Annotated in this window: 55 protein-coding genes and 5 tRNA genes (2 of these 60 cut by a window edge); 34 read left to right on the plus strand and 26 right to left on the minus strand. The window is 43.9% G+C overall.

All coding sequences use genetic code 11. The features are described from left to right. Nucleotides 1-1483, plus strand: partial view of a hybrid sensor histidine kinase/response regulator gene (locus AVL57_RS07965; protein ID WP_057792749.1) — the end only. Its footprint begins 2003 nt before the window's first position; only the last 1483 of its 3486 coding nucleotides appear in the window; its start codon lies off the left edge, out of view; the stop codon is at nucleotides 1481-1483. Between the two features lie 7 nt (nucleotides 1484-1490). Here the strand turns inward: AVL57_RS07965 and AVL57_RS07970 are convergent, their stop codons facing one another. Together AVL57_RS07970 and AVL57_RS07975 are read right to left on the minus strand one after the other, a co-directional pair. Continuing rightward, nucleotides 1491-2129 (minus strand): response regulator, encoded by a 639-nt coding sequence (locus AVL57_RS07970; protein ID WP_057792751.1) that lies wholly within the window; start codon nucleotides 2127-2129, stop codon nucleotides 1491-1493. Between the two features lie 298 nt (nucleotides 2130-2427). Further along, nucleotides 2428-4731 (minus strand): TonB-dependent receptor, encoded by a 2304-nt coding sequence (locus AVL57_RS07975; protein WP_057792753.1) that lies wholly within the window; start codon nucleotides 4729-4731, stop codon nucleotides 2428-2430. 273 nt (nucleotides 4732-5004) lie between these two features. Here AVL57_RS07975 and AVL57_RS07980 point away from each other — a divergent pair, with 273 nt between their 5' ends. From AVL57_RS07980 to tmpT, 8 genes are all read left to right on the plus strand, one after another. Further along, nucleotides 5005-6300: a GntP family permease gene (locus AVL57_RS07980; protein WP_057796247.1), complete on the plus strand. Its 1296-nt coding sequence runs from the start codon at nucleotides 5005-5007 to the stop codon at nucleotides 6298-6300. Nucleotides 6301-6312: 12 nt separating this feature from the next. Then, nucleotides 6313-7650 (plus strand): E22 family MetX-like putative esterase, encoded by a 1338-nt coding sequence (locus AVL57_RS07985; protein ID WP_057792755.1) that lies wholly within the window; start codon nucleotides 6313-6315, stop codon nucleotides 7648-7650. A gap of 72 nt (nucleotides 7651-7722) precedes the next feature. Next, nucleotides 7723-8781, plus strand: coding sequence for an extracellular catalytic domain type 2 short-chain-length polyhydroxyalkanoate depolymerase (locus AVL57_RS07990; RefSeq protein WP_057792757.1), 1059 nt, complete (start codon nucleotides 7723-7725; stop codon nucleotides 8779-8781). Then, nucleotides 8774-9541, plus strand: a complete 768-nt coding sequence (locus AVL57_RS07995; RefSeq protein WP_057792759.1) for a 3-hydroxybutyrate dehydrogenase — start codon at nucleotides 8774-8776, stop codon at nucleotides 9539-9541. The genes AVL57_RS07990 and AVL57_RS07995 overlap by 8 nt, the downstream gene beginning before the upstream one ends. Nucleotides 9542-9620: 79 nt before the next feature. Beyond that, nucleotides 9621-10496, plus strand: coding sequence for an NAD(+) kinase (gene nadK / locus AVL57_RS08000; protein ID WP_057792762.1), 876 nt, complete (start codon nucleotides 9621-9623; stop codon nucleotides 10494-10496). A gap of 96 nt (nucleotides 10497-10592) precedes the next feature. Beyond that, on the plus strand, nucleotides 10593-12278 hold the full coding sequence (gene recN, locus AVL57_RS08005; protein ID WP_057792764.1) for a DNA repair protein RecN: 1686 nt from the start codon (nucleotides 10593-10595) through the stop codon (nucleotides 12276-12278). A gap of 119 nt (nucleotides 12279-12397) precedes the next feature. Further along, a complete protein-coding gene (locus AVL57_RS08010) occupies nucleotides 12398-12754 on the plus strand; it encodes an outer membrane protein assembly factor BamE (protein WP_057792766.1) in 357 nt (118 codons plus the stop codon). Between the two features lie 181 nt (nucleotides 12755-12935). Next, nucleotides 12936-13577, plus strand: a complete 642-nt coding sequence (gene tmpT, locus AVL57_RS08015) for a thiopurine S-methyltransferase (protein ID WP_057792768.1) — start codon at nucleotides 12936-12938, stop codon at nucleotides 13575-13577. Between the two features lie 87 nt (nucleotides 13578-13664). Here the strand turns inward: tmpT and AVL57_RS08020 are convergent, their stop codons facing one another. Both AVL57_RS08020 and arsC read right to left on the minus strand, forming a co-directional pair. Beyond that, the gene (locus tag AVL57_RS08020; RefSeq protein WP_057792769.1) at nucleotides 13665-14960 is read right to left on the minus strand and encodes a DUF445 domain-containing protein; all 1296 of its coding nucleotides are present in this window, start codon (nucleotides 14958-14960) and stop codon (nucleotides 13665-13667) included. A 3-nt stretch (nucleotides 14961-14963) separates the two neighbouring features. Continuing rightward, complete coding sequence (gene arsC, locus AVL57_RS08025) at nucleotides 14964-15380, minus strand: arsenate reductase (glutaredoxin) (RefSeq protein WP_057792771.1); 417 nt, start codon at nucleotides 15378-15380, stop codon at nucleotides 14964-14966. 496 nt (nucleotides 15381-15876) lie between these two features. On the opposite strand from arsC, the gene AVL57_RS08030 reads away from it, so the two are divergent. Further along, nucleotides 15877-16548: a DUF4097 family beta strand repeat-containing protein gene (locus AVL57_RS08030; protein ID WP_057792773.1), complete on the plus strand. Its 672-nt coding sequence runs from the start codon at nucleotides 15877-15879 to the stop codon at nucleotides 16546-16548. 31 nt (nucleotides 16549-16579) lie between these two features. Beyond that, nucleotides 16580-17146 (plus strand): sugar O-acetyltransferase, encoded by a 567-nt coding sequence (locus AVL57_RS08035; RefSeq protein WP_057792775.1) that lies wholly within the window; start codon nucleotides 16580-16582, stop codon nucleotides 17144-17146. A 99-nt stretch (nucleotides 17147-17245) separates the two neighbouring features. Here the strand turns inward: AVL57_RS08035 and dkgB are convergent, their stop codons facing one another. Further along, nucleotides 17246-18049 carry a 2,5-didehydrogluconate reductase DkgB gene (gene dkgB / locus AVL57_RS08040; RefSeq protein ID WP_057792778.1) on the minus strand — a complete coding sequence of 268 codons (804 nt, stop codon included), beginning with the start codon at nucleotides 18047-18049 and terminating at the stop codon, nucleotides 17246-17248. Between the two features lie 225 nt (nucleotides 18050-18274). Here dkgB and AVL57_RS08045 point away from each other — a divergent pair, with 225 nt between their 5' ends. Then, nucleotides 18275-19033 (plus strand): hypothetical protein, encoded by a 759-nt coding sequence (locus AVL57_RS08045; protein WP_057792780.1) that lies wholly within the window; start codon nucleotides 18275-18277, stop codon nucleotides 19031-19033. Nucleotides 19034-19193: 160 nt separating this feature from the next. Here AVL57_RS08045 and rluB read toward each other — a convergent pair whose 3' ends face one another. From rluB to AVL57_RS08070, 5 genes are all read right to left on the minus strand, one after another. After that, nucleotides 19194-20090, minus strand: a complete 897-nt coding sequence (rluB, locus tag AVL57_RS08050) for a 23S rRNA pseudouridine(2605) synthase RluB (RefSeq protein WP_057792782.1) — start codon at nucleotides 20088-20090, stop codon at nucleotides 19194-19196. Next, nucleotides 20083-20727 carry an SMC-Scp complex subunit ScpB gene (gene scpB / locus AVL57_RS08055; protein ID WP_057792784.1) on the minus strand — a complete coding sequence of 215 codons (645 nt, stop codon included), beginning with the start codon at nucleotides 20725-20727 and terminating at the stop codon, nucleotides 20083-20085. Before scpB ends, rluB begins: the two co-directional genes overlap by 8 nt. Before the next feature lie 2 nt (nucleotides 20728-20729). Then, a complete protein-coding gene (locus tag AVL57_RS08060) occupies nucleotides 20730-21542 on the minus strand; it encodes a segregation and condensation protein A (RefSeq protein WP_057792786.1) in 813 nt (270 codons plus the stop codon). A gap of 9 nt (nucleotides 21543-21551) precedes the next feature. Next, nucleotides 21552-22172 (minus strand): L-threonylcarbamoyladenylate synthase, encoded by a 621-nt coding sequence (locus AVL57_RS08065; protein WP_057792788.1) that lies wholly within the window; start codon nucleotides 22170-22172, stop codon nucleotides 21552-21554. A gap of 138 nt (nucleotides 22173-22310) precedes the next feature. Further along, on the minus strand, nucleotides 22311-23195 hold the full coding sequence (locus AVL57_RS08070) for a PHP domain-containing protein (protein ID WP_057796249.1): 885 nt from the start codon (nucleotides 23193-23195) through the stop codon (nucleotides 22311-22313). Nucleotides 23196-23480: 285 nt separating this feature from the next. Between AVL57_RS08070 and AVL57_RS08075 the strand changes: the two genes are divergently transcribed. The 7 genes from AVL57_RS08075 to AVL57_RS08105 are packed head-to-tail and all read left to right on the plus strand — an operon-like array spanning nucleotide 23481 to nucleotide 30478. Next, nucleotides 23481-25103 (plus strand): anthranilate synthase component 1, encoded by a 1623-nt coding sequence (locus AVL57_RS08075; protein ID WP_057792791.1) that lies wholly within the window; start codon nucleotides 23481-23483, stop codon nucleotides 25101-25103. Then, on the plus strand, nucleotides 25100-25729 hold the full coding sequence (locus tag AVL57_RS08080; RefSeq protein WP_057792793.1) for an aminodeoxychorismate/anthranilate synthase component II: 630 nt from the start codon (nucleotides 25100-25102) through the stop codon (nucleotides 25727-25729). Before AVL57_RS08075 ends, AVL57_RS08080 begins: the two co-directional genes overlap by 4 nt. A 4-nt stretch (nucleotides 25730-25733) precedes the next feature. Beyond that, nucleotides 25734-26765 carry an anthranilate phosphoribosyltransferase gene (gene trpD / locus AVL57_RS08085; RefSeq protein WP_057792794.1) on the plus strand — a complete coding sequence of 344 codons (1032 nt, stop codon included), beginning with the start codon at nucleotides 25734-25736 and terminating at the stop codon, nucleotides 26763-26765. Next, nucleotides 26758-28155, plus strand: coding sequence for a bifunctional indole-3-glycerol-phosphate synthase TrpC/phosphoribosylanthranilate isomerase TrpF (gene trpCF, locus AVL57_RS08090; RefSeq protein WP_057792796.1), 1398 nt, complete (start codon nucleotides 26758-26760; stop codon nucleotides 28153-28155). The genes trpD and trpCF overlap by 8 nt, the downstream gene beginning before the upstream one ends. A gap of 15 nt (nucleotides 28156-28170) precedes the next feature. Continuing rightward, nucleotides 28171-29352, plus strand: coding sequence for a tryptophan synthase subunit beta (gene trpB / locus AVL57_RS08095; protein ID WP_057792798.1), 1182 nt, complete (start codon nucleotides 28171-28173; stop codon nucleotides 29350-29352). After that, the gene (trpA, locus tag AVL57_RS08100) at nucleotides 29352-30161 is read left to right on the plus strand and encodes a tryptophan synthase subunit alpha (RefSeq protein WP_057792800.1); all 810 of its coding nucleotides are present in this window, start codon (nucleotides 29352-29354) and stop codon (nucleotides 30159-30161) included. Before trpB ends, trpA begins: the two co-directional genes overlap by 1 nt. A 17-nt stretch (nucleotides 30162-30178) precedes the next feature. Next, nucleotides 30179-30478, plus strand: coding sequence for a YciI family protein (locus AVL57_RS08105; RefSeq protein WP_057792802.1), 300 nt, complete (start codon nucleotides 30179-30181; stop codon nucleotides 30476-30478). A 323-nt stretch (nucleotides 30479-30801) separates the two neighbouring features. Here the strand turns inward: AVL57_RS08105 and AVL57_RS08110 are convergent, their stop codons facing one another. Continuing rightward, nucleotides 30802-31266, minus strand: coding sequence for a pyridoxamine 5'-phosphate oxidase family protein (locus AVL57_RS08110; protein ID WP_057792804.1), 465 nt, complete (start codon nucleotides 31264-31266; stop codon nucleotides 30802-30804). A 501-nt stretch (nucleotides 31267-31767) separates the two neighbouring features. Between AVL57_RS08110 and AVL57_RS08115 the strand changes: the two genes are divergently transcribed. From AVL57_RS08115 to AVL57_RS08125, 3 genes are read left to right on the plus strand one after another with little or no spacing between them, the layout of a single operon-like run. Further along, a complete protein-coding gene (locus AVL57_RS08115; protein WP_057792806.1) occupies nucleotides 31768-32043 on the plus strand; it encodes a PepSY domain-containing protein in 276 nt (91 codons plus the stop codon). Nucleotide 32044: 1 nt separating this feature from the next. Further along, a complete protein-coding gene (locus AVL57_RS08120; protein ID WP_057792808.1) occupies nucleotides 32045-32719 on the plus strand; it encodes a response regulator transcription factor in 675 nt (224 codons plus the stop codon). 10 nt (nucleotides 32720-32729) lie between these two features. Then, complete coding sequence (locus AVL57_RS08125; RefSeq protein WP_057792811.1) at nucleotides 32730-34055, plus strand: ATP-binding protein; 1326 nt, start codon at nucleotides 32730-32732, stop codon at nucleotides 34053-34055. Here the strand turns inward: AVL57_RS08125 and AVL57_RS08130 are convergent. Continuing rightward, a complete protein-coding gene (locus AVL57_RS08130) occupies nucleotides 34052-35095 on the minus strand; it encodes an AI-2E family transporter (protein ID WP_057792813.1) in 1044 nt (347 codons plus the stop codon). The two genes, AVL57_RS08125 and AVL57_RS08130, sit on opposite strands and share 4 nt — an antisense overlap. A gap of 75 nt (nucleotides 35096-35170) precedes the next feature. On the opposite strand from AVL57_RS08130, the gene folX reads away from it, so the two are divergent. Together folX and AVL57_RS08140 are read left to right on the plus strand one after the other, a co-directional pair. Further along, the gene (gene folX, locus AVL57_RS08135) at nucleotides 35171-35539 is read left to right on the plus strand and encodes a dihydroneopterin triphosphate 2'-epimerase (protein WP_057792815.1); all 369 of its coding nucleotides are present in this window, start codon (nucleotides 35171-35173) and stop codon (nucleotides 35537-35539) included. A gap of 68 nt (nucleotides 35540-35607) precedes the next feature. Then, complete coding sequence (locus AVL57_RS08140) at nucleotides 35608-36501, plus strand: TIGR01777 family oxidoreductase (protein WP_057792817.1); 894 nt, start codon at nucleotides 35608-35610, stop codon at nucleotides 36499-36501. A gap of 304 nt (nucleotides 36502-36805) precedes the next feature. Here the strand turns inward: AVL57_RS08140 and AVL57_RS08145 are convergent, their stop codons facing one another. Both AVL57_RS08145 and AVL57_RS08150 read right to left on the minus strand, forming a co-directional pair. Beyond that, nucleotides 36806-39328, minus strand: coding sequence for an ABC transporter permease (locus tag AVL57_RS08145; protein WP_057792819.1), 2523 nt, complete (start codon nucleotides 39326-39328; stop codon nucleotides 36806-36808). A gap of 15 nt (nucleotides 39329-39343) precedes the next feature. Further along, the gene (locus tag AVL57_RS08150; RefSeq protein WP_057792821.1) at nucleotides 39344-40042 is read right to left on the minus strand and encodes an ABC transporter ATP-binding protein; all 699 of its coding nucleotides are present in this window, start codon (nucleotides 40040-40042) and stop codon (nucleotides 39344-39346) included. 17 nt (nucleotides 40043-40059) lie between these two features. Here AVL57_RS08150 and AVL57_RS08155 point away from each other — a divergent pair, with 17 nt between their 5' ends. The 3 genes from AVL57_RS08155 to AVL57_RS08165 all read left to right on the plus strand — a co-directional run bounded on the left by AVL57_RS08155 (nucleotide 40060) and on the right by AVL57_RS08165 (nucleotide 42030). Then, on the plus strand, nucleotides 40060-40716 hold the full coding sequence (locus AVL57_RS08155; protein ID WP_057792824.1) for an arylesterase: 657 nt from the start codon (nucleotides 40060-40062) through the stop codon (nucleotides 40714-40716). Nucleotides 40717-40783: 67 nt separating this feature from the next. Beyond that, nucleotides 40784-40969, plus strand: a complete 186-nt coding sequence (locus AVL57_RS08160; protein ID WP_057792825.1) for a hypothetical protein — start codon at nucleotides 40784-40786, stop codon at nucleotides 40967-40969. An 80-nt stretch (nucleotides 40970-41049) separates the two neighbouring features. Then, entirely contained in the window at nucleotides 41050-42030 is a 981-nt protein-coding gene (locus AVL57_RS08165; protein ID WP_057796250.1) for a transposase, read from the plus strand. A 63-nt stretch (nucleotides 42031-42093) separates the two neighbouring features. On the opposite strand, the gene dusC is transcribed toward AVL57_RS08165, so the two are convergent. The 7 genes from dusC to gltX all read right to left on the minus strand — a co-directional run bounded on the left by dusC (nucleotide 42094) and on the right by gltX (nucleotide 47287). Then, a complete protein-coding gene (dusC, locus tag AVL57_RS08170) occupies nucleotides 42094-43032 on the minus strand; it encodes a tRNA dihydrouridine(16) synthase DusC (RefSeq protein ID WP_057792827.1) in 939 nt (312 codons plus the stop codon). 271 nt (nucleotides 43033-43303) lie between these two features. Beyond that, nucleotides 43304-43477, minus strand: a complete 174-nt coding sequence (locus AVL57_RS21000; RefSeq protein ID WP_082604944.1) for a DUF1289 domain-containing protein — start codon at nucleotides 43475-43477, stop codon at nucleotides 43304-43306. Beyond that, nucleotides 43477-43707, minus strand: coding sequence for a hypothetical protein (locus AVL57_RS08175; protein WP_057792830.1), 231 nt, complete (start codon nucleotides 43705-43707; stop codon nucleotides 43477-43479). Before AVL57_RS08175 ends, AVL57_RS21000 begins: the two co-directional genes overlap by 1 nt. Nucleotides 43708-43774: 67 nt before the next feature. Beyond that, nucleotides 43775-44677, minus strand: coding sequence for a M14 family metallopeptidase (locus tag AVL57_RS08180; RefSeq protein ID WP_057796252.1), 903 nt, complete (start codon nucleotides 44675-44677; stop codon nucleotides 43775-43777). 128 nt (nucleotides 44678-44805) lie between these two features. Then, nucleotides 44806-44881, minus strand: a tRNA-Glu gene (locus AVL57_RS08185). An 835-nt stretch (nucleotides 44882-45716) separates the two neighbouring features. Then, nucleotides 45717-45792 (minus strand) — tRNA-Ala (locus AVL57_RS08200). A gap of 85 nt (nucleotides 45793-45877) precedes the next feature. After that, on the minus strand, nucleotides 45878-47287 hold the full coding sequence (gene gltX, locus AVL57_RS08205) for a glutamate--tRNA ligase (RefSeq protein ID WP_057792831.1): 1410 nt from the start codon (nucleotides 47285-47287) through the stop codon (nucleotides 45878-45880). Nucleotides 47288-47601: 314 nt separating this feature from the next. Between gltX and AVL57_RS08210 the strand changes: the two genes are divergently transcribed. The 4 genes from AVL57_RS08210 (at nucleotide 47602) to AVL57_RS08225 (ending at nucleotide 50197) form a co-directional block, all read left to right on the plus strand. Next, a tRNA-Val gene (locus tag AVL57_RS08210) sits at nucleotides 47602-47677 on the plus strand. 93 nt (nucleotides 47678-47770) lie between these two features. Next, nucleotides 47771-47846: transfer RNA gene (locus tag AVL57_RS08215), tRNA-Val, on the plus strand. 25 nt (nucleotides 47847-47871) lie between these two features. Then, nucleotides 47872-47947 (plus strand) — tRNA-Val (locus tag AVL57_RS08220). Nucleotides 47948-48571: 624 nt separating this feature from the next. Next, complete coding sequence (locus tag AVL57_RS08225; protein WP_057792833.1) at nucleotides 48572-50197, plus strand: response regulator; 1626 nt, start codon at nucleotides 48572-48574, stop codon at nucleotides 50195-50197. Here AVL57_RS08225 and AVL57_RS08230 read toward each other — a convergent pair. Both AVL57_RS08230 and moaA read right to left on the minus strand, forming a co-directional pair. After that, nucleotides 50185-50712 (minus strand): GNAT family N-acetyltransferase, encoded by a 528-nt coding sequence (locus AVL57_RS08230; protein ID WP_057792835.1) that lies wholly within the window; start codon nucleotides 50710-50712, stop codon nucleotides 50185-50187. The two genes, AVL57_RS08225 and AVL57_RS08230, sit on opposite strands and share 13 nt — an antisense overlap. Before the next feature lie 80 nt (nucleotides 50713-50792). Then, nucleotides 50793-51761, minus strand: a complete 969-nt coding sequence (gene moaA, locus AVL57_RS08235) for a GTP 3',8-cyclase MoaA (protein WP_057792837.1) — start codon at nucleotides 51759-51761, stop codon at nucleotides 50793-50795. A 299-nt stretch (nucleotides 51762-52060) separates the two neighbouring features. On the opposite strand from moaA, the gene AVL57_RS08240 reads away from it, so the two are divergent. The 3 genes from AVL57_RS08240 to AVL57_RS08250 all read left to right on the plus strand — a co-directional run bounded on the left by AVL57_RS08240 (nucleotide 52061) and on the right by AVL57_RS08250 (nucleotide 54460). After that, the gene (locus tag AVL57_RS08240; protein ID WP_057792839.1) at nucleotides 52061-53854 is read left to right on the plus strand and encodes an ABCB family ABC transporter ATP-binding protein/permease; all 1794 of its coding nucleotides are present in this window, start codon (nucleotides 52061-52063) and stop codon (nucleotides 53852-53854) included. A 64-nt stretch (nucleotides 53855-53918) separates the two neighbouring features. Next, nucleotides 53919-54134 carry a DUF3820 family protein gene (locus AVL57_RS08245; RefSeq protein ID WP_057792841.1) on the plus strand — a complete coding sequence of 72 codons (216 nt, stop codon included), beginning with the start codon at nucleotides 53919-53921 and terminating at the stop codon, nucleotides 54132-54134. 2 nt (nucleotides 54135-54136) lie between these two features. Further along, nucleotides 54137-54460 (plus strand): hypothetical protein, encoded by a 324-nt coding sequence (locus tag AVL57_RS08250; RefSeq protein ID WP_057792842.1) that lies wholly within the window; start codon nucleotides 54137-54139, stop codon nucleotides 54458-54460. Between the two features lie 98 nt (nucleotides 54461-54558). On the opposite strand, the gene AVL57_RS08255 is transcribed toward AVL57_RS08250, so the two are convergent. The 3 genes from AVL57_RS08255 to AVL57_RS08265 all read right to left on the minus strand — a co-directional run. Then, nucleotides 54559-55902 (minus strand): class II 3-deoxy-7-phosphoheptulonate synthase, encoded by a 1344-nt coding sequence (locus tag AVL57_RS08255; RefSeq protein ID WP_057792846.1) that lies wholly within the window; start codon nucleotides 55900-55902, stop codon nucleotides 54559-54561. A 99-nt stretch (nucleotides 55903-56001) separates the two neighbouring features. Then, the gene (locus AVL57_RS08260; RefSeq protein ID WP_057792848.1) at nucleotides 56002-56775 is read right to left on the minus strand and encodes an ATP-binding cassette domain-containing protein; all 774 of its coding nucleotides are present in this window, start codon (nucleotides 56773-56775) and stop codon (nucleotides 56002-56004) included. Further along, nucleotides 56772-57671: the 3' portion of a FecCD family ABC transporter permease gene (locus AVL57_RS08265; protein ID WP_057792850.1), read on the minus strand. Its footprint extends 99 nt past the window's final position; only the last 900 of its 999 coding nucleotides appear in the window; the start codon falls outside the window, past its right edge; it ends in the stop codon at nucleotides 56772-56774. The genes AVL57_RS08260 and AVL57_RS08265 overlap by 4 nt, the downstream gene beginning before the upstream one ends.

The following is a 57671-nucleotide window of genomic DNA, read 5'->3' on the forward strand; positions in this document are numbered from 1 at the left end:
CGTTATGAGTAACGAAGAAATCAATAAACGTATTGTTTATATGAAAGAAGGCAGCCGGTATAAGTACGTCCGTAAGCAGCCCGATGGAAAAGTGATTGAGCTAAATGGCTCTCCCTTACCTGGTGGCGGATATGTAACTACCTATAGTGACATAACAGAATACATTGCCATTCAAGATGCCCTTGAGCGTGCTAAATCCGACTTAGAACACCGCGTAGCTGCTCGCACTGAAGAGCTACAACACGCCAAACTGGAAGCCGACAAGGCAAACGAAAGTAAAACGAAGTTTTTAGCCGCAGCGGGGCACGATCTTATGCAGCCATTTAATGCTGCCACCTTATTTGCCGCCATGCTGGCCCAAAAAACCAAAGGTGGCGAATTGGCCACGCTTTCAAAAGGGGTCGTAAGTTCACTAAATAGCGCAGAAAGCCTGCTAACCATGTTACTCGATATGACCAAGTTAGAGTCGGGTAAGCTTACTCCGCAAAAAAGCGACTTTACACTAGATGACATGCTAGCGTCCCTAGTGCAAGAGTTCAAAGTCATAGCCGCATCTAAAGGTTTAACCTTGCGCTATGTCCCCACCCGACTTGTTATCCATTCCGATAAAAACTTGTTACGACGTATCGTGCAAAACTTATTATCGAATGCGATACGCTACACCACAGCTGGTAAAGTGCTAGTTGGTGCAAGGCGCAAGTACTCACAATCAGGCCCCCAGCAGCACTTAGAACCTGCCTCACCGCTAATTGATATTTGTGTGTACGACACAGGAACTGGTATTCCCAACCACCAACAAAGTGAAATTTTCAACGAATTCCATCAATTAGATGAAAAACAAAACGCTCAAGGTTTGGGGTTAGGGTTAACCATTGTAGAGCGTGTGGGCCGGTTACTACATCACCCTATTTCGCTGGTATCGACGGTAAACAAAGGCAGTAAATTTAGTGTATCTGTGCCCTGCGTTGAAACTTCAACTAATAGCGGGAACTTGCAGGTGAGAAGCACAAGCGTTGCACATACCGAAACGGCAGAGCCTCAACCAAACACAGTCAATGTCGCCATAAGCCCTAGCCCAGCGACACCACATGTACCGATTAGCAAGCCTTTCTTATCTGGCAGGCGAATACTACTGATAGAAAATGATGCACAAATAGCCCAAGCTATGGAGGCATTACTTTCAGATTGGGGCGCTACAGTGCTAATTGCCACTAATATCACAGATTCGATACAAGCGTGCCCTACCCCACCAGATTTGCTTCTTGTCGACTATCATTTAGATGCTGGTGAAACCGGTACACAAGCTGTTACTCAACTTCAAGGTAAGTGGGGACGCAAAGTATCAGGGGCTTTAATTACGGCGAATCGAAGTGAGGGTATCAGAGAGGCTGCCAGCGACATAGGGCTTTATTATTTACCCAAGCCTGTTAAACCATTAGCCCTTAAGCGCTTATTAAAAAATGAATTGAAGCTTAATGATTAGTTTAGGGCTATTCGTGCACAGCCATAGCATGTTTGAAAGCAATACCTGCTTTTGTACGATTAATAACATTCAATTTTCTTAATACCGCTGAAACGTGCTGTTTCACGGTAGACTCAGAAATATCCAGTTCGTAGGCAATTTGCTTATTAAGCAATCCATCCGCCACCATCCGAAGCACTTTCAATTGGTGAGGTGTGAGCATCGCTAATTTACCGCTAAAATCGTCAGTGTCAGTCTCATCATTGGTGAGGTTCGCTGCCGATTCAGGAAGCCATTGTTCGCCGTCTAGTACACGTTCGACTGCCTCCGCTATGCACTCTATGGATGCCGATTTAGGAATAAAACCGCACGCACCTAAAGAAAGCGCCTTACGAATAAGGTTAGCCTCTTCAATGGCTGTCACCATGACCACTAAGACATCAGGGTAACGCGCTCGTACCTCAGACAACCCTATCAAGCCATCATTGCCCGGCATTTTTACATCCAAAAATACCAAATCAATATCTGGGTTAGCGTCAAGCTGACAGAGGGTTTCATTTAGCGTAGATGCTTGCAGTATATTGGGCCCTACAATGTCACTGAGGGCTTGGCACATGGCCGCTCGAAATAAGGGATGATCATCTGCAATAAGCACGCGTATTTTCATTTTGTTATCTGCCGCACAATTGTAACAACAATGTTAAATCAATAATAACACGATAGTTACAAATACCTAGTATTAAAAGGTGTTTATATTGCGTGGAAACATACTATCCAGATAAATTTAGACACCAACAAAAGAAGCCGAAACTCTCATTCCGGCTTTCTCCTATCACTATTTGGTACCGCTATTTGGTACCGCTAATTTGTATTTTTCGTATATCTAGCGATTGCGCTAGCTATTACACTTACTATTTCTCTAGCCAAGTGCGCGAGTTATCGTAAGTTCTCACGACTTACTAAGTTTAAAAACGATAACCTAGCGTAACGTGAATCGTACGTGGGTCACCATAATAGCCAATTAACGTGGTATCACCGCCTAGGCCCGGCCCAAAGTTACCGTCTTCGTCTCGGGTAACAAAATCATACCCACCCACCAAATATTCTTCATCGGTAAGATTTTTCACATGAAGGCCAGCATACCAGTCGCCTTCTACACTCTCCCAACGCGCACTTAAGTTCACCATGCCATAAGCATCTTGCTCAATAAGATCGCTGGTTTCAAATAGTAGGTAGTCATCACGATAATAGTAATTGGCATTAAACGTAATATCACCAAAGCCGGTTTCTAGTAGATAATTTGCGCCAATATTCAACGTATTTTCAGGTGTGCTAGCCAAACCAATAAGTGGGGGTATTGCGTTGTTTTTCTTAATTTCAAAATCGATATACCCGTAAGCCACATCAAATTGCAAGTTATCAGAAGCTACCCATGTCATTTCTACTTCAGCACCTTTGGCCGCCGTTTCGGCAGCGTTACGTAGCCTTTGATCAAGTGCAGTTGGGTCGCTTAAGTCACCTTCGATACCAATATATTGTCGGTCTGAATGATCGTACGAGAATAATGTCACATTTAATCGCAATGCATCATTCAAATCGCTTTTCATGCCCACTTCGTAGCTATCAACGACTTCTGGTTCAACCCCTGGCTCGTTTACCGTAGCGCGTGGATTGAAGGTGCCCGATTTGAAGCCTTGCGAATAACTCGCAAAAAATAGGGTATCGCGGCTCATTTGGTATTCCACGCCCACCCGCGGCGTGAAACGCGACCAACTTTCCACTGCAGCTCCTTCAAATACTCCATCACCATCGCTGTCAGTGCCCAGCACCTGCGGAACTAAGTCACCATCTGGGCGAACATACCCATCGAACCAATCTGTATAAGGGTAAACATTCGCGAAGATTAAGCCGTTATTTACTGTTGCCGATTTTTCTTCGTCTGTGTAGCGGGCACCGAGTGAGAGAGAAAGCTTGTCGTTGATATCGTAATTAAACTGCGCATAAGCTGCCCAACTTTCTGAGTTGTTACAGCCGCTTACTTCTCGGGTTAAGCCAGAAGCGCCTAGCGCCACACCCAATACACCTAAAACAGCGTCAAAGTTTCCGCATGACTCACCGTCATAAAGATATAAGCCAGATACTAGCGAGTAGCTATTTCCTGTGTAATTTAGTTGTAATTCATGGGTGTCGTTGCTGTCGTCATACTCGGCAGGAACATCAAAAATTGGCAATGCCGTATTATCAAAATCAATATTCGTGGGCGAGTAACTCTCGCGGTGTGAACCTATGTATTTAAGTTCTAAATTATCACTTACGTTATAGCGAGCTAGCCAGTTATACCCTTCAAGTTCTACTTTATTCCAAGTAGGTAAACTGGTGTACGAATCGAACTTTGAATCAGGCACTGGCGCGTCGGTTAAAATGCTGGGGATAAGACGATAACCACCTTTTGCATTCGAGGTATCTTCGGTTTTATCCCAGCCGAAACGGAAAAATAAATCATCACTAGCGTGTACTTCTAGCGTAAGGCGCGCTGCCCATAAATCTTTGTTGTAGTTTTCTTTGTCTTGGCCGTCTAATGCGCTAACTAAATATTCACCAAAACCATCGCGGTTTAAGTTTGCGTAGCCTAAGCCCAAATACACAGTATCTTCTACTAATGGAATTTGCCCAGTGACTTTTAGATCCCGCTGGCTATAACTACCAAGGGTAGCTTGCACGTTTAACTGGGTTTCCCCTGACATTTCTTTGGTGACATACTTAACTGCCCCACCAATAGTATTTTTGCCATAAAGTGTACCCTGCGGCCCTCGTAGTACCTCTATGCGCTGAACATCTAATAAATCGAGTACCGCACCTTGTGGGCGAGCTATGTAAACATCGTCAACGTAAATCCCTACACCAGGCTCGTATCCCCAAAGCGGATCTTGCTGACCTAAACCACGAATAAACGCAGTTAAGGTAGAGTTCGTGCCACGGCTGGTTTGCAATGTAGTGTTAGGTGAAAACTGCTGAACTTCAGTGAGTACGCTAATGCCCTTTTCGGCTAATTCAACAGCCCCAATAGAGGTGATAGCCACAGGGGTTTCCTGCAACGATTCAACGGTTTTTCGTGCGGTAACTTCAATACGTTCCAGTTTGCCCTTCTCGTTAATATTGTCAGCATCTGCGTCTTGAGCAGAGGTGGAAGGTGAAATTAACAGTGCGCTCGCAACAGCAGCTGCACAGATAGAGCGAGGGTAACGCTGCATGTGTGTAGTGAGTGACATAATGTGTCCTTTTTAGTTCTAAATTATCGTTGCTGTCGGATGTAATGCCTGCGGTCGAACTTTACTCTAGGTAATTTTACCCTTGCCGTATGTAGTACCATCGTACTATGGGAATTTAGCGCCACTACCGCCACACTTTAGCCCTAGGACATGACTTCACCAATCATTTATTGATATAACAAGCCATGACTTAAAGCTACATAAACGCAATATAAACATAAACTTAACTGTTCTGGAGAATCTGCGGTCACAGATTTTTAAGGAAAAATAATGATGTTAAGTATGATTGGTCTGGTAGGCGGACTCGTATTATTAATTGTGTTAACCATTCGGGGAATGAACCTTTTCATTGCAGCCCCCTTGTGTGCACTGGTTGTGGCGTTAACCAACGGCATATCTGTTTTTATTGGTGATATAAATTTTGTGGAAACCTACATGAGTGGGTTTTCAGGCTTTATTGCCGCATGGTTTTTTATGTTTTTGCTTGGTGCTTTATTTGGCAAATTCATGGAAGACAGTGGCGCAGCCGATTCTGTCTCTCGTTGGATAATACAACGTATTGGTTACAAACAGGCTGTGTTAGCTGTGGTGCTTGCTTGCGCTATTTTAACTTACGGGGGCGTGAGCGTTTTTGTTGTCGCCTTCTCGGTTTATCCTATGGCAGTAAGCTTATTTAAAGATGCGAATTTGCCTCGCCGTTTCATACCCGCCGCCATGGCATTCGGCTCGGTCACCTTTACCATGACCTCTGCCGGCTCGCCAGAAATCCAAAATTGGATCCCCATTAAGTATTTAGGCACCTCGCCATTTGCTGCATGGGAAGTAAGCTTAGTGGTTGCTATTTTCATGGCAGTGCTTGGCTACTGGTGGTTGGCGAAAATGATCCGCAAAGCGATAGCCAATGGCGAAGCATTTGAAGCCCGTATTACCGACCCTGAAATACGCGAACGTGACTACCCTCACCCACTTACCGGCATTATTCCATTGCTTGTGGTGTTGTGTATTTCCTTCTTTTTACACGAAGCACTAGCACAACTTGCGCTTATTGTAGCCTTAGGGGGCGGTGTGCTTACCTTGCTAATAATAAACCATGCCCACTTTCACAATTTACAAGCGGCGATTAACACCGGCACAACCGGCGCGCTGGTAGCCATTGGCAATACCGCGGCAGTTGTAGGGTTTGGTTCAATCGCCAAAAACACCGAGGCATTTCAGCAAACGGTAACGTTAATGACGCAAATCCCAGGCAACGAATTAATTGGCGCTGCTATTGCGATTAGTGTAATCGCAGGCTTAACCGGCTCAGCATCTGGCGGGCAAGCCATTGCGCTGCCACTACTTGCACCACATTATCTCGACCAAGGTGTGCAACCAGAACAATTACACCGTATTGTTTCTATCTCTTCAGGTGCGCTAGATTCACTGCCTCATAACGGGTATGTTGTCACCACAATTCGCGCCATATGCCATGAAACTCATAAGGCAGCCTACGGTGCAGTCGCAGCACTGACGGTAGTCGTACCGGTTGTAGGGCTAGCCCTTGCCATTGGCTTATTTAGCGTGTTTTAGACAAGGATTTCCATGAAACTAAAAATAGCTTTTTTATATTGTACTTTGCTGGCGTTGCCGTTAATTACTACAACAGCGTGCAGTGCTAACTCTGCCAATTCAGCATCAACTGAATCAGTGAAGTCTATCGCCACAACTAATGGGGCAAATAGTGCTGATACAAGCGCAGTAGATAAAAATAATTTTGGTCCAACTGACATAGAAACAACTCAACCAACGCTGATTACTAAGAAAGAAACGTTCTCAATAGAAAGCTTCACCACATTTGGTGGCAAAACCATTAATAACCTGAAAGTGGGTTGGGAAGCCTACGGACATTTAAATGCAGATAAAAGCAACATTATCCTTATTACTCACCATTTTTCGGGCACATCCCATGCGGCGGGTGTATATGAAGAAAATGAGGAAAAGACAAGCCCCAACATAGGCTACTGGGATGCGTTAATTGGCTCTGGCAAAGCCATCGATACCGATATCTATTACGTTGTGAGTGTAGACAGTTTGGTGAATTTAAACGCTTATGATGAAAACGTTATTACTACCGGCCCAGCGACTATCAACCCAGAAACTGGTAAGCCTTGGGGGCTAGAATTTCCCGTAGTGACAATCCGCGACTTCGTTAACGTGCAAAAGGCGCTACTTGAAAGCTTGGGCGTTCAGAAACTGCATGCTGTGGTTGGCCCTTCTATGGGGTCGATGCAGGCTATCGATTGGGCCAGTGCTTACCCCGACTGGGTGCCAAGGATAATATCGGTTATTGGCACGGGTGAAAGCGATGCGTGGACAACCGCAGCTCTATCGCACTGGGCGATGCCTATTCGGTTAGATGGTAACTGGCAGCAAGGGAGGTACGCTCAAAACAACCAACCTATTGAAGGGTTAGTGGCTTCTTTGATGATGATCACCCAACATGCCTTGTACCCTACGTATTTTAACCAAGAAGGTAAGAAACTAGGTTATCACGCCGTGGAGCAAGCGCCGTTAGAGAACATTAACGCTCAGCATTCTATTGTGAAATGGTTGGAAAGCCGCGCGCGTCAACGAGCTGAAAAAATGGACGCAAACCATCTTCTTTATTTGGTCCGTGCCTGCCAATTGTTTGTAGCAGGTCATGGCAATAATATGGAAGAAGGGCTTAAACACATTCAAGCCAAAACCTTATTCTTGCCGGCATCCACCGATTTGTTACTTATGCCTTATTTAGCCGAAGCGGCTAACAATCAACTTAAGCAATTGGGAAAAAACAGCGAATTGAAAACGCTGAATGGCCCCTTCGGACACCTTGAAGGGATTGTAAACGTGCAAGCCGAAGGCGAGCGTATTGCCGCTTTTCTTACTAGCGATTTATAAATAGTAAAATGAAACGTTTAAATAAGTGCAATGCTTAGCGGCAAACTAAGCATTTAACTGTAGGAACTTGTTATGAAAACAACTTATAAAATACTGGCCAGCATTTGTGCTTTGTACAGTAGCCTAGCGTTATCTAACTCAGCTAATGCAGCCAATGGCCTCCCCGAGCTGAACCTTGATGTAGAGCAGGTTACCGTATCGGGCCTTTCCTCTGGCGGATACATGGCCACGCAATTTCATATAGCACACAGTGATTGGGTAAAAGGCGCAGGCATCATTGCTGCAGGGCCTTATTATTGTGCGCAGAATGATATTACCACTGCGTTAAACCAATGCGTAAATAAGGTAGATACGCCAATTAATCTAGATGTGCTTTCAAGCGTTGCCGTAGATTATGCAAGCGAAGGCACCATAGCGCCTTTAACAGGCCTTAAAGATGCAAAAGTATGGTTATTTCACGGCACTAACGACAAACGTGTAACCGCACAAGCCAGCAATTTATTGTACCGCCAATACCAAAATTGGACAGACACTCAAAATATAGTGTACGTGAACGACCAGAGCGCAGCACATCACTTCCCTACTTTAGATGAAGGCAGTAATTGCAGCGTTTCAGAAAGCCCTTTTATTGGTAACTGTAACTACGATGCAGCGGGCAATATGCTAAATCACCTGTTACCCAACTTAACTGCCCCCGACGACACAATTTCAGGCAAGGTTTACACTATTTCTCAGCAAAAGCTTTCAGGCAGCGATGGCGAAACCTTGGCAGATAAGGGTTTTGTTTTTGTACCCGAAAACTGTGCAGAAGGTGAGCCCTGCAGCTTACACATAAGCTTTCATGGATGTAATCAATATGCCGAAGCCGTAGGCGATAGTTATGTAACAAAAACTGGTATCAACCGTTGGGCCGATAATAACAATATCGTTGTGTTGTATCCGCAAACTAAAAAATCGTTATTTATGCCATTAAACCCCCAAGGTTGCTGGGATTGGTGGGGATATTCTTCTGATGACTATGCAAATAGAAAAGGTTCGCAGATTTCTGCTGTTACTAATATGATTAAAGGCATAAATATAGGCGCTGCCAATAAAACAACGATGAATACAGGAACGGCAAATAATGACTAAGCGAACTGTATTTATAACTGGTGGTGCTAGCGGTATTGGCTTTGGTATAGCACAAGCAATGTCGAAGACAGGGCATCATGTGATTATTGCCGATATTAACGAGCAAGCTGCACAGCACGCTGCGAGCGATATTCTAAAAGAAGGTGGCAGTGCCAGTGCTACTGAGGTTGATGTGTGCAATGCTAAGCAAGTGGCGGCTTTACCCGACTTGCTCGAGGGGCAAAAAGTAGATGTGTTGATTAACAATGCCGGCATTCAGCATGTCTCACGTATTGAAGACTTCCCAAGCGAAAAATGGCAGCAATTAATTAATATTATGCTGGTTGGCCCCGCGCTTTTAACCCAAGCGTTTTTACCTGGCATGCGCGAGCAAAACTTTGGCCGAATTATCAACATTGGTTCAATTCACTCCTTGGTGGCCTCCCCTTATAAATCGGCTTACGTGGCCGCAAAACACGGCCTACTGGGGTTTGCTAAAACTATCGCCCTTGAAACCGGCGACTGTGATGTCACCATAAACACCCTTTGCCCGGCTTATGTTAAAACACCACTGGTCGAAAAGCAGATTGCCTCACAGGCCAAAGAAAACAACCTTACAGAAGAGGAAGTGATCAATAAAATAATGCTTGAGCCCATGCCGAAAAAACAGTTTATTAGTGTAGATGAGTTGGCAGACACGGCGGCATTTTTAATGTCGGATAGTGCACGCAATATCACCGGCCAAACTATGGTACTGGATGGCGGCTGGACTGCCCGATAAACGTTGCGCTAAGGCTTTCCATTCGTAAAATATCTGTGCTAATGTCCTGACATCAGTAAGGAAAACACATTAGCACTACATGTCCTATCAAACCGTTGCTTTAATTGGCAAACCTCAACACGCTGCTACCCACGACAGCTTAAATCTTTTGGCTCAATACCTCACCGCAAAAGGCTGTGAATTATTGGTTGAAGAGAGTATTTCAAAAGAATTAGAAAGTGATAATCATCGCGCATGCAACTTAGTTACCATTGGTAAAGAAGCCGACCTTGCCGTAGTAGTAGGCGGTGATGGCAGTATGCTAGGTGCAGCAAGGGTATTAGCGCGCTTTGATATCCATGTGGTAGGGGTAAACCGAGGCAATTTGGGTTTTTTAACCGATATCCACCCCGATGAAATCGTGCAGCAACTCGATCTTATTTTTGAAGGCGAATGCGTCGTTGAAAAACGCTTTTTGTTAGACGTGGGTGTGTATCGCCATGAAAAACTAAAAAGTAGCAATTCCGCGGTGAACGAAGTGGTTCTTCACCACGGTAAAGTTGCCCACATGATGGAATTCGAAATTTATATTGATGACCAATTTGTGTTCAGCCAACGCTCAGACGGCCTAATAGTGGCAACCCCGACTGGCTCTACCGCCTATTCGCTGTCGGCAGGTGGACCTATTATCATGCCCAAGCTTGATGCTCTAACACTCGTGCCTATGTTTCCACATACATTAAGTAGCAGGCCAATTGTTGTCGATGCCGACAGCCAAGTATCGATGAAGGTATCGAAGGTTAACAGCGACTCACTACAAATAAGCTGCGACAGCCACATTGTACTGCCCGTACTTCCGGGCGACGAAATACGCATTAATAAAAGTGAAGATAAACTTTATTTGGTGCATCCAAAGGGTTACAGCTACTTCAATGTACTGCGCAAAAAATTGGGCTGGGGTAGTAAGCTTTACTAATAAAAGTAGAGGATGATAATTAATTTTATCCAACCTCTTTACATGTGCAAAATACTGTATATATTTACACGTACTGTATAAACATCGAGTATAGTTATGTTAGCGCATCTTTCTATTAGTAACTTTGCAGTGGTTAAGCAACTTTCAGTTAATCTTGAAAAGGGGCTCACTGCCATCACTGGGGAAACCGGTGCCGGTAAGTCTATTGCCATTGACGCTTTGAGCTTATGCTTAGGCGAGCGAGCTGATGCCAACGCCGTAAGAAGCACCGCGCCTAAAGCAGAAATCATTGCTCATTTCGCATTGGCCACAAATACCAAGGCAAAGCGCTATCTCGATGAACACGAACTTACCTCAGACGAGGATGAAAACAGCTGTTTCATTCGCAGAGTCATTTCAAAAGAAGGCCGCTCAAAAGCCTTTATTAATGGTATTCCCGCTTCACTACAGCAATTGAAAGGTTTAGGTCAGCACCTACTTGCCATACATGGCCAGAATACGCACCTCCAGCTTTTAAAAGAAGATTATCAACGTCAGCTTGTTGATACTGTAGGCAACCACAAAGACAGCCTCTCAAATGTAAAACAGCACTATGCCTTATGGCGTGAAAAGCAAAAAATGCTTAGCGAACTGCAAGCGCAAGCTCAGCAGCGTGAAGACAGATTACAGCTGCTTACTTATCAGGTTAGAGAGTTAGACGAATTTGCCTTAGAAGACGGTGAGTTTTCAGAGCTTGAAACTGAGCATAAGCGCCTAAGCAACGGACAAAGCCTTTTAGAGCAGGCACAAACTAGCTTTTATCACTTGTACGAAAGTGACGAAGGCAATGCACTGTCTATATTGCAAAATAGCATAGACCGTTTGGGTGAGCTTGAATCCCATGATGCCAGCTTGAGCCCAATTCTTGTTTTGTTAAACGAAGCTGCTATTCAAGTTGAAGAGGCGGCGGGAGAATTGCGCCATTATTGTGATGATTTAGAAATAGACCCACTTCGTTTACAACAAGTAGAAGCGCGCTATGCAAAAGCAATGGACTTAGCCCGTAAGCATAGTGTTATGCCGGAGGAATTATTTGCACATCACCAAACCCTAGCCAGGGAGTTTGCTTCGTTGGGCGATCAAGAGTCTTTGTTAACCACGTTAGAAGATGAAGTAGATGAGCTTAAAGCGCAATATTTAAACGAAACTAAAGTGTTATCAGAATACAGAGTAAAAGCAGCAAACTATTTGGCAAGTGAAATTGAAATACAAATCCATCAGATGAACATGCCCCATGCGAAGGTAGCCATTGAGGTAAACTACGATGAGTTTAAAAAGCCATCAGCCTTAGGCCAAGATACGGTAGAAATTAAAGTATCCACAAACCCGGGCCAAGCAGCCGACAAACTTGATAAAGTCGTATCTGGCGGTGAGCTTTCTAGAATAGGATTAGCCATTCAAGTTATTGCCAGTGATAACCATGCTACGCCTACTATGATTTTCGATGAAGTAGATACCGGAATTAGCGGTCCTACCGCATCAATCGTAGGCGGATTACTTCGCCGCTTAGGCAAGCAGGTACAAGTTATGTGTGTTACCCATTTACCTCAGGTTGCTGCTCAAGCGCATAACCAGCTCTTTGTTACCAAGCTAACCGACGGTGAAAGTACTGAAACTCAAATGTTGGCGCTAACGAAACAAGATAGAGTGGATGAATTAGCTCGCTTATTGGCTGGCGACAAAGTAACCAAATCGGCGCTTGCTAACGCAAAAGAGTTATTGAAAAGCGCGCAATCGAACTAAAATGCAGTTGATTGGTCATACTTGTCGATGTAGCATGCCTTCGTGCTTACATTAACGCACCCCACCCGCCTTTATGCTGTTGGGTAACGAAGAAAAAGCAATACTGGACTGATTTACGCATGAAGTTGCAACATTTATTAATAATTTTAGGTTTAACCCTTACATCAAGCGCTTGTTCTAACTGGATTTATCGTATTGATGTGCCTCAAGGTAACTTTCTCGATCAACGAGACGTTTCAAAACTACGCATCGGCATGACTAAAGAACAAGTTATCTATGTGCTTGGTAACCCAGTAGTACAAGATTCTTTTGATGATGATACTTGGTACTACGTTTACGACATGAAGCGCGGCATGAAAAAACGCGGTGAAGATTTCCAAAAGCAAATGGTTATTACATTTGAAGACGGCAAAGTAACATCAGTAGAAGGTGACTTTGAACTGTCTGAAGATTTTAATACGCCGCTAGACAGTTAAGTGTTAATAGAGTTAAGTACCAATAAACTTGAGTACAAAAAACTACCAAACGATATATAGCGAAGGAGCTTTTGTTTATGAACAGATTGCTCCTAGCTTGATATTGTTTTACTCAGGTTGCTTTACACAAATTTCTCCCCCCTATTAATCTGTAACCCTCACATGTTAAAGGAATATGTTAATGGAACACGATTTTTGGCATAGCAAGTGGCATAAAAATGAAATTGGTTTCCATGAACCTGAGGGCAATGCACTTCTCGTTAAGCATGCCGATACCTTATTAGCTGCTGTCTCACCGCGAATATTCGTTCCGTTATGCGGTAAAACTAAGGACATCCATTGGTTGCTTGCTAACGGCTGCGAAGTGGTAGGTGCTGAGTTAAGTGAAATTGCGATCACGCAATTATTTACGGAGCTGGATATTGAGCCAGAGATCACGACCGTAGGTAGCCTTAAGCTTTTTAAAAATGGCCCGCTAAGTATTTTTGTTGGTGATATTTTTGAGCTAACCGACGAAACACTAGGTAACGTAACCGGTGTTTATGACAGAGCCGCATTGGTCGCATTGCCGACCGCGCTTCGCGAGAAATATGCAGCGCATATTTGTACCATCACCAAACTAGCCCCTATCCTTTTGATAAGCTTCGATTATGACCAATCCGTCATGCCAGGCCCTCCATTTTGTGTTGACGAAACAGAAGTGACTCGCTTATATAATGCCAGTTATTCTATTTCGCTACTTGAACGTGAACCGCTAGAAGGTGGCCTTAAAGGTAAAGTGGCTGCAGACTCATTGGTCTTCAATCTTCAACCTGAAGCATAATTAGTAAGGTTAAAAGGAGATGCCATAAGCGTTAGAACGTGCCCACTTTTGCAATATTGCCTAAAACGTTGCTTAACCCAACATTCACTATTGTGACGTAAATGCGATAACTTGCTCTAGACCAAATAACAATGCACCAATTAATCCTCCCACCAAAGTGCCATTGATTCGTACCTTTTGAAGATCACGCCCAATATTAAGCTCAATTTGCTCAGCCATTTCGTTCTCATCCCAACTATTGATAGTATCTTCAATATGCTTGGTTAGAAAGTCAGCCAATTCTGGTGCCATGTACTTACCAGCTTCTCCAATATGGCGGTCAAATGCGCTCGATAGGCGTTCATCAGTGGTTAAAGAGTGACCTAGTTCATTTAGCCAATGTGTCACTTTGGTTTCTGCTTTACCGCTTTCGGCGGTTAACGATTCAAGCATACGACCGTGTAACGATACCCAGCTTTTATTTAAGAACGCTTTAAGGGCAGGGTCATGAACCAGTTGCTCTTTATAATTATTGATACGTTGTGCCATCGACTCACTAGTTTGCACTTCGTGTAAAAAGTCATTTACCTGCTCGTCAAACGCGTGTCTTAGTGGATGATCATCATCGGCATACACATCATCAAGTACGCGAGAGACCGCTTTTACCGCGATCAGTGCTCCCCGCTCACTCAACCAGGTTGAGGGTAGAAGTTTTTCTAAACGGTTATGCTCTGTTTTAAGCCAATCTATAAGTGTTGCGGCAATATATTCCTGTGTTTCAGGCTCACCCATTAATTTAGCAACGTTTCCTAGCAACTTGTCTAATACAAGCTGATGATGGCGCTCTCGGGTAATACTGCTTAACACAGTAGCTATCAGCTGTTGTAGGTCGAGTTGATTAATTCCTTTTTCTGCCGTTTTTCCAATAAAGGCTTTAACCGGTTTGTCATCCACTAAACGAAGAATACCGGCAAGTGCATCACATAAAAATCGACTTAATTTTTTCGCATGTTGAGGGTCTTCCAACCATCGTCCGGCCCCTTTCGCAGGCTGGCTAGATGCTATGAGCGTTTCAATGGCACTCGCATGAAAAAACTTCTCTTTTACAAATTGTGATAGGTTTTGCGCTATCACTTTTTTATTGCTTGCGACAATATTGGTATGAGGGATGGGATATCGTGCTGGTATAGGCTTGAAAAGCGCTGTCACCGCAAACCAGTCAGCGAGCCCACCGACTAACGCGGCTTCACTGGCCATTTTTATAAGCCCCAACCATTTAGCACCCGCCAAGCTGGGAACGTAAACTTGAGTAATAATGGCACTAACGAAAACACCCGCGGCTATCAATAAGCAAATTAATGCATTTTGCTTTGCTCGCTTTAACTGCGAATGTTTGTCGTGCATAAATTACATCCTTTTACCAAGTTCATCTAAAATTTGCTCACCATCTTCTTTAAAATACGGGCCTTGTGGCCATGAAGGTAGTAAATCGAGTACTTTTTCACTCGGGCGGCATAATGCCACACCTTTTTCTGTGCAAACTATAGGCCTATTTACCAAAACCGGATGTTTCAACATAGCATCAAGCAAAATATCATCTGATACCGATTCATCCAATAACCCCAACTCTTCTGCAGGTGACTTTGTTGTTCTAAGCGCTTGTCTAGGAGTTAAACTAGCGGCAGCAAACAACCCAAGTAACTGAGAGCGAGTCCAACCTTCTTTTATAAAATCTACAACAATCGGCGAGTAACCAGCATCTTCAATAATTTTTAATACGTTACGAGATGTGCCGCAAGCGGGGTTATGGTGAATAACAATCATAAAAATAGCCCTTGAAAGAGAAATTACTTAATAAATTAATTATTCACACCATAACACATATGGTATTTCATATTTATTATCATTTAAGTGTGTGTCCAATTAGCTTTATATGGCAGTTTAATTTTTTCGAGTGACTGTCCTTTATGTCGTCTTGTCGTATATGTGTGTGTCCGACGAATCTCGTATATGTGTGTGTCCGACGAATTTCGAGTGTGTGTCCAATTATCGAATAGCTGCCAGCGCTACTTTTACTATCAGCTTCTTACAGCGCTTAATTGTTCAAATTAAAACCAACCGAAAACCTAACAATTGGTGTATTTCGCTATTATCTAGCGAAGTTTTTAAAAGCCATAATTAAGACATGATATGAAAAATTGTAAACCACTGATAATTATAAAAATTTACTCTTGGCATACTCTGTGAAAGATGATTGTGAAAGATAATCAGATTTTAACGCGTAATTTATAACGCTAAACAACACTCAAAAGGCTTTTTGATGAAAAAAACACTTATTGCCAGCACCCTATTTTTTGCAGCTACAACAATGCTTTCAGGTTGCGTCGTCCATGTTGGCCACGCCAATGCTCAAGAGGGCGAAGATATTAGTAGCGTATTTGGTAGCGTAGATGTAGCAACACATCGTTCAGTAGGCGACCTTTCATCAGTCAATGGCGATGTATCACTTGAAGATCATGCCCAAGCCGAAGATATTAGTGTTGTAAATGGCAGTGTAGAAATGGGTTCTCACGTTCGTGTTGATGAAATCAACATCGTCAATGGCGACCTTGATGCTGGTTCCCATCTGCATGTAGCCAACACTATTGAAACGGTTAACGGCGATATAAACATTGAACAACAAAGCACGATTCAAGGCAGCGTAGAAACCGTTAATGGTGATATTCAAATTGCTGGCAGCATAGTGGATAGCAATATTGAGAGTATGAATGGAGACATCACCCTTAAAGGCTATACCTTGGTTAAGGGCGACATTATTTACAAAATACGTGACGAAGGCTGGCTAGAGAGAAATAGCACAAAACCTAAGCTCACGATTGAAGCTGATGTGTCTATCGGCGGTTCAATAATTCTTGAACGCCCGGTAAATTTGGATATTGCGAGCCCTGCTCTACAAGAAAAAGTGATTGTCAGTTATTCGTCTAGCAAGTAAGGTCTTGGCATTATCCCAAATGTAGACTGGTATGAACGAAAAACAGAAAATGTTATCCGGTGAACTTTACTATCCTAACGATCGTGAATTAACCGGGTTGCGTAAGTCCTGTCGGGTACAACTAGATGAGCTTAATGCTACATGTCAAACTGAGCACAAAGCCCGTACCCGTCAATTAAAGGCGCTTTTTGGCACTACAGGCAAGCGCTTATACATAGAGTCGTCTTTTAAGTGCGACTATGGTGAAAACATTCATGTAGGTGAAAACTTTTACGCTAATTTTAATTGCGTAATATTGGATGCTGCCAAGGTGACTATTGGCGATAACTGTATGATTGCACCGCAAGTGGGTATTTACACCGCAACACACCCTATCGACCCCGCCTCCAGACAAACTGGTATTGAGTTCGCTAAGCCTATCACTATTGGTCACAATTGTTGGATTGGTGGTATGGCGGTGATAAACCCAGGCGTTACCTTGGGCGATAATGTAGTAGTGGCTTCAGGAGCTGTAGTTACCAAGAGTTTCGGCGATAATGTTGTTATTGGCGGTAATCCGGCCAAAATCATTAAACACGTTGAGGTTGGCGAGGTATAGACCCTCATATTTGTACAGAACTTATGTATCTCTTTACCGGTAACCCTCCCACCAAGCTATTGGTGAGAGGGTTATAAGTGTTTATTTAATGATAAGAGCCTAATCCCACTTGGGCGCGAAGTCTGGATTAACGATACGCTCACCGTTATCTAACTCATCGATGCGGGTAATATCATCATCCGTTAGTGAAAGTTCGGTATAAGAGAAATTTTGCGCCAAGTGCTTTTTATTGGTTGAAGAAGGAATGGTATTTATCCCTTTTTTATCTAACCATGCCAATACCACTTGAGCTGGGCTAGAGTCATGCGCATCTGCAATAGCCGTTAATGTGTCATCTTTCATTACATCACCGACGGCAAAAGGCATATAAGCCGTTACGCCAATACCGCGCTCTTCACAAGCTTGTACAACCTGACGGTTCTGCATGAACGGGTGAAGCTCAATTTGGTTAGTGTATATCTCACCTTTACCTAGAATTTCTTCAGCCCGTTTAATCTGATCTATCGTGAAGTTAGACACCCCGATATGACGGGTCAAACCAAGCTCTTTAGCCTGCTTTAAACGCATGAGGTAGTCTTCAAGGGAAATATCGTCACCTGGGTAAGGCCAGTGAATGAGCAGTAAATCGACATATTCCACTTTTAGCTTCGACAGACTCTCGTGAACGCTAGGAATAAACTTATCTTCACTTAATGATTCATACCACACCTTGGTGGTAATGAATAAATCAGAGCGAGCGATGCCGCTGGTTTTAATAGCGTCGCCAACAAGCTCCTCGTTTTTGTATATTTGCGCGGTATCTACATGCCTGAAACCTACATCTAGTGCATCAGTTACAGCATTGAGTGCAGTATCACCTTCCAAACGAAATGTTCCCATTCCTAACTGAGGCATATCTTTCATATCAGTCTCCTTTTTTGTGCACGTTTATCAAATCATTGATGTTTTGTTCCTACGCACTCAAACCACGGGGAGATCGAATTCATTGAAAAAAGTTAGTCCATGCAATAAGAGCATCAGCATTAATTCGAATGTTCGCCTATCTGCATCGAAAATGATAAAAAAAGTGGAAAATGGATTTACGAAAAAGTATCCTGCCCGCCACTAAATACATGCCTTGAAGTCCTAATGTTTAACCGTTTTTACCTGCTGATAAGTTTATGCATTCCTGTCAGTAACTTAGCTATAGCGTCAGATATTAAACACCTGCGTGTCGGTGTTGAAGCTATGAATTATTACCCTGTAATGGACTTTACTACCCCGCAACATCGCGGTTTATTAAGCGATATCATGACGGATTTTGGCGATCTGCATAATATTTCTTTTGAGTACATTCCCCTCCCCTTGCAACGGTTCAATCATTGGTTCGAAGACAATGCTATTGATTTTCGCTTACCTGACAACCCCAGATGGACGCAAAGCATTACCGCAGGCCTTATTTACGGTGAAGCGTTAGTAACAGTATGTGATACCTCGGTTGTGCTCACTGAAAACAGTGGCATTCCAATGAATGAGGTTACTCGACTCGGTTTATTAAATGGCTTTACCCCCGCCGAAAAATGGCAAAAAAAGCGTACTGACGGCACGCTGACTATTGCGAATGAGCGTTCGGTTCGTATCCTTACTCGCATGCTGTTAAACGGCTTAGTGGATGCTATTGATTTGAATATTGCGACAATTAAAAGTGAATTGGTGTCGCTGGGCTTACCTGAAGATTTAGTGGCGGTCGCAAAGAATATTCCTGCTAACGGAGTAAAGTATCGTATATCTACCCAGTCTCAACCAGATGTGTTAGCTAAACTTAATCGTTATGTGATTGAAAACCGAGACTCAATAAATGCTAGGGCTCGTGAGTACGGCATTGCTGCTGGAACAAATTGCGACTAACTGTTTTAGCGGTAGGCTTTCGAAGCGTAAACTTGATATACATATCAGCGGACTTGATTGACACAGCAGAGCACTTGATTGGCACAGCAGTACCAGAAGGATAATTTTGTAAAAAAACGGGCAAAGCCCGTTTTTTCTAATCAATTTATTCAGATTGCTATTAACGCTTAGGCGTTCTCGCTACCCGCTTTTTAACACCGCCATTTTCTTTACGTACCTTGTGCTTTTTCACAGAGCGACGCATACGGCTTAAACGTGCATGATCTAATTTGCCTTGGCGTACATCCACCATGGTTTGCGTTTCTTCAGGTAATTGCACAATGTCACGTAGTGAGTTTACATCTTCTAAACCCAGCTCTACCCAAGCGCCTTGTGGCAAACGCTTTTGTAAGTCCATGGGACCGTATTTAACACGGATTAATCGGCTTACCTGCACACCTTGAGATTCCCACAAGCGTCGTACTTCTCGGTTACGCCCTTCTTTAAGCGTAACGTTGAACCAACGGTTCATGCTTTCTTCTTCAGAGCCTGGAGGGGCAACTTTACCCGAGATACTTAAAAACTTAGCTTCACCGTCTTCAAGTTGAACGCCCTTTTTCAAAGTATTCAGCGTTTGATGCGTTACGTCACCAAATACACGTACAGCGTATTCGCGCTCTACTTCACACTTAGGGTGCATCAAACGGTTTGCAAGCTCACCATCGTTGGTAAACAACAATAGGCCGCTTGTGTTCATATCTAAACGCCCTACCGCAATCCAACGGCCCATACGAATAGCAGGTAAACGGTCAAACACCGTGTCACGCCCTTCAGGGTCGTGGCGGCTGCATAACTCGCCTTCAGGCTTGTTATACATTAAAACGCGGCATACAGGCTGTTCAGTTTGACGAGACAACAAGTGTCCATCAACACGAATCTGGCCACTTTCGTCAACACGGTCGCCCAATGTTGCCAATGTACCATTCACCGAAACGCGGCCTTGTTCAATCCAACGTTCCATTTCTCGTCGCGAGCCTAGCCCTTGATTAGCTAGTACTTTTTGCAACTTTTCAGTCATTTGTATCACTCTTTATTTGCTTGTTTTCGGTCGCACGGTCTGTTACCTCAGACGGTGCCTCATTTAACACCTTAAGCGACGAGGTGGACTCAGTACTTTTTGCCATTTCATCAAAGGCATCGGAATTGGGAAGCTCCGACAATGATGAAAGCGAAAAGTAATCTAAAAAAGTATGGGTGGTGGCATATAAAGCTGGCCTGCCTGGCACTTCTTTATGCCCCACTACTTTTACCCATTCTCGTTCTGTGAGTGTCTTCATTATACTACTGCTTACCGCTACGCCTCTTACTTGCTCAATTTCTCCACGAGTAATAGGTTGACGATAGGCAATAAGTGCCAAAGTTTCCAACATAGCGCGGGAATACTTTGGGGCAGTTTCCTGCCATAGTTTGCTCAACCACGGACTTAACGCATCCACAGATTGAAATCGGTAGCCACTGGCTACCTTAACTAATTGTATACCCCTAGGTTGATAATCTAAGGTTAGCTCATTAATGACTGTTTTTAAGGTTCTCTCTGCAACCGTAAAGTCACTTAGCACCGTATCTCTTAATTGCTGAATAGACACAGGGGCATCGGCAACGAAGATGGCGGCTTCAACCAGTTGTTTTAATTGAGCTGTTTTAATTTTTTTCATTATTACTCAACGCTGCTGCCTAATTTTACATGAATTCGGGCGTAAGGACCTGCCTGAATACAAAAAATCAGTTGTTCTTTTACCAATTCTAAAATGGCTAGGAAGCACACCACCACACCAGCGCGACCTTCTTCCACCGTAAACAACCCCTCTAGTGGCGTAAATTCATTGGCGTTTATCAAACTAAGAATTAACGACATACGTTCACGGGTACTTAAGGCTTCGCGGGCAATAGTATGGTGTTCAAAAGCCGCCGCCCGCTTCATAGCCCCACTAAACGCGAGTACAATTTCCACTAGGCTTATCTCTGGCTCAATTCGCACTGGAGAAACACTGTCGGCCACCAGCACATGGGTATCAAATATGTCTCGTTCTAAACGAGGTTGGATATCCAAGTCTTCAGCAGCTTGTTTAACCAGTTCGTATTCTTTTAGTCGCCTAATAAGTTCAGCGCGAGGATCGTCTTCTTCGTCGCTATCGCTACTGCGTTTTGGTAGCAATAACCGTGATTTTATCTCAGCTAAAATAGCCGCCATTAACAGATATTCTGCCGCTAGTTCTAACTTTAACGACATCATAGCATCGACATATTCCATGTATTGCTTAGTGATTGTGGCCACCGGCAAGGTAATAATATCGAATTTTTGCTTTCGTATAAGGTACAGCAGAAGATCAAGCGGCCCTTCAAACGTTTCTAAAATAACTTCTAGTGCATCAGGCGGAATAAATAAGTCTTCAGGCTTTTCTATTAACGCCTCGCCGTGAATAAATGCGAGCGGAAGCGGCTGCTGAATGGGCGATTGCTCACTGCTCATCGGTACACACTATTCAAATGGGGCTGGGTCGCCCGTGCCACGGCGCAAAATGACAGGGGTATCTTCAGATAAATCAATAACGGTAGTAGGCTGCTCGCCTAAATACCCGCCATGAATAATAACCCCAACCTGCTTTTCTAAATTATCGCGAATAACGTCAGGATCTGATTCTGCCATGGTATTACCAGGCAAAATAAGCGAGGTAGACATCAGCGGCTCGCCAAGGGTTTCAAGCAGCGCTAACGCAATGGCGTTATCAGGCACACGGATACCGATGGTCTTACGCTTCGGATTTTGCAAACGCTTGGGCACTTCACGGGTGGCTTTTAGTACAAAGGTGTATGACCCTGGCGTGTTATTTTTAATTTGTCTAAATGCGGTGTTGTCTACTTTAGCGTAAATAGATAATTCAGACATATCTCTGCACATGAGCGTGAAGTTATGATCTTTACCAATCTCTCGAATGCGGCATAGTTGCTCTAACGCTTTTTTGTCTTCCATCTGACAACCAATGGCATAGCCAGAATCGGTAGGATAAACCACTACCGCCCCTTCACGGATAAGCTCACAAGCTTGGTTCAACAAACGTTGCTGAGGGTTTTCAGGATGAATATAGAAAAACTGACTCATAATAATGTCCTGTTCATGCCTATTGCTTCGCCTCTTTTCCTATTTAGCTAGTGGAGCGCTATTAATAGAAAGCGGCTAATGGAAAGTAGCTAATGCAACGCTGGTGGCAGCTAGTTGCTAACACTTTGCTAGTTACTACTAGTTACTAACACTAGGTGCAGATTGGTTCACCGCGTCAGCAAACCCCTCAACCACTGGCCAATCGTGCCATATTGGCGTTAAGTTACTGCTAATACCCAAATTCTTACCTAGCTCGGTCCATCGTGATGGAAAGTGAAAATCAGAGCCTGCCGAAGCCAATAGATCATGGCTAGCGGCGAGTTCATTCACCAGTGCTTGCTTATCTTTACTAATGCCGGGAAACGCGGTTTCAATAGCATCGCCACCCGCTTGGGCAAATAAATCAACCAATCTGCGTAACCATTTTGCGGTCATGTCGTAATGAACGGGGTGTGCTAGCACGGCTTGTCCACCCGCGCCTTGGATCCACTCAATAGCAGTTTCCACACTAGGCCAATCCGCTTTTACTGCTGCACGCTTGCCTTTGCCTAAATACTTTTTAAAGGCCGCATTCATGGTGCCAACACCATAGTTATTCACCAGCACGCGAGCAAAATGTGCACGAGTGACCTGCCCTTCGCCAGCTAATGCCATGGCACGTGGAAGTACCCCTTCAAAACCGCATTTACCTAACTTTTCAGCTATTTTTTCTGCTCGAGCTTGGCGTGTTTGTGCTTGGCCTTCTAGTTGCGCTAAAAACGTTGGGTTGGTTCTGTCAACATTTAACCCCACAACATGAATATCGAAACCATGCCAATTGGTGGAAATTTCAACACCATCGATAATTTTTAACGGACGTTTTTGTTTCGCTTGCGTGTTATGCGCCATTTCTAACCCTGCCACTGTGTCGTGGTCAGTAATGGCTAGCACGTCAACCTGCATGGTGTGTGCGCGCAATATAAGCTCCTCTGCAGTGAGGTGCCCATCGGAGAATTTGGTATGGCTGTGGAGATCTATTTTCAAAGGCTTTTCAATAATTGGTTGACACAAAGGTGAATTTGTTTTCTTCTATACGCACAAGTATACAGATTTACGCCTTCGATAACTATCGATGTTCGTACAAGATTGAACCAAACACGAGTTTATTCATGCAATTAATGACAATCACAACAGCAACAACTATTGCTTCTTGGTGGTGGCACTCCCTAGATTAACGGGTGGTGTGCGCATTTGTGCGTGAATAAAACACAAAAGGCCCGTATTTACGGGCCTTTTTTTTTATCTTTTTGCAGTCGGAGAGTGGCAAAAATGAGTTTAGCGGAACTGGGCACAACCCCAGGCAAAGTGGAAACAATTGAGCAAGTTGGGCATTACATCGACGACCCTCTTGCAGCCTTCGCACATATTTGTGCCAAACGTCCTAATGCCTTGTTGTTAGAGTCGGCAGAAATTGACTCTAAAGACGATTTACAAAGTTTATTGATGGTTCAAGCGGCCCTGCGCTTAGAATGCAATGGCAACCGTGTTGAAGTTAAGGCCCTAACGGCAAACGGCGCTTCCGTACTGCCTATTTTTAAAACGCAGTGCCCTGATGGGGTAACATGCGTTGACAGTACCGAAACTTCAGTTACCTTAATATGTGAATCAGCGGATGCGCAACTAGACGAAGACAGTCGCTTAAAGTCTGCCAGTGTGATGGATACCTTGCGTATTATCGTGAAAAAAATCACGCCTATTCGTCAACACCCTCACGCGCTCTTTTTAGGCGGTGTTTTTGCCTATGACATGCTGGCAGGGTTTGAATCGCTCCCTCACGTAGAAGATGGCGAGAATGATTGTCCAGATTTTGTTTTTTACTTGGCAGAAACGCTTATTACGGTAGATCACCAAACTCGTGAAACCCACTTGATTGGCAGCGTTTTTAGCGGCGAAGACGTGGCTCAGCAATATTTTGGCATTTCCCAGCGTTTAGAATCATTGCACCAACAATTGCAGTCTATGCCTGAGACACCCACCTTAACCTCAGGTTCTGGTATTGATGGCGCTGTTAGTCATGAAGAGACTGCAGTAAGCGTAGATAAAAGCGATGAAGAATTCTGCAACAATGTGCTTGAGCTAAAACAGCACATTCTTGCAGGAGATATTTTCCAAGTGGTTCCATCGCGAACGTTCTCACTGCCTTGCCCATCACCGCTTCTAGCTTATGCGCACTTAAAAGAACAAAACCCCAGCCCTTATATGTTCTATATGCAAGATGAAGCCTTTACTATTTTTGGTGCTTCACCGGAATCAGCGCTTAAATACGAAAGTGAAAGCAACCAAGTTGAAATTTATCCCATTGCTGGTACTCGCCCTCGCGGTAAACGCCCAGATGGCAGTATCAATCACGATTTAGACAGTCGTATTGAACTTAACTTGCGTGAAGACAATAAAGAGAAATCTGAACACATCATGCTCGTCGACTTAGCTCGAAATGATGTGGCGAAAGTAAGCCGACCAGGAAGTCGCTTTGTAAAAGACTTATTGAAAGTAGACCGCTATTCTCATGTTATGCACCTTGTTTCTCGTGTTGTCGGCCAACTTCGTGATGACTTAGACGCGCTGCACGCGTATCAAGCATGTATGAACATGGGCACTTTAGTGGGTGCGCCAAAAGTAAGTGCCGCTACATTGATTCGTGAAGTAGAGCAAAAACGTCGTGGCAGTTATGGAGGCGCAGTAGGCTATATAAATGGCCAAGGTGATATGGATACCTGCATTGTTATTCGCTCGGCATTCGTGAAAAACGGCCGCGCATTCATACAGGCAGGTGCCGGTGTAGTTTACGACTCTGTTCCACAAGCTGAAGCTGATGAAACCCGTGCAAAAGCGCAAGCTGTTATTAGCGCGGTTAGCGCAGCACTTAAAGCGGAAGCGGAGACACAAGCATGAGTATGTCTATGATCAACAAAACCACCTTATTCTTGCTCGATAACGTCGACTCTTTTACCTATAACTTGGTAGATGAATTACGCGCGCTAAATTTAGAAATTAACGTATATCGCAATACCGTATGCGCCGATATGTTATTTGAGAAAATGCAAGAGCAAGCCACCAAGGGCCCAGTATTGCTAATGCTATCGCCGGGCCCAGGCGCACCAAGCGAAGCGGGCTGTATGCCAGCTTTACTTGAAAAAGTTGCAGGTACCTTTCCTGTACTAGGCATTTGCTTAGGCCATCAAGCCATTGTTGAATACTATGGCGGCATTGTGGGTCGCGCCACCCAAGTTATGCATGGTAAAAGTTCTGCTATTACTCATTCAGAAAAAGACATGTTTACAGACCTGCCACAGCCATTACATGTAGCTCGTTATCATTCATTAGCCGCACAAACACTCCCTGACGCCCTTGAGCCCTGTGCGTCTTGCGTTAACGACGATGGTTCTGAAACCGTCATGGCCGTGTTTAATAAAACTGATAAAATGCTGGGCTTTCAATTTCACCCTGAGTCGATATTAACGGCCCAAGGTAGTGTGCTGCTGAAGCAAAGCATCGACTATTTAACGCAACAAGGATAAAGCCATGTTTGACGCTACCCCATTACTTGAAAAACTTATCAAACAAACGGCGCTGTCTCAAACCGAAGCTTACACGTTGTTCAACAGCATTATGCACGGTGAACAAAGCGAAGCCGTTATTGCAGCCGTGCTCACAGCACTAAAAATCAAGCATGAATCACCAGGTGAAATTGCCGGTGCGGCTAGCGCCATGGTGGCGAACGCCAAGCCATTTCCTGCCCCCACCTACCCGTTCGCCGACATCGTAGGCACAGGCGGAGATGGACATAACACCATTAATATTTCGAGCGCAGCAGGGGTTGTTGCAGCTGCGTGCGGCGTGAAAGTGGCCAAACATGGCAACAGAAGTGTATCAAGTAAATCTGGCTCCGCCGATTTGTTCAAACAATTCGGGTTAAACTTGGAAATTACGCCAGAATTGTCGAGAAAATGCTTAGATGAAGCAAATTTCACATTTCTTTTTGCGCCGGTTTATCACGCGGGCATGCGTTTCGCAGCCCCCGTCCGAGCTGCCCTGAAGACCAGAACCTTGTTCAACATACTAGGTCCACTAGCCAACCCAGCGGGCCCAACACATGGTGTGTTCGGCGTATACTCTCCCGAACTGCTTGAACCTTACGCAAAAACCCTTATGCTTCTTGGCCAACATCGCGCCATGATTGTTCATGGCGACGGCTTAGATGAACTTGCTCTGCATGGGGAATCTATCATTTACGATCTTGAGCACGGTGATATTCGTAAGTTAACCGTTACCGCTGAAGACTTTGGCCTTTCCTCATACCCGTTATCGGCCATTGAGGGCGGTGAGCCAGAAGAGAATAAGAAATACATTGAAGCCGCGTTAGCTGGTGAAGGCCAAGAGGCCCACCGCGCTGCCATCGCCATGAATTGCGGAGCCCTACTAAAAGTTACCGGTACCGCCGATTCATTTAAAGACGGCACCGAAATGGCTATGCAAGCGATGAAAGACGCAAAACCTTTGGCGGTATTAAACCAGGTTGCCAAAATCAGTCAGGAGGTCAGCACTGATGCCTAATGTGCTAGAAAAAATTGTTGCCGATAAACGCATTGAAGTTGATGCCAGAAAGACGGCTTTGCCCCTTGAAAGCTTTAAAGCAGATTTAGTGCCTTCAAATAAAAGCTTGTTTGATGCGCTGAGTGAACCGACTGCGGGCTTTATATTTGAATGTAAAAAAGCCTCGCCTTCAAAAGGGCTTATTCGCGAACATTTCGACCTAGACGAAATTTTAGCCGCATACACACCCTATGCAGCGGGCATTTCAGTGCTTACCGACGAGAAGTATTTTCAAGGTAAATTTGAATATTTGGCCTACGTTACAGAACGTGTATCACAGCCTGTATTAAACAAAGATTTCTTTATTGATACTTATCAGGTTTATTTGGCTCGTCATTATAACGCCGATGCCGTGTTGCTAATGTTAAGCGTGTTAGACGATACGCAATATTGTGAACTTGCCACCGTGGCCAATAGCTTGTCGTTAGATATTCTGACGGAAGTAAGCAACGAAGAAGAAATGCATCGCGCCATTGCCCTTGAAGCAAACATCATTGGCATTAACAACCGTAACTTACGCGACTTATCCACCGATTTAGCGACTACAGAACACTTGGTGCCTATGCTGGAAAAGGCCACGCACGACTTTGTTGTGATTTCAGAGTCTGGCATTTATACCCATGAAGATGTACTTCGCTTAGCCCCGCTTTGCCAAGGTTTCTTAGTAGGCAGTGCACTTATGTCGCAAGCTAATTTAAATCGCGCTGTTCGCAGCGTAATTTACGGTTCGGTAAAAGTGTGCGGGTTAACCAGTGTTGCACAAGCAAAACTTGCATTTGAAAGTGGCGCCAGTATGGGCGGGCTGATTTTTGCTGAAAAATCACCTCGCTGCGTGACCGAATCTACTGCAAAAGATATCGTAGCAACCGTTGAAGGCGATTATGTGGGTGTGTTTGTAAATCACGACATCGATGAGGTTGCCAAGTTAGCTAAATCGCTCTCGTTAGCCGCCGTTCAATTACACGGCAATGAAGATGCAGCATATCGAGCAACGTTGAAAGACGCCCTGCCAGTAGGTTGTGAGATATGGCAAGCCGAAGGCGTTAAAGGCGCATTGCCTGAGTATTTACCTCAATTATTAGAAGACGAAAATATCGATTATGTACTGCTGGATTGCCAAGTAGGTAATGCGAAAGGCGGTACAGGGGAAAGCTTCGATTGGCGATTGTTAGACAATATTGCCAACAAGCAAAAAATCATTCTAGCCGGTGGAATTAACGCTACCAACATTGCCCAGGGCATTGAGGTAGGCTGTGCAACCATCGACATAAATTCAGGGGTAGAAAGTGCCCCAGGCGAAAAATCGGCTGAAAAGTTAGCCGAACTATTTTCAATTTGTCGCCGCTATTAACACTTAGGACAACGCATGAATCAATTAGAGACAAAATTTGGAGAGTTCGGTGGCATGTATGTGCCTGAACTACTTATTCCTGCACTGGACCAACTAGAAAAAGCGTTTCTAGATGCGAAAGATGATCCTAGCTTCAATAAAGAGTTTTTGGGGTTATTAAAAGATTACGCAGGTCGCCCAACAGCAATGACGCTAACCCGCAATTTGGTGAGCAACCCTAAGGTAAAATTATACCTTAAACGTGAAGACCTACTTCACGGCGGTGCCCACAAAACAAACCAAGTACTAGGTCAGGCGCTTTTAACGAAGCGTATGGGTAAAACCGAAGTTATTGCCGAAACTGGCGCTGGCCAGCACGGCGTTGCTACGGCGTTAGCATGCGCATTATTAGGCTTAAAAGCCCGTATTTATATGGGTGCAAAAGATGTTGAGCGTCAAGCGCCTAACGTTTTCCGTATGAAGCTAATGGGTGCAGAAGTTATTCCAGTAAATGCTGGCTCTGGCACACTTAAAGATGCGGTAAACGAAGCCATGCGTGATTGGTCTGCTAATTACGATACAGCACACTACCTTTTAGGTACGGCTGCTGGCCCTCATCCATTCCCCACGATTGTACGTGAATATCACCGCATGATTGGCGAAGAAACCCGTGCACAAATTTTAGAAAAAGAAGGCCGTTTACCAGATGCGGTTGTGGCTTGTGTAGGTGGTGGTTCAAATGCCATTGGGATGTTTGCTGATTTCATCGATGAACCTTCTGTAAGACTTGTGGGTGTTGAACCTGCAGGTAAAGGGGTGCACACCAAAGAGCACGGCGCAACTATTGTGACCGGCACCAAAGGTATATTGCACGGCGCTTATACCTTCATTATGCAAGACCACGAAGGTCAAATTGAAGAAAGCTACTCAGTGTCTGCCGGATTAGACTACCCTGCAGTTGGCCCTCAACATGCTTATTTAGCGGAAACTGGCCGAGCTGAGTACGTTGCAGCTACTGATGAAGAAGCCCTTAACGCATTTCAATTACTTGCACGCAAAGAAGGTATTATTCCTGCGCTTGAGTCTTCACACGCCCTTGCACATGCATTAAACATGGCCGACGAAGCAGAGGAAGAAACCATTATTGTGGTGAATTTATCTGGCCGTGGTGATAAAGACTTGGCTCACGTAACCAAAATTTTAGGGGACAAACTGTAATGGAAAGATATGCAGAAATGTTTGCGCGCCTAGACGCAAAAAATGAAGGCGCATTTGTACCCTTCGTAATGATAGGCGACCCTGATTTAGCGCAATCTGAAGCGATTATTTGCCAATTGGTAGAAAGTGGCGCTGATGCGCTAGAGCTTGGAATACCTTATTCAGATCCAATTGCTGACGGCCCTACTATTCAAGCCGCTAGCATTCGTGCCCATAAAAGTAAGGTTTCAGTTGCTAACTGCTTTGAATTACTTGCTCGTGTACGTAGTAAATACCCACAAGTACCTATTGGATTGTTGTTATACAGCAATCTAGTAATGGCACAGTCTATTGATGGTTTTTATAAAAAAGCCAGTGATGCAGGTGTCGATTCTATTTTGGTAGCTGATGTGCCCATCCGCGAAGCTGCACCATTTCAGAAAGCGGCAGATGCTAATGGCATTTCGCAAATTTTGATTGCACCGCCGAATGCGACCGATGAAACCATGGAAAAAATTGGTGAATACTCGAAAGGCTATACTTACTTGTTAGGTAGAGCTGGGGTCACTGGCGCTGAGACTGCGGTTGAAATTCCTGCTGCTGAGTTGATTGCGCGACTAACGGCACACAAATGTGCCCCACCACTACTTGGTTTTGGTATTTCTACGCCAGCACAAGTAAAGTCGGCTATTGATGCTGGTGCAGCGGGCGCAATTTCCGGCTCGGCTACAGTGAACTTGATTGCGGCTAATCTAGACAACAATGACGCTATGCTAAGTGCATTGGGTGAGTTTGTGCAGTCTATGAAAGCGGCTACTGCAAAGGATTAAGGATTAGGAGCCATAATATGCTTTATATGATTTGTGCTAGCGATGTAGCAAACAGCTTAGAAAATCGTTTAGCCGCACGCCCTGCGCATCTAGCGCGTTTAAATACGTTAAAGGATGAAGGTAGATTAGTGATAGCTGGCCCCTTCCCTGCTATCGACAGCCCAGATCCTGGTCCTGCAGGGTTTACTGGCTCATTGGTAGTTGCAGAATTTGAATCGCTAGAAGCGGCGCAAGCTTGGGCTGATGCCGACCCGTATATTGAAGCAGGGGTTTACGAAAGCGTAATCATTAAGCCTTATAAAAAAGTGCTTCCTTAGCGGTTATTGAGCTGCCTATTTACAGCTTTATAACTAGTTAAGGCGTTATAGCAAGCTTTTTGAGCCCTTTGTGTCAATGTGCGTTAATCAAGCACTGAGCTTCGATTTTGCCAATAAAAAAGCCTGAGAGAAATGCTAATGCATTCCTTTCAGGCTTTTTTGTGTGCGACGCTAAATTGGACAGACACTAAATTGGACAGACACTCAAATCCAAACCATTTTTAAATTTGGACAGTCACTCCAATTACCCGTTTGGCAATCGGTCGGCATTTATCACTTGTCGAAACGTAAAATTGGACACACACTTATCTGAAGTGATTTAATCACAAATTAACTTTGCCATGCTCACCCATTTCATCTGGTGAAATGGTTTTGCCCGTCATCAATTTAAACATACCTTTAAGAGAAGGGTCTGCTTCCCAAATCTCGGCATCCGCCAAATTAAATCGCAGCATAAGTAGATTAGGATCGTCCTTACCCTTCTCGTACCACGCCTCAACGCCATTAGACCAATATTTATCGATAATGTCTTGGCGAGTTTCCTGAACTAAAGTTCCTCGAATGCATGCAAATACATCATGCCCTTTCGAGGAAAACTGTACCATTGCTTGGCCGCCTTCAGCGATACGATTATCTTTGGTGGTATAAAACCAAAATTCGCTATTAGCATGCTTATCGAGCTGGGCACGCATTGGCTCTGAGTGCATATTTTTACCAGTAAGACTTACCATTACGTTTGGGCTACTAGACATAGCTTCCCACATTGCTGTTTTAATATCGTGCGACATATTCCCTCCGTTGCATACAATGTAAATAAACTTATCTAACTGCAATTCACACTACGTGCCAGAATAAACATTAATCGCTACAGACGAGGCCATGAAGGGGATACATAAACAAGGCGCTCTGTAAAAACGTAAAGCGGTTCATGCTAGTACCTATAACCTATTCACTCTTACAGTAAGTTTTTCACACCAACTAAGTTCGAGAACTAACATTGGACACACACTTTAACTAGGAAAAAGGTTGGACAGTCACTCAAGCGTGAGTGGCTTCTGTCACCTATAAACTTGAAACTTGAGTGTGTGTCCAATCCAGTAGCTAGTTGAATTTCTTCTAGACTTAAGTGACTGTCCCACATTCATTCTTGCACTTCAGATTTGATACTAAGGCTTTATGTACACGCTCTATTTGGCAAGGTAGACTTATACATACATTCAGTAATGGTTCAGCTCCGGTCTATATACTAGATTCCTATCGGGCTTTACCTGCTTTTTTGGTGAGAATATATGGTGAATACACTTCGCGCGGTGGCTTTAGTGCTAACCCTGTTTATATGCAGTGGTGGTAATGCCTTTGCACAGCAGGAAAAAAGTGGCGAATTAAGCAAGAGCCAAGCTGTGGAACGTGCCCGTCAGGCCGAAGCTGGACGTGTACTTCGTGTAAGCCAAACTAACCAGAAATACCGCGTTAAGGTTTTAAAGGAGTCGGGCCGCGTAGTCTCTGTTGACGTAGACAAGCGCTCTGGAAAAGTGAAGACATCTAAGAATAATTCAAAGGATTAACATGCGGATACTCATTGCTGAAGACGACAGCCGCCTACTAACCCAGCTTGACAGCCTACTACAGCAACATGGATACAGTGTAGATTTGGCCGATAACGGCGAGCATGCGCTTTATCAACTCAATGAATATGCTTACGATTTAGCTATCATCGATATCGGCTTACCTAAAATGGACGGCTTTGAAGTTATCCGAAAAGCAAGGCAGGAGGACATACGCTGCCCCGTGCTTATCTTAACCGCTCGTGATCGCTGGCAAGAAAAAGTCGAAGGGTTAGACGCAGGAGCTGATGATTACCTTACTAAGCCATTTCACAATGAAGAGTTATTGGCACGGGTTAAAGCACTAATTCGCCGCGCCTCTGGCCAAGCAAACCCTGTCATACAGTTCGGCCCTATTTCGCTGGACACAGTCGCAGAAGAAATTACTGTAAATGATACCCCTCTGGAATTAACTGCGTACGAATACAAAGTCATGGAATACTTAATGCTGAACCCGCAGAAAGTGGTCTCGAAAACAGAGTTAACTGAGCATATTTACGATCAAGATTTTGATCTCGATAGTAACGTTATTGAAGTTTTTGTTGGCCGATTGCGTAAAAAGCTAGATCCTGAAAGTAGCTTCAAGCCCATTGAAACCCTTCGCGGGCGTGGATATAGGATTAACCGCAATCTATGAAGCATAACCGATGAAACAATTGTCGCTGAGAATACGGAGCATTCTATTAGCGATGGGCGTACTTGCCCTATTTGCACCGCTGACTGTGGTTATTTTAGATGACGCTTATACCACTAGTTTAACCCAAGCCAAGATGAGTGAACTTCGACTCATGAACCTAGGGTTGCTCTCGGCTTTTGAGCTAGACGGCGATATTCCCTTCATGCCTGAGATTTTATACGAAGAGCAGCTTAACTTACCAGGCTCTGGTTACTTAGGTGTGATTGTTTTTCGAGGGCACGTTGTGTGGCAGTCGGCTTCAGCATTAGATTACACATTGCCTGCCCCAAATCTTAACGTCAATGTAGGTAACGAGCTCTTCGTTGAATCTTACACGGCCAATTTTGACGGCAACACAGATTATTTCGCCTACGCGTTTACCGCCGAATTTGCCTCAGAAAGCAACTTCGAGCCAGTCCGTTTTTACATTTTCAATAATAAGCACCTGTTTGATGGAGAACGGGAAACCTTTATATCGGTGGTGTGGCGTTGGCTACTTATCTTGTCCGGCGGCTTGCTTGTACTGATAATAGTGGGGATAAGCCTTGTGCTTATGCCAGTAAGAAAACTTATTAGCGAAATTTCACTTACCTCTACCGGTCAGAAACAACAGCTTGATGCGCACTACCCTGTCGAATTTAATCCGTTAAAACAGTCAATTAATGAGCTGATTGAATCTGAATCTCAGCAGCGAGCTCGTTATAAAAACAGCTTGGACGACCTTGCTCATAGTTTAAAAACACCACTGGCTGTGGCTTTAGGGGTTAAAAAGCTTCCAGAGCAAGCCGTTGAATCTTTAAATCAAATTGACCAGATCATTCAACGCCAATTAAAACGTGCTAGTGCTGGTAAAACTGGGTGGCAAGCGGCTATTCCTTTGTTACCTATCATACAAAAAGTGGCTAACGCCATGGATAAAGTTTATCAGCATAAGCAATTGTCGATAACGATTGAAGCCACTAACAAGGTCGCCATAAAAGCAGACGAAACAGATATAATGGAAATGGTTGGAAATTTGTTAGATAACGCTTGTAAGGCTGCGAACTCAACCGTATTGGTTACGCTAATTAACGAAGGAAACTGGGCGGTGTTGACCATTGATGATGATGGTCCCGGCATCCCTTCGGATAAGAAACAAGCACTGTTAGAGCGTGGTACTCGATTAGATACTTACGCAGATGGACAAGGAATTGGCATGGCCTTGGTAAGCGATCTTATTGCCATCTACCAAGGTAAACTGCTTATCGAGCGCGCCCCTATTGGCGGCGCTCGCTTTATTGTGAAGTTCCCGGTTTAAGCTTTTTCTTTTTTATCGCCCGCACTAGACAATAACACCGCAAGCCATTGGCTTTCCTCTCGAGACTCCAGTGCTATTTTTACCACCATAGTCAGTGGCACCGAAAGCAGCATACCTACTGTACCCAATAACCAGCCCCAGAAAATTAATGATAAAAACACCACCAAGGTAGATAGCCCCATCCCTTTGCCCATCAGCCTTGGCTCTACCATATTACCCATAATGGTATTCACTAACAAAAAGCCCAATGCCGCCATGCCTGCTGATGCCAAACCATATTGAACAAAAGCAATAAGTACAGCTGGAAGTGCAGCGATTATTGAGCCTATATTAGGGATGAAATTCAGCATAAATGCCAATACAGCCCATAGTAGAAAATGATCGATTCCCATCACATAAAGCCACGTACCGATAATTAACCCAGTCCCTAAACTTACCACCGTTTTAATAGCCAAATAGCTATTTACTGAACGAATGAATCGGTCGATGTGCTTCAATTTCATGTCAGGGTCTGACAATGCAATGTGCAGACGTTTTGGAATGCTATCTGCCTCAAACAACATAAAAATAACCGTTAACAATATAAGGAATAAGTTCGACAATACACCGCCCATACCGCTAATAAAATTGGTCGCTACTGACATCGCGGTGGCGGGATCTAAGTGTGTGGCAATTAGCTCTTGGTTAACGTTAATATTGTATTGCGCGAGTTTTTCTATAATCCACGAAAACTCGGTATCAAGCTTAGCCCGGTATTCTGGAAGATTTTCTCTAAATTCCGTCATAGACTGTCCTACAAGGCCAGCAAGAAGAAATCCAAAGACTAGTATTAATAGTATTACTAAGGTGATAGAAAGCCATTTAGGCACGCCAAAACGTCCGGTCCAATGAATGATTGGGCTACACGCAATAGCGATAAATATTGATAAGAAAAAGGGTACCATAATTGTACTAGCGGACTTTATCCCCGCCATCACAACAACTAAACATGCGAGAACAATAAGTACTTTCGCTATGGGTGAGCGCAATTCCATGGACATTTGTGTGCTTCATTCCTAATAAAAAACTCAAACACTTTACAGTGACTTATACATAACTACAAATACGAGAATACAATGACCTTCAACTTAGCCACAATTAAAATTAAAAACCTGAGATTGAGAACTTATATTGGTATTAATGAAGATGAAATCATCAATAAACAAGACGTTATCGTCAATGTAAAAATTGATTACGATGCCCAAAGAGCGACAGACAGCGACAATATGGAAGACGCGTTGAACTATAAAGTAATTACCAAGGCCATTATAAAGCTGGTAGAGGATAACCGATTTTCATTGCTCGAAAAACTCACTGCCGACGTATTAAGTTTAGCTGCTGAACATTCATCAGTACGTTACGCCGAAGTAGAGGTTGATAAGCCTCATGCACTGCGATTTTCTGATTCGGTGTCGCTAACGCTTTCGTGTAATAAAACCGGTTGAGCGTGGTTCAGGACCTTTAATAAGCACTTATATAAGCATTTTTGCTAACTCTCTTATAGGCATATTGTATGAAAATTTTAATGACAGGCGGCACTGGTCTCATCGGTAGCGCGTTTATTGAAAAATATATAAACGAGCATCAGTTTACTGTCATAACCAGAGCACCCGAAAAAGCTAAGCGACAATTGGGAGACGATGTGGCTTTTGTTTCAGGGGTGAGTGACATTGATGATATTGGAATTTTTGATGCCATCATCAATTTAGCTGGCGAACCCATTGCCGACAAACGTTGGACAGACACTCAAAAGCAAAGAATCTGCGATAGCCGGTGGGATATTACCTCTAAAATTGTGGCAAAAATTAATAGTGCGGGCACTCCACCACCAGTATTTATCTCTGGTTCGGCCATCGGTTTTTACGGCAGTAAAGGCAGTGTTGATGTAACCGAACAAACGCCCCCCCACGAAGAGTTCACCCACGACCTTTGTGCTAAATGGGAGGCTATTGCTACCTCAGTAGCTCGCAACGAAACGCGTGTATGTACGCTTAGAACCGGTGTAGTGTTAGCTAAAAATGGCGGGGCATTGGATAAAATGGCACTGCCCTTCAAACTAGGCTTAGGTGGTAAAATAGGCAGTGGCGATCAGTATTTATCATGGATCCACATTGATGACATGGTATCGGCTATTGCATACCTGCTTGAGCATGATAGTTGCCATGGACCGTTTAATCTTACAGCTCCATCACCATCTACGAATGAAGATTTCTCGCAGACATTAGCGGCAACGCTTTCACGACCGTGTTTGTTTACCGTACCGAGCTTCGTGATGAAGATAGCTATGGGTGAATCTTCTGACATGATATTAAAAGGCCAAAAAGTGCTACCTGAAAAGCTCGTTACCTCAGGCTACACATTTACTTACCCCACTTTACAAGGTGCGCTAGAAGCAATTTATAAGTAGTGAAGCTTACTCCCACTGAGTAGGACACACACTCGAGCTAATAGCGAACAGCTAAGAACAGCTAGGACAGACACTTATAATGAACTTGAATTTATCCAATTTGAATTAAAACAGGATTGAACACAAACTTGAATTCAAGTGAAATTAGAAATTGGACACACACTCGAATTTAGGTGTGTGTCCAACATTTTGTAGGTTGGCTTGCAAAACCATTTCAAGCGAGATAGAACACTCACTTGAGTGACTGTCCGATTCACTTACATTTTAAAACGGCCTTTCCTAACTCTCGTTAGCTAAACAGCCGCTAAACCATCTTTCTCAGCAGTGCTGATGTATTTAACGTAAGCAAACGCCAGCATCCAATTGCCCCTAACGCGCCTACCACAATCGCACCAACAATCGGCGCAATAACCCAGTACTCAAAGTGTAGACTTGCGGTCATTTGGAACACATTGGTTTGCAGCATATACAAGCTAAGCTCATTGGCGAGCGCTGCCATGAAACCTGCAACCACACCGATGATTAGAAACTCAAACACCACGCTTTTGCGAATTAAACTGCCTTTTGCCCCAAGCGTTCTTAAAATTGCCAACTCTTGTCGTCTTTCATCCATGCTGGCTTGAACTTGGGCAATTAACACTAAACTGCCTGCCACAAGTACCAAGACTAAGATAAATTCAATGGCCACCGACACTTGATTAACAATATCTCTTAGCTGGTTAATTCGCGCATCAACGTCAAACATAGTGATAGACGCAAATGGCTTTAACAACGTGGTTAGTTGTGATTTCTGTGCTTCGGGTAAATAGAAGCTGGTAATGTAAGTGGGATTGAACGACGCCATAGCCTCAGGTTGAATAACAAAGAAAAAGTTAGGCTGCATAGTTTGCCAGTTCACTTTTCTAAAACTTGTTACCTTGGTTATAACAATTTCACTTCCCACATTGAACGTCAGCATATCGCCTAATTCAATGCCAAGTCGCTCCCCTACATCGGTTTCGACTGAAACGGCGAATACGTCCTCTTCTAATGCATCAGTGTTATCCCCATGCCATGTACCACTGATAATTTCATTCTCTTTTTGTAACGAATTACTCCACGTTAAATTCGCTTCACGTCCAAGTCCTTGTCTCCCTTCAGTATTCGAATCGTCCTCTTTAGACACTTCAGTATTTACACTGTCATCATTCACTGCAACGAAGCGCCCTCGTATTACAGGGTAAAACTCTTCGATGGTGATTCCGTTTGATTTGAAGTGTGTGTCCAATTCTGTTTTTTGATCACCAGTTATATTAATCAAAAAGTAATTAGGTGTGCCTTCAGGTAATTGAGAACGCCACTGCGACACCATATCGTTGCGCATAACCAATACCACAAGTAACAACATAATAGTGACTGAGAAACTAATCAGCTGAACACTATTTTCCATTGAACGGCGCTTAATTCGCGCCCATGCAAGCTGCCAAGGGCCCATTTTACCTGAGCCGAATTTGCGTCCCGCTGCAATCAGCAAAAAGGTTGCGCCTAGCAAACCTGCAACTAAAACCACACCAGAGCCAAACAAAATAAGACTTATCATCAAATCTTGGCTATAAATCCACATCAGTAGAAAAATAGCGCCACCCGATGCCACGTATTGGATAGTTCTAGAACGCAAATTGGTACTTAAATCACGGCGAAGCACCCGCAGAGGAGGAATTGAAAACAACTGCATCAATGGGTAAAGCGAGAACAACAATGAGCATGTAGCCCCTGTGAAAACTGCAATTAGTACTGGCCGCCAGTGCCAAATAGTTAACGCCACATCAACTTGTTCAGCAACTAACCACACCACAATTTGCTGACCAATGAAACCCATTATTAATCCAATAATAATGCCTAGCCCAGTGATAAATAGAATTTGAAGAAGATAGATTCGGCGAATGACCTGCTTTGTCGCTCCGAGTGTTTTCATGATAGCCACGGGGTCGAAATGGCGTTGGCTATAGCGCTGAGCTGCCACCGCAATGGAAACCGCAGCAAGCACTATGGCAAGTAAACTCGCTAATAAAAAATAGCGCTCAGCACTGGCTACCGAACGGCCAATGGCTGATTCGTCATCTTCAACTGTACGCCAGTTATGTAAATCATCGTTCAAACTAGGAGTTAGCCAGTCGTAAAAAGTGCTAATAGCACTACTTTCACCTTCGAAATAGCCCACGTAACGTGCCCGGCTACCTGGCCCGGTTATGGCCGTTGCATCCAAATCGGACAGTCTAATAAGGGCGATGGGGTCTGTGTTAAAAACACTGAACCCTGCATCAGGAATATCAACCAACACTTTGGTTACCGTGAATTCAGCATCACCAATTTCAATGCTGTCTCCTAAGCTTAGCTTCAGCGTTTGAAACAACAAAGACTGCAGCCACACTTCGCCTGGCTTGGGCAAATCTCTTGCCGCTTCTTTCTGTCCAAAAGGCACATCAGTAGTATTAACCGTGCCCTTTAGTGGATAATTTTCATTAACAGCCCGAAGGTCTACCAGAGACATTTCGTCACGGTGAAACACCATCGACCGAGTAGTCACCTGCTTTGCCGTGTTAAGCCCTCCATCACGAGCATGCTGTAACCAAGCCTCATCAATGGGGGTATCAGAGCGTAACTGTGCATCAGCTGCTATAAATGCCGCTGAGCGCTCTTTTAAGGCACCTTGCAACCGCTCACTAAATAACGACAATGATAATACCGCTCCTACCGACAACACAATTGCCAATAGAATGATGGTTAACTCTCCGCGCTTCGCCTCATGACGAAACAATCGCCATGCCAAGGTCGATGTCGTACTCATTTATAGGGCCTCCATTTATACGGCCTCTGTACGCTTTATCGCCGATAAGACAGTAGACTCAGTCAATTCGCCCGCTTGCATGGTTAACTGCCTATCACACTTATCGGCAAGCTTGTTGTCGTGGGTAACCAGCACTAATGTTGTGCCCTTCTCTCGGTTCAGCGCAAAAAGAAGGTCTTCTACTTTATGGCTGTTTGTTGCATCCAAGTTTCCAGTCGGCTCATCAGCAAATAGAATTTTAGGAGAAGTGATAAAAGCCCGCGCAATAGCAACACGTTGCTGTTCACCACCTGAAAGTTGATTTGGGTAATGACTCGCGCGATGACCAATGCCTACTTGCTCAAGGATCTTAGTTGCCATCTGCTTAGGATTGTCTAAGCCTGCGATTTCAGCCGGCAGCATTACATTTTCAATGGCCGTTAAACTTTGCACTAACATAAAGCTCTGAAAAATAAAGCCTACTTTTTGACCCCGCAACACAGCGCGAGCCTCTTCATCCATAGTATGTAATGGTTCGCCATCTAGATGAATTTCTCCTTGGGAGACCTCATCTAAGCCGGCCAATAGTCCTAATAGAGTAGATTTTCCTGAACCTGACGCACCGATAATGGCAACGGACTCACCAGACTTGACTTCAAAAGATATAGGATGAAGGATCTCAAGCGTACCTTCGCTCGTAGTTACAGACTTAGTTACTTTGGATGTTTTAATCATATAGGGGTCATCAATTCGTGATTTATCGTTTTCGCAGCGCCGTTTTGTTCACACTGCTTTTATTTATACCGTTATCTGCATTATCAGATCAGACCGATACAACCGTCCCTAATAATTCAGCTAAATTATTGATTCTAGGTGACAGCCTATCTGCTGCATACGGGTTAGATCAACAAGAAGGTTGGGTGAGTTTGTTACAAAAACGCTGGCGTGACGAGAATATATCGATCGACATTGTAAATGCTGCGGTAAGCGGTGAGACCACAGATGGCGGTTTAGCTAGGCTTCCAAGGTTAATTGAACAACATACACCAAGTCACATTTTAGTAGAACTTGGTGGTAACGATGGCCTTCAAGGGCACAGCATCAGTAAGATTAGGGACAATTTGAGCGCAATTGTTAGGATAGCAAAATCAGACAATACCGTTGTTTTTGTGCAAGACATGCAAATACCCACTAATTACGGCAAGCGCTATACACAAATGTTTAGCGACACTTTTGAGACTGTCTCAGAGCAACATGAAGTTACAAAAATTCCTTTTTTTCTTGAGGACATAGCACTTCAGAAAGACTTAATGCAACGTGATGGTATTCATCCGAACGCTGAAGCACAACCAATGATTGTAGATTTTATGTTCGAAAAATTGACACCTTTAATCATAAACAAGCGTTAACCTGTGCTATGCTTTTAACCTTATATGTTAAACGCTAAACAAATAACAGCTTAATTTGGAGATTGTTATGGACGTTTCATCATCAACGTCAACACCAGTATCGAATGTACTTCAGTCGCCACAACAAGAACCTCAGCGACAGGTTCAACAACGTGCTAGCCAGCAAACTGAAGTAAGTGCGCCCCAGCAAACGCAAGAAGCGGCACCTGCCACAGACAGTCGAGTTGGCTCACGTATAGATACCTACGTTTAGTCATAAAACCCGCCCTAAGCACAGTAGTTTATTAACGCATTTCCAGCATAATTATTTCCGAATCACTCGGAGATATGGAAATGCCGCTACCTCGATACAAGCAAGTCAATTTAGATGTCACACCTTATTATCATTGCACATCACGTTGTGTGCGACAGTCCTTCCTCTGTGGCGTTGATGCCAGCACAGGCAAAAACTACAACCACCGCAGACAGTGGATTGTAGACAGGTTACATAAGCTCACGAAAACCTTTGCCATTGACCTTTGTGCTTATGCCGTAATGCACAATCACACTCATATTGTGGTTCATATCGCAAAGGCGAGAGCTGAACATTGGAGCATGGATGAAGTGTTACTTCGCTGGAAAAATTTTTACCGTTGCCCTTCAGTAGTCCAACGTTATCTTGATGAAGAGACCAGAAGTTCATTATCTGAAGTAGAGCTTCAAAAAGCTGAAGAATTAAGTGAGATTTACCGTCATCGCTTGTATAGCGTAAGTTGGTTCATGCGGCTATTAAATGAGTTTATTGCTCGAAAAGCGAATAAAGAAGATGAGTGTTCAGGCTACTTTTGGGAGCGCCGATTCAAAAGCCAAGCGATATTGTCTGAAAATGCGCTTGCAGCAACCATGGCCTATACCGATTTAAATCCCATCCGGGCCGATATAGCCAAAACTCCAGAGCAGTCCCACTTCACCAGCATTCAGTACAGAATTAATGCTTTGAAAGTAAACAAAGTGCCTGCTCGGCTTATGCCATTTAATGATCAAGTTCCAGTTAATGAAAGCAGCCTGCCCTTCAATTTAACCGATTACTTAGTACTGGTTGATGAAACCGGTCGCGTTATGCGCTCAGATAAGAAAGGTGCTATTCCCAAAAAAATTAAGCCTATCTTAGACAGGCTTAAGGTTTCTGGTAAATCTTGGATTACCCTTTCAACCAAACTAGAAAGGAAATTCGCAGGCCCTATCGGCTCTGCAGAGCGAATTTGCGTGTATGCCTCTGCATGCGAATATGGCAGAAAGCCAAACATTGCAAATGCCAGAAGATACCTTCAATAGGCTTTCAACGTTAAATTCATAACGCGAAATCAACAAGAAACGAAGCTAATATACTTTAATAGCCTAGTGAGAAGCTTGTCTGGCTAACACATCCACAATTTCTTGTGATTTTGATAAGCGCCGGATGTCGTTAAACAACAATTCTGCTTCAGGATATTGCCTTTTTAAATAGCCACACCACTGCTTTATACGATTAGGGTAGTACTTACCCTTATCACCGTAAATTTCATAGCCTGAATAGCGAATAAGCAATGCGGCCACATCTTCCCATGCCATAGGTGGTTCGTCATTTCGAATACACCTTGCTAAGTTTGGCATGGCAAGCGCTCCCCTACCCACCATTAAGTTAGTGCAAGCTGATTGCTCTTGGCAACGCTGGGCTTCTTCTGCATTCCAAATTTCGCCATTTGCCACTAGTGGAATATTAGTGCTTTGCTTTATTTTAGCAATCCATTCCCAGTAGGCTGGCGGCTTATAACCTTCCGTTTTTGTTCTAGCGTGTACGACTAGTTCAGACGCGCCCGCTTCCGTGATGGCGATAGCATTTTCTACAGCAAGCGATTTATCTTCAAAGCCCAAGCGGATTTTTGCTGATACAGGTTGTGAGGCGGGTACCGCATCGCGAACGGCTTTTACGATGTCGTATAAAGCCTGGGTTTCTTTTAAAAGGACCGCACCGCCTTTGCTTTTATTAACAGTTTTTGCAGGGCAGCCAAAATTTAAATCTACCCCTGGCGATCCCAAATCAACCGCAGTATAAGCATTTTCTGCCAACCACTCTGGGTGCTGCCCTAATAGTTGGACACGCACTGGTACGCCATTAGGAGTTTTGCCGCCATTATGTAGCTCGGGGCATAGCTTGTAGAAGGTTTTATTGGGAAGTTTTTGATCCACTACTCTTACGAATTCAGTTACACACTGATCGAACCCACCTACATGGGTAAGCATATCTCGCATTAAATGGTCGACAACACCTTCCATAGGTGCCAGCATGATTTTCATAACTAAATTTCGCTAAAACTGAGTGGTTAAAATGGGCGCGAGAGTGTAGCAAAGTGCGGGTTATATGACCATGCTATTTAAGTTTCGAGAGGAAATTGTGTAATTAGAGCGGCTGTCCTAGCCTTTGTTTGAGTGACTGTCCGAAATCTAACTTGAGTGACTGTCCGAAACCTAACTTGGTTTGAGTGACTGTCCGAAATCTAACTTGAGTGACTGTCCGAAACCTAACTTGGAGTGACTGTCCACCCCTTACTTGAGTGTGTGTCCAACCCTAACTTGAGTGTGTGTCCAACTTTTGGGTTTGTAAGCGGATGAGGACATTTTGTTTTTGCTGTGTGCTATAGCTCGACCAACTAGTGATTTCTTTAATGGTGCGCTTACAACCGGTGCATACATCATCGGCGTCTAGCTTACAGTTGGCAATACAAGGTGACACTATACTCACTAATACTTGGCCCTAAGAGTTTGATTTTCTGATGCAGTATTTTTAGCAATAAGAGAGGCATGTAGCATAGCATCAATCACTTTTTGCGTAGGCTCTTTGGCAGTCCACATACAGACATGCACACCGAACTTCGCATTCAAGAACGCGTCGAACTGGGTTTTATCTTCATAATCACCCTTCACCAATTGTTGTTTATAGCCATCATAAATTAATGCAGAAAATGTAAACACGTAAGCCTCCTCATCGAGAAGGCTCAAATATACACCTAGACGTCTAAACATTCAAACATCTAAACGTCTATTTTATATATTCCAATGCTGCGGTGATCACAGCCACTTGGGCAGCATTACAATTTTCAGCCGTGGCATTAGCGCTATCAGGATAAACTTCTGTTGTGGTTACAAACTCTGCGTCTGTCATGCCACCACAAAGATACAATGCTTTTTTGTCGTAACAAATTACACCTTCAGACAATAAGTCAGCACCTATAATTTTGCCGCTATCATCAGCAAGCGCAATATGAGTTACCTGCTTAACTGCATCGATAATAGCTTCCTGAAATGGTTTTTGTGGATTAGTGGTATTCGCCACTAAATAAAACCCATCAGGAATATTCCAATTATCGTGAGTCGTTGCATCTCGTGCTGCTAATGCAGGCCTAAACTCACTGTTATCGGTATCGGTGGTTTCATGTAAATCGACATGCAATGTAAATGGTAAGTTCAACGATTCAACGAATGCCATTAGCTGCGCTGATTCCGGCGCTGGAGAATTAGGATAAAATGAACGATTAGGATCTAACGCATACTGATCCCAACGGTTAATCGTCTCATAACCCCAAGGGCTAACACATGGAACAACAATGATGGTGAAGTCTTCTGCATACTCACTTAGCTTGGTATTGATAAACTGAAGCGCGCCCTGCACCCCACTGGTTTCATACCCATGTACACCGCCGGTAACTAGCACCGCTGGCTTGGCTGCGTCGATATTTTTAGGGATTACGGCATACAACGGGTATCGAGACTCATCGTAAGGCAACGCGCCATACTGCTTTAATTCAAACCCTTCAGGAATGCTGCCTAACTGTTTTAGTACTTCATCGCTGTATGAACGCTTTATAGTTTGGCGCTGTTTCCACTCTTCTTTCTCTTCTTCACCCCAAGGTTGTCCTGGCGTGCCGATAGGATAATTTTGCATAAATAACCTCTTTGTTAACACGGCTATATTATCAAGACGGTATTGGTTTGTATGTGGAATATCGATAAGAGCGGGAGGAATTAAGGTGTAGAAACGAAAAAGCCAACCCGAAGGTTGGCTTAACGATATGGCGTCCCCAAGGGGATTCGAACCCCTGTTACCGCCGTGAAAGGGCGGTGTCCTAGGCCTCTAGACGATGGGGACAAAAAATTTTCTTTCAAAAGCTATGCTTTTGAGATTTTTTGTAAGGTGAAGCGAGCTCTGCGAGCTGAGCGACATTATCCTTACAATCAATCAATTTCTGTAAGGAGAGGTGAGCTCTGCGAACCGAACGACCTTATAACCTTACAAAAACAAATTTTTGTCGCTGATAGCAACTTTTCAATTACTACCGGCCTAATTCACAGTTACGGACTGTGACACCGGAAAATGGCGTCCCCAAGGGGATTCGAACCCCTGTTACCGCCGTGAAAGGGCGGTGTCCTAGGCCTCTAGACGAGGTGAGCTCTGCGAACCGAACGACCTTGCCTTACAGAAGTACTAAACTTTTGTCACTGGTAATTTCAAAGATTACCGGCCTAACTTAACTCAAAAGCTACGCTTTTGAGATTTTTTGTAAGGTGAAGCGAGCTCTGCGAGCTGAGCGACATTAATAACCTTACAAAAACAAATTTTTGTCGCTGATAGTAACTTTTCAATTACTACCGGCCTATTTCACAGTTACGGACTGTGACACCGGAAAATGGCGTCCCCAAGGGGATTCGAACCCCTGTTACCGCCGTGAAAGGGCGGTGTCCTAGGCCTCTAGACGAGGTGAGCTCTGCGAACCGAACGACCTTGCCTTACAGAAGTACTAAACTTTTGTCACTGGTAATTTCAAAGATTACCGGCCTAACTTAACTCAAAAGCTATGCTTTTGAGATTTTTTGTAAGGTGAAGCGAGCTCTGCGAGCTGAGCGACATTATCCTTACAAAAAATAAATTTTGCCCGAAGGTTAAACCTTCAGCCTAAACTACAATATAAACTTGTAGTTAGATTTGGTGGAGCCAGGCGGGATCGAACCGCCGACCTCCTGCATGCCATGCAGGCGCTCTCCCAGCTGAGCTATGGCCCCGTTGTGTCATAGTCACTATTGTGTGACTGTTCCGTGACAGCGGGGCGCATTCTAGGCATCCACCCCATTTATGTCAACGGTTTTTTTATGAATTTTCTCTGTTTGCTATAAAAGTAAGCGCTTTGTCGATTCTCTCGCCAACTTTCTCTTTTGAAAGCAAATTAAGGGTTACATCTAAAGACGGAGAATTACCACTTCCGGTGGTAGCAACACGCAGTGGCATCCCTACTTTACCCATTCCCACTTCTAACTCTTCAGCTGTTGTATTGATTGCAGCCTGAATATTTTCCGGCTCCCACGCCTCAATAGCCATCAACTTCTCTTTTACCAGCTCTAGCGGCCCACGCGCTACTGGGCGTAAATGCTTTTTAGCAGCATTGGCATCAAAGTCTTCATAATCTTGATAGAAGTAAGTAGAGATTTCAGCGAGCTCTTTTAACGTTTTTACTCTGTCAGCTTGAATAGCAATAACAGATTCAAGGGCAGGCCCAGTTGTTAAGTCTACTTCTAACCCATCAAAGTGCCATTTTAAGTGTCCAGCAACTTCACTGGCTGGCAAACTTTTGATGTAGTGCTGGTTCAACCAAATCAATTTTTCAGTATTAAATGCAGAAGCTGACTGACCAATCGCGTCTAAACTGAATAACTCAATCATTTCATCAAGGGTAAAAATCTCTTGGTCACCATGTGACCACCCTAGCCTTACTAAATAATTCAATACCGCTTGAGGCAAGAAACCATCATCACGATATTGCATAACACTAACTGCACCATGACGTTTCGATAACTTTTTACCGTCATCACCTAAAATCATAGATACATGAGCATATTCTGGTACAGGCGCGCCTAACGCTTGTAGAATGTTAATTTGACGGGGCGTATTATTAATATGGTCTTCACCACGAACAACATGGGTGATGCCCATATCCCAATCGTCTACTACAACGCAAAAGTTGTAAGTTGGTGTACCGTCGGTGCGCTGAATGATTAAGTCATCCAACTCACTGTTGTTAATTTCGATTTTACCGCGCACGTGATCGGTAATAACAACCGTGCCCTCTAATGGGGTTTTAAAACGAATGACAAAAGGTTCGCCTTCTGGGTGATCGGTACGATCTCGCCATGTGCCAGGGTAACGAGGTTTTTCGCCACGTTCTTTCTGGGCTTCACGAATAGCATCCAACTCTTCAGCGCTCATAAAGCACTTATATGCTTTACCTTCATCTAATAGTTGTTGGATTAGGTCTTTATATCTGTCGAAACGATCGGTTTGATAGATAGGGCCAGTGTCCCAAGTCAAACCTAGCCACTGCATGCCATCTAAAATGGCTTGCTTAGCTTCTTCAGTGGAACGTTCAATATCTGTATCTTCAATCCGAAGTACAAATTCGCCGCCATTATTTTTGGCAAGTAGCCAAGAATATAAAGCGGTGCGTGCGCCACCTACGTGAAGGTAGCCAGTAGGGCTTGGTGCAAATCGTGTTACAACCGACATGATAAAAACTCTCTATCTTTATTAGATTGTGAAATTGCGCGCATTCTACCAGTCTCCGCTTCACGACAAAAGCAGCACGATGCATTTGCTTAGCATATTAGATACCAATAGAAATTTACATTTATGCTTTACTGACGTCGTGTTTATTAGCATGGCCTCATTTAAAGCTTACAATTCCATCAATTTAGATAAAAAGCGGCCAAAATGTTCACTTTTCAGGCATACAGTCATTTTTCTTTCATTTTATTATTGACAGTATGAGAACCGACTCTATAATACCGCCCCACTTGCTTAGGCAAGATAATAAACAAGACGGACGCTTAGCTCAGTTGGGAGAGCATCGCCCTTACAAGGCGAGGGTCACTGGTTCAAGCCCAGTAGCGTCCACCACTCTTGTGAGTGTTTAGACAATGTCACTGGTTCAATAACTTCGTTACGAGCCACAGCAGCGTCCACCACTCTTGTTTATTAGAAAAAGTATTCGGACGCTTAGCTCAGTTGGGAGAGCATCGCCCTTACAAGGCGAGGGTCACTGGTTCAAGCCCAGTAGCGTCCACCACTTTTTTGAAAAACTTCGATATGCCGGACGCTTAGCTCAGTTGGGAGAGCATCGCCCTTACAAGGCGAGGGTCACTGGTTCAAGCCCAGTAGCGTCCACCACTTCCTTTTTTTAAAATTCATTATAAACACGACACGACAACCACTGGTTCAACAACTTCGTTGCGAGCCTCAGTAGCGTCCACCACTTCCTTTTTTAAAATTCATTATAAACACGACACGGCAATCACTGGTTCAACAACTTCGTTGCGAGCCTCAGTAGCGTCCACCACTTCCTTTTTTTTAAAATTTTTTATAAACACGACACGACAATCCCTGGTTCAACAACTTCGTTGCGAGCCTCAGTAGCGTCCACCACTTCCTTTTTTTAAAATTCATTATAAACACGACACGGCAATCACTGGTTCAACAGCTTGGTTCAACAACTTCGTTGCGAGCCTCAGTAGCGTCCACCACTTCCTTTTTTTAAAATTCATTATAAACACGACACGGCAATCACTGGTTCAACAGCTTCGTTATCATCAGCAGCTGCATTAACCATCTTTCATACCTCAGAATAAACACTTGAAAGAAAACTAACTTAACGCTCATGCCCTCTACCTGTTTTTCATGCCATGCATCGCAATCTTAAATACCCTATCAAACAATGGTGATAGGTTAATTATTCAACTAAACTCCTATTAGGTTGTTTACACGAGTAAGCATTGACGCACATACGAGGTTGTAATGAACCTACAGTTGGCTAGACAAACCCGCTTATTAATTGCGGAAGATCAGGCTTTGGCAAAAAGTCATATGAAATATGCTTTGGAGCAACTCGGCTTCCAACATATCGATTATGTAGACCGTGCTGCGTACGCCCTTACCTCGCTGCGCACCCGGCAGTACGATGTCATTGTTTGTGCTTATGACTTAAGGCAAGAACAAGGAGGCTATAATTTATTCGAGCAGCTGAAAACCGAAAAGATTATTCCTCTTACTACCGGCTTTATTTTTACCAGTGCCGATACTGCTATTGATGTTGTTCATGCAATAATCGAGTTGCAACCAGACGAATTCTTAGCAAAACCATTTTCCGTCAACGAACTAGATAAACGACTGAGTAAAGTCGTCACCCGTAAAAAGGTGTTTCACGATGTCTATCGTTACATGGATGACCAGAATCCCGAGCAAGCACTTAAAGAATTAGAGTTTATTTTAGTTGAACCTAAGAATGCTGAACACTTCCCGTTAGCCCTTAAAACTAAGGGTGACTTATTGTTATTGAATAGACAGTTTGAAAACGCGAAGCTTTTTTACCAATCAATCATCAACATTCAAAACTTTACGTGGGCAAAGCTCGGCCTCGTTCAATGCTACATTCACTTAGATGAATTTGATGATGCAGAACGAGACCTTATTCAGCTGGCACTGCAACCTGAAAGTATGCTGAGCGCTTATGACTTATTGGCAGAGCTTCAAATTAAGTTAGAAGCCTATGATGAAGCACTGGAATGTGTAAATGTTGCTAGCGATATTTCACCTCGAAATGTGATGCGCCATATTACTGCGGTACAACTTGCTAGGTTAACCCACGATTATGAGGGGCAATTTAATAGCGCTAAAAAAGTAGTTCGTTTCGGCAAGAATTCGGTGCACGACACACCTGAAATGTACTTATCTGTCGCAAGAGCGGGTATCGACTTTGCGATGACGGCAGAAACCTCGCAAACAAACAAAATCATCAAGCAATCCAATGAATATCTGCGCCAATTAAAAAGCGCCTACCCAAAAGTGAATCTTGACCATCAGCTTCAAGTTATTAGTGCTCGTATTCACTATCTAAAAGATGAAAACGATAAAGCAAAAGATCTGCTTGATGCTTTAGATATTGATAATCTTGAAGAACAGTCTGTCGAAACTTTATTAGACTCGGCAAAGGCCTTCCACGACTTGGGGTTAAGAGGAAGCGCGCTTAAATTACTCGATAAAGCGACATTAAGGCAAAAAGAGCTTGATGCGCCAAACAGCTTACTTAGCCGTTATATAAACCAAGAAGTTGTTGAGAAAACAGCAATATCAATTAGTCCTAAAAACCTTAATGACGTGGCTGTGGTGCAGTATAAGCGTGGCGAACTAGCGAAATCTTACCAAACGTTTGAGCAAGCATTCAGGGTTATGCCTCACAATGCTGCCATTGCGTTAAACCTACTGCAAGCGTCAGCAATGCGACGCTCTCGCGAAGGAAAAGCGGAAGCTAGTATGAACTCGGTTATGAAGAAGTGCCGCTTTACGCTGGAAAGTGCTTCTTTATCTGAAGAGCAAAGCCAGCGCTATGAAACGGTTAAAGGGCTGTTAGATCAGGTGGTGTAAACCACTACCTTTTCTTGATAAAGGTTGTCTTTATATTCAATTTCGTGGCTATAGGACATGCCTATTTTTTCCATCACTTTGATGGAATTTAAATTCTCCTGTTTTGCCATGGCACAAAATTTGTCGATGCCAATTTGATACAAAGCATCTTTCACTTGCATCGCTGCCTCTGTGGCATACCCCTTCCCCCAGCTGGCTTGTTTAAAACGCCAACCAAGTTCAATATTATCAATCTCAGGATCTTTAGTGAAAAAGCCAAAAGGGCGAACCAAAATCCAGCCGATATCCTCTTCACTTTCTTTTTCTTGTACTCGCCATAAGCCCCAACCTAGTGCTGGGTTTGAATACGCTTGAAAGCGTGGTACGAAGGTGTTGGTAACATCTTCACGTGATGTTTTTTGACCATCACTGATAAATCGCATTACCTCTTCGTCTTGATCAAGCTCCCAAAGGAACTCTGTATCAGAGTCGGTGATATAATGGAAAGACAGGCGCGCGCTATCTTCAATAAACATAGATTTCCCTTTCTAATCGCTATTATTACGAGCAACTTTATACTGCTGCTTTCGTATTTTTTAGCGCAACGAACGTAAGTTTAGCCGCCTAACATAGCTAAGTGCTTCGTTGCCCCAGTATTACCTTCATGCAAAAAGTGCGTAGCATGCTTTTCACCTAAGCACTCAACTAAGAACTGTTGCAGCCCTACTACATCTTGCTCAGCCAATAGGTGTCGCATATCAATACCGTGCTCACTAAATAGGCACAAATGTAATTTACCATTGGCGGCTACGCGAAGTCGATTACAACTTTTACAAAAATCTTTGCTGTACGGCATGATGAGGCCAATTTTACCCGCATAGTCAGGATGAAAAAATTCCTGCGCTGGTCCAGCGTCTTTGCGCCTAACCATGGGTTGCCATCCGGCATCAATAAGTGTTTGCTTTAGCGGCGTTCCACCTTGATGCTGTGCTTTAAAGAAACTAGTAGTATCGCCGGTTTCCATCAATTCAATAAACCGCAATGTGACTGGCATGGTTTTAAGCCACTCAAGGAATCGATTTAACCTCGCATCAGAAAAATCGTTTAGCAGCACCGAATTCACTTTTACATCAAGTCCGGCCTCAACCGCAGCATCCAACCCGGCTAAGACTTGCTTTAATTTATCTTGCCCAGTAATTGCTGCAAACTGCCTTGGATCTAAGCTATCTATGCTGACATTCACTTGGTGTAAACCTGCCTGCTTCCACGATGCAGCATGTTCAGCCATACGACCACCATGAGTGGTCATGGCCACTCGCTTAATTCCGGGAGTATTTGCCGTTGCACTTAAAATATCGAGGAAGTCGCGGCGAAGTGTTGGCTCGCCGCCAGTAAGACGAACTTTGGATGTACCCAATCCTGAAAACGCGCTCAACAGCGTATTGATTTCGCCTAAGGAAAGAAAATGCTCACTAGAAGGACCTTGATAACCGTCAGGCAAACAATACTGACAGCGAAAATTACACGCCTCCGTTACCGATAAACGCAAATAATGGAATTGTCGTCCAAAGCTATCTTCTAACAAATTTTCTCCCTTAATGGGTACGTAAAACAAATAGTGTGATTAAATAGACTATGATGTCTTTGCGCCAGTTTACGCGGCCGCAAATAAGAATGAAATGCTTGATAACGCATAAATTAGAACGTTTTATCGTACCGTTACCCTATTTATCTTAAATAAATATAACGGTTCACCGTAAACGATTTAGTTTAAGGTTCGTTAATCTACCATAATTCATCTTAGTAAAGGAGTTTTCACTCCTACCTTCCGCTAGCGTCATCGCGTTGCAACGTCCCAACCATGCAGTGAGAACATAAGTACACATGCGAAAAAATCGATTTCCGTTAAACGAAAATGAGCCTATTAAATGGCAGGTGCTCAAACAGTTATGGCCATACCTTCTAGAATTTAAAGGTCGGGTGGCATTAGCGTTAATGTGCTTAGTTGCAGCAAAACTTGCCAGCATTGGCCTACCATATGTACTTAAATACACGGTAGATAGTTTAAACGGTGATGTACAAGCGTTGGCCATTGCGGTACCTATCAGCTTAATTATTGCGTACGGTGCACTTAGGCTCACTAATGTTTTACTTGGCGAAGTACGCGACACCTTATTCGGACGTGTTACTGAACGCGCCATGCGCAGGCTGGGTTTAAAGGTATTTAATCACCTACACAATCTAGATTTGGGCTTTCATTTAAACCGAAGAACAGGCGGCTTATCTAGAGATATTGAACGTGGCACAAACGGCGTAAGTTTCTTAATGCGGTTTATGGTGTTCAATATTGTGCCTACCCTCTTAGAGATTGGCTTAGTCGTGATATTGCTATTGATTCAGTTTGGCTGGTCTTTTGCAATGATCATTGTGGTCAGTGTCATCAGCTATGTCTTGTTCTCGATGAAAGCAACCGATTGGCGCACCAGATTTGTACAACAAATGAATGAAGCCGACTCCACGACTAATTCACGTGCGGTAGACAGCTTACTTAACTTTGAAACCGTAAAATACTTCAATAATGAGCGCTTCGAAGCAAGCCGATACGATACAGACTTAGCTGGCTGGGAAAAAGCGAGACGTAAAAATCGGTTATCCCTTTTTGCCTTAAATGGCGGCCAGGCCAGTATTATTGCGCTGGCGATGACAGCCATGATGGCGAATGCAGCTTATGGTGTAATGGAAGGCGAGATGACCATTGGTGACTTCGTGCTAATTAACGCCTTCACTATGCAAATATTTATGCCCCTCAACTTCTTGGGTTTTGTGTATCGGGAAATACGTGGCTCGCTAGCGAACATTCAAAACCTATTTTCCCTACTGGCGCAAAAGCCAGCGATTGAAGATAAACCCAATGCAGCTCATCTCTCAGCAAACCAAGCGAGTATACGTTTTAGTAACGTGCAATTTCACTATCAGCAAGCACGGCCTATTTTAAAAGGTATTAGCTTCGACGTGCCATCAGGCGCCAAAGTTGCTGTAGTTGGCGAAAGTGGTGCTGGTAAATCTACTATCATGAAGTTGCTGTTTCGTTTTTACGAACCCAGCGAGGGTGGTATTTTCATAAACGGGCAGGATATTCGCGACCTTAGCCAGCATAGTTTACGAAGCCATATTGGTATTGTTCCGCAAGATACGGTGTTATTTAATACATCCTTGGTTGAAAATATTCGTTACGGGAATCCAGATGCTAGCGATGATGAGGTTAATCATGCGATTAAACTGGCACATTTAACCCAGTTTGTTGAAAGCTTGCCGGATGGACTAGACACTACAGTAGGCGAACGTGGGCTGAAACTCTCAGGCGGTGAAAAACAGCGTGTTGCCATCGCTCGGGCGCTATTAAAAGGTGCGCCAATTATGATATTTGACGAGGCGACATCTTCGTTAGACAGTCAATCAGAGCAAGCGATATTGGGTGCCCTTCGAGACGCCGCAAAGGGACATACTAGCTTGGTCATTGCCCATAGGCTGTCTACTATTGTGGATGCCGACTCCATCTTAGTGTTAAGCAAGGGCATGATTGCCGAACATGGCACCCATGAAACGCTTCTAGCACAACAAGGTATTTATAATCGACTGTGGGCGACTCAGCAACGAGAATCAAACGATGAAGCATGAAACCAAACCCACGCATTTGCAGTCTCGCTACAACGTAAACGAAATTAAAGAATAGTTGAGTAATATGGATCCAGAAGCAATAAAAAGTGCAATCAACCAAACCATGCCATTTGGTAAGTATGCGGGACGTCGGTTATTCCACCTGCCAGAGCCCTATTTAGTATGGTTTAACACACAAGGCTTTCCCGAAGGAAAGCTGGGGCAGCAACTCGCGCTCATGTACGAAATTAAACTTAACGGGCTCGAGTCAGTAGTAGAACCCCTGCTGCATGACGACTAGCCATGTTCGCTCGTCCCCGCAAGCAAAAGCGTGAGGCTATCGATCAGCGTATATTGCGTCTGCACACAGGCATTGCTAAAAAAATAATAGCACAACCTTCACTCATTAATGACGTTCAAGCAACGTTAGAGGCTCGTTATGAAAGTGGAATGATGCGTTACGGCAGCTATATATTATGGCAAGGGATTGTAGAAACGCTTCATACTCCTGAGGTATTCACAGCACTGTTACTCGCCGAAGATGTACGCACGGCAAGCCTTAGACGGGAAACCATATTTACGGGTATTTTAACCGAAGCTGAGCGAGCAGAAATTCTGGAAGACTAAGTAAACATACGAAACATTAAAAAAGGGTAAATCGATAGTCGATTTACCCTTTTTAGTATGAAGCCTTAGCACAATATCGATAAAGTTTAATTCAACGACTAGGCGTTACGTAAATGGTCTGCTACTAAGAACGCCATTTCAAGTACTTGGTCTGCATTTAAACGCGGATCGCACTGGGTTTTATACGCCTGCGCTAAATCTTCATCACTAATTTCGTACGCACCACCCGTACACTCAGTCACGTGTTGGCCTGTCATTTCAAGGTGAATACCACCTGCATGAGTGCCTTCATCGTTGTGAGCTTGGAAAAACTGTTTAATTTCACGCAAAATAGCATCAAAATTACGGGTTTTGTAACCACTAGATGCTGAGAAGGTGTTGCCGTGCATGGGGTCAGAACTCCATACTACGTGTCTGCCTTCTGCTTTAACGCGGCGTAATAAACGAGGCAAATTGTCAGCCAAGTTATCAGCCCCCATACGTGTAATAAGGGTTAATCTACCAGGGTCGTTATTTGGGTTAAGGGCATCAATCAAACGAATAAGTTCGTCTTCTTCCATGCTAGGCCCAACTTTCACACCAATAGGGTTATGAATGCCGCGGAAGAACTCAATATGAGCATGATCAAGCTGACGGGTACGCTCACCAATCCAAATCATGTGCGCTGAGCAATCGTAAGGCTTACCCGTTAGCGTATCAATTCGAGTTAGGGCTTGTTCGTAGTTCAGCAATAATGCTTCATGCGAGGTAAACAATGAGGTTTCATGCAATGTGGGGCTAGATTGGGAATTAATACCAATCACATCCATGAATGACAAGGTATCTTGAATACGCACAGCCATATCGTGGTAGCGTTCTTTAAGCGGGTTGTTTTCAACAAACGCCATATTCCAACGGTTTACTTCGTGAAGGTCGGCCAAGCCACCTTGGGAAAAAGCGCGAAGTAAATTAAGGGTAGATGCACTGCGGTGATACGCTTCAATTAAACGGTTAGGATCAGGGCGTCGAGCAGCTTCGTTAAACTCGAAACTATTGATGATATCGCCGCGGTAGCTTGGCAATGTAACGCCATTGCGGGTTTCAAAGTTCGATGAACGAGGCTTAGCATACTGGCCAGCCATGCGAGCCACTTTGGTTACTGGGCATCGACCTGCGAAGGTTAAAACAATCGCCATCTGAAGCAATACTTTAAAGGTATCGCGAATTTTTGGCGCATTAAATTCGTCAAACGATTCGGCGCAGTCACCGCCTTGAAGCAGAAAGCCTTTACCTAAACTAACCTCACCAAGTTGACGGCGAAGATCACGGGCTTCAGCGGCAAAAACCAGCGGTGGATATGTACTTAGCGTGTGCTCTACTTGTTTAAGTTGTGCCGCATCATCGTACTCTGGTTGTTGAAGGATAGGTTTTTGCCTCCAACTGTCTACTTGCCAATTACTCAAGGGGTTCTCCTGATTTAAATGTTTTTACGTTTAGGCAAACGTTAATCTCGTTGTGTAAGCGCTTATCTGCATGCGCGCTACGATTTATTGCGCGCTACTTTACCACATTTGATTTAATACAATAGGTGCGCAAACTTGAATATCTAGAAAGTCGTCGCGCTTATTTACTGCAAAATGACAATCGAAGGTCTGTTCTAGGTTTTTGACCGACAATACCGACTCAGTCAAACCGAAACTTACGTTAGTACCCAATTTCATTAGCAGTACTTTATAACTATAGTTTGCGCTTAATGAAATGTCATGACTGCTTAGCACTAAGGTATTCCCTTTATTGCATAAGGTTTCAAACAGCGCCATTAACGCATACTGATGTCGAATATCTACCCCTTGCAAGGGTTCATCTAACAACAAAAGCGCTTCGCCTCGCTTAATGGCAGGCCAAACTTGCAGCAACGCACGGCAAATTTCAACGCGCTGACGTTCTCCGCCTGAAAGTCGGTTTAAAGGCGTTTGCAAAAAGCCCGTTACTTCCAATGTGGCTTCTAACAAGCTGGGAAGTTCAAACGTGGGTTCACTTGTAAAAAACGAAAGGTATTCTTTTACCGATACCGCAAAAACAGCTTCACTTTGCTGTGCCAATAAAGTTCTAAATGTTGCTAATGCACCTAAAGGCCATTGTTGAAGAGACTGTTCTAACAGCGAAGCTTCTCCGTGTTCTGTTTCCAACACCCCAGCCATTATCGACAACAGGGTAGACTTTCCAGCGCCGTTAGGGCCAAGAATATGAACGCAATCGCCTTTATTGATATCAAGGGTGATATTCGCTAAACGCTTATTCACACTAATATCCCGCAAAGTTATAACCGGGCTCATCGAAGCTGACCTTTTAATAATGCCCAAATGAGCAAAGGGCCTCCTAAGGTGGCAGTGATCATAGACACAGGTAGGGTAATCGCACGGGTAAGTTCAGACATCAGCACCACAATAAGCAATAAACTGGCGCCACATAGCGCGCTTGCTGGTAACAGCAACCTATTATCATGACCCAGAATAAGCCGAAGGATGTGAGGCACCAACAACCCAACAAAGGCAATAGCTCCCGCAATAGACACTGCCGCTCCTACCCCCACGGCGGTAGCAATAAGGCTACGCTCGGTAAGTTGTTGCACATGCACACCACTGCTTAACGCCGCTAAATCACCGGCATACAACCTATTAAACTTGGCAGATTGGCCCATTTGATACCACAAACTACCAATAATAAGTGGGCCGCTTACCCACAAAATAGGCCAAGTGGTTTGATACACGCTTCCCATCAGCCAAAACGTTAAATTACGTAGTGATTGAGCATCACTAAACATGTACAACCAAGCGATAACAGCCCCACTCAAAGTAGAGATGGCAATACCCGATAGAATAACAGCAACCGCTGAGCCCAGCAGCTTTCGAGCTAGGCGATAGATAATAAACGTGGTTATTAACGCACCAATAAAGCAGCCCAAAGGAAGTATGTAATGAAGATAAGGCTGTGCCCACAAAGGTGTAAGCAATAACAGGGTTGCAGCCACTAAACTGGCGCCGCTGGTGATACCTATTATACCTGGGTCTGCCAACGGATTACGCAGTACTATTTGAAGCGTGGCGCCACTTACGGCCAATACACTACCTACTAAAATGGCGGTAATAATCAGCGGAATTTGAAGCTGTAATGTGATGTGTTGCTTTAATGCAGTGGGTGAATCGGTTAGCCATACTGTGGCTAAGACACC

It is taken from the genome of Alteromonas stellipolaris (assembly GCF_001562115.1).
Taxonomy (GTDB): domain Bacteria; phylum Pseudomonadota; class Gammaproteobacteria; order Enterobacterales; family Alteromonadaceae; genus Alteromonas; species Alteromonas stellipolaris.

Coding starts and splice junctions, on each gene's coding strand:
- AVL57_RS08065 (WP_057792788.1), bottom strand. CDS start 22,172: ATGAGTCAGTTTTTCTATATTCATCCTGAAAACCCTCAGCAACGTTTG.
- AVL57_RS08150 (WP_057792821.1), bottom strand. CDS start 40,042: ATGATTAAAACATCCAAAGTAACTAAGTCTGTAACTACGAGCGAAGGT.
- arsC (WP_057792771.1), bottom strand. CDS start 15,380: ATGATTGTTATTCACCATAACCCCGCTTGCGGCACATCTCGTAACGTA.
- AVL57_RS07985 (WP_057792755.1), top strand. CDS start 6,313: ATGAAACTAAAAATAGCTTTTTTATATTGTACTTTGCTGGCGTTGCCG.
- nadK (WP_057792762.1), top strand. CDS start 9,621: ATGTCCTATCAAACCGTTGCTTTAATTGGCAAACCTCAACACGCTGCT.
- rluB (WP_057792782.1), bottom strand. CDS start 20,090: ATGACTGAAAAGTTGCAAAAAGTACTAGCTAATCAAGGGCTAGGCTCG.
- dusC (WP_057792827.1), bottom strand. CDS start 43,032: ATGAAAATCATGCTGGCACCTATGGAAGGTGTTGTCGACCATTTAATG.
- AVL57_RS08160 (WP_057792825.1), top strand. CDS start 40,784: ATGGACGTTTCATCATCAACGTCAACACCAGTATCGAATGTACTTCAG.
- AVL57_RS08035 (WP_057792775.1), top strand. CDS start 16,580: ATGAACGAAAAACAGAAAATGTTATCCGGTGAACTTTACTATCCTAAC.
- AVL57_RS08030 (WP_057792773.1), top strand. CDS start 15,877: ATGAAAAAAACACTTATTGCCAGCACCCTATTTTTTGCAGCTACAACA.
- AVL57_RS08115 (WP_057792806.1), top strand. CDS start 31,768: ATGGTGAATACACTTCGCGCGGTGGCTTTAGTGCTAACCCTGTTTATA.
- AVL57_RS08075 (WP_057792791.1), top strand. CDS start 23,481: ATGAGTTTAGCGGAACTGGGCACAACCCCAGGCAAAGTGGAAACAATT.
- AVL57_RS08250 (WP_057792842.1), top strand. CDS start 54,137: ATGTTCGCTCGTCCCCGCAAGCAAAAGCGTGAGGCTATCGATCAGCGT.
- AVL57_RS08165 (WP_057796250.1), top strand. CDS start 41,050: ATGCCGCTACCTCGATACAAGCAAGTCAATTTAGATGTCACACCTTAT.
- AVL57_RS08240 (WP_057792839.1), top strand. CDS start 52,061: ATGCGAAAAAATCGATTTCCGTTAAACGAAAATGAGCCTATTAAATGG.
- AVL57_RS08225 (WP_057792833.1), top strand. CDS start 48,572: ATGAACCTACAGTTGGCTAGACAAACCCGCTTATTAATTGCGGAAGAT.
- AVL57_RS08180 (WP_057796252.1), bottom strand. CDS start 44,677: ATGCAAAATTATCCTATCGGCACGCCAGGACAACCTTGGGGTGAAGAA.
- AVL57_RS07995 (WP_057792759.1), top strand. CDS start 8,774: ATGACTAAGCGAACTGTATTTATAACTGGTGGTGCTAGCGGTATTGGC.
- folX (WP_057792815.1), top strand. CDS start 35,171: ATGACCTTCAACTTAGCCACAATTAAAATTAAAAACCTGAGATTGAGA.
- AVL57_RS08120 (WP_057792808.1), top strand. CDS start 32,045: ATGCGGATACTCATTGCTGAAGACGACAGCCGCCTACTAACCCAGCTT.
- AVL57_RS08010 (WP_057792766.1), top strand. CDS start 12,398: ATGAAGTTGCAACATTTATTAATAATTTTAGGTTTAACCCTTACATCA.
- dkgB (WP_057792778.1), bottom strand. CDS start 18,049: ATGAAAGATATGCCTCAGTTAGGAATGGGAACATTTCGTTTGGAAGGT.
- AVL57_RS07970 (WP_057792751.1), bottom strand. CDS start 2,129: ATGAAAATACGCGTGCTTATTGCAGATGATCATCCCTTATTTCGAGCG.
- AVL57_RS08230 (WP_057792835.1), bottom strand. CDS start 50,712: ATGTTTATTGAAGATAGCGCGCGCCTGTCTTTCCATTATATCACCGAC.
- AVL57_RS08245 (WP_057792841.1), top strand. CDS start 53,919: ATGGATCCAGAAGCAATAAAAAGTGCAATCAACCAAACCATGCCATTT.
- trpB (WP_057792798.1), top strand. CDS start 28,171: ATGAATCAATTAGAGACAAAATTTGGAGAGTTCGGTGGCATGTATGTG.
- AVL57_RS07980 (WP_057796247.1), top strand. CDS start 5,005: ATGTTAAGTATGATTGGTCTGGTAGGCGGACTCGTATTATTAATTGTG.
- tmpT (WP_057792768.1), top strand. CDS start 12,936: ATGGAACACGATTTTTGGCATAGCAAGTGGCATAAAAATGAAATTGGT.
- AVL57_RS07990 (WP_057792757.1), top strand. CDS start 7,723: ATGAAAACAACTTATAAAATACTGGCCAGCATTTGTGCTTTGTACAGT.
- AVL57_RS08080 (WP_057792793.1), top strand. CDS start 25,100: ATGAGTATGTCTATGATCAACAAAACCACCTTATTCTTGCTCGATAAC.
- recN (WP_057792764.1), top strand. CDS start 10,593: ATGTTAGCGCATCTTTCTATTAGTAACTTTGCAGTGGTTAAGCAACTT.
- AVL57_RS08140 (WP_057792817.1), top strand. CDS start 35,608: ATGAAAATTTTAATGACAGGCGGCACTGGTCTCATCGGTAGCGCGTTT.
- AVL57_RS08260 (WP_057792848.1), bottom strand. CDS start 56,775: ATGAGCCCGGTTATAACTTTGCGGGATATTAGTGTGAATAAGCGTTTA.
- gltX (WP_057792831.1), bottom strand. CDS start 47,287: ATGTCGGTTGTAACACGATTTGCACCAAGCCCTACTGGCTACCTTCAC.
- trpD (WP_057792794.1), top strand. CDS start 25,734: ATGTTTGACGCTACCCCATTACTTGAAAAACTTATCAAACAAACGGCG.
- scpB (WP_057792784.1), bottom strand. CDS start 20,727: ATGAAAAAAATTAAAACAGCTCAATTAAAACAACTGGTTGAAGCCGCC.
- AVL57_RS07975 (WP_057792753.1), bottom strand. CDS start 4,731: ATGTCACTCACTACACACATGCAGCGTTACCCTCGCTCTATCTGTGCA.
- AVL57_RS08105 (WP_057792802.1), top strand. CDS start 30,179: ATGCTTTATATGATTTGTGCTAGCGATGTAGCAAACAGCTTAGAAAAT.
- AVL57_RS08130 (WP_057792813.1), bottom strand. CDS start 35,095: ATGTCCATGGAATTGCGCTCACCCATAGCGAAAGTACTTATTGTTCTC.
- AVL57_RS08045 (WP_057792780.1), top strand. CDS start 18,275: ATGTTTAACCGTTTTTACCTGCTGATAAGTTTATGCATTCCTGTCAGT.
- trpCF (WP_057792796.1), top strand. CDS start 26,758: ATGCCTAATGTGCTAGAAAAAATTGTTGCCGATAAACGCATTGAAGTT.
- AVL57_RS08020 (WP_057792769.1), bottom strand. CDS start 14,960: ATGCACGACAAACATTCGCAGTTAAAGCGAGCAAAGCAAAATGCATTA.
- AVL57_RS08060 (WP_057792786.1), bottom strand. CDS start 21,542: ATGAGCAGTGAGCAATCGCCCATTCAGCAGCCGCTTCCGCTCGCATTT.
- AVL57_RS08145 (WP_057792819.1), bottom strand. CDS start 39,328: ATGAGTACGACATCGACCTTGGCATGGCGATTGTTTCGTCATGAGGCG.
- AVL57_RS08125 (WP_057792811.1), top strand. CDS start 32,730: ATGAAACAATTGTCGCTGAGAATACGGAGCATTCTATTAGCGATGGGC.
- AVL57_RS08110 (WP_057792804.1), bottom strand. CDS start 31,266: ATGTCGCACGATATTAAAACAGCAATGTGGGAAGCTATGTCTAGTAGC.
- trpA (WP_057792800.1), top strand. CDS start 29,352: ATGGAAAGATATGCAGAAATGTTTGCGCGCCTAGACGCAAAAAATGAA.